Here is a 55,776-nt window from a genome sequence, read left to right on the forward strand (position 1 = left end):
CGAGACGTGGTCCCGGTCAATCACCAGCCATGGGATCCCGCCGTGCAGCAGGGACGGTGCAACGGCGATGGGTTCATCGTCATCCACATCCACCAGCACGAGCTTGCGCACACCGGCGGCATTGACCAGACGCGCGGCAACGACCTGCCCCGGGGCGAGCAAGGAGTCTACGTCGTCAAGTTCGTTGGAGGAGACATCGGCGCGGCTCACCAGGATGTTCTCCCCCGGCACCGGAACCAGCACCGCTAATTCCCTGCCGGCCTCAACGACCAAGCACGGTACGACCTGGTCCCATGAATAATGCTGCAACAGGCGCGGGTGAAGCAACGATTCCCCGATGGACAGCTTTGTGGCGCCGGGTTCGTGCACCCCGGCAACCCGTGCCCCGGTTTCCAGCATCCATCCCATCGGGACCCGGGAGTAGATGTCATCGCTGTGGATCTCGGCGTTTGCCCCGTTGTCCAGGGCAATCAATGCGGTGAACCCCTGGTCCTTGAAACCCGTCACCACACCGGTCACCAGCATGGGATGGTTTCCGGTACCCACCGAGAGTGTTCCCGGGGCGCCGACGGCACGTACGGGGTCCGCAGCCCGCGCCCCGGGCCCGGGCCTCGGGGACGTGGAAGTCACCAAGGTCCGTGGATCCGGCAGGAACAAGACCTCATCGATCAGCTCGGTGCTGAGCCGGGTGATGGAGTCCCCGGCACGGACCACATGCGGCTTGCCCGGCGGGACCCCGTGGGCGCCGGTTCCCGTCGGGTAGACCCGGGCCGCGGTGCCGAAGACCTCCCACCCGGAGGGAAGGCCATCGCGCAGCTCATAGGTGAGACGGCCGGAGGAAACGACAATGACCTCGGCCCAGTCCTTGATTTCCTCGTAGATCGCCTCGGCGTCAAACCCCGCTGTTTCCCGACGCGCACTGCGGGTCACCACGACCGAATGCAGGCGCCGCGGTTGCATGAGGTGGATGGCGAGTTCCTCTCCGGATCGCATCCAGCGGTGGACTCCCATCCGACACCTTTCCTTGCCTTGGCAAAACGGTGATTCAGTGTGATTCTCAACCTACCGGAGACCGGCAGCCATTTGAGGGGATCGAAGGATTTAGCCCATCATCAAGGTGAGCAGCCACCCGGAGAGTGCAACGGAGCTACCGACCACAAGGATAAAGCCCAGCAGCCAAAACCATGCCGGGAGCCAGCTGCGCTGTCCGAGCAGGTAGGCATCGGAGGAGGCGATGAGCTCTCGCCGGCGGGTGTGGACACCAATGACCTTGAAGAGGTCGCGCAAACCCCCGACCAGAAGCATCAGACCCAGGCCCAGCACCACCCAGCTGGTGGCTGCGGGCGGAGTAAAGACCACCAGCAGTTGGGCACACAGGGCCGATGCCAAGGCGATGGCGATGCCCGCCCAGTTGCGCAGGAAGAGCAGCGAAACCAGCAATACCAGCGCCCCGACAGACAGCGCAGCGGACGCATGGCCGAAATACGTCGAGGCCACCAGCGCAAGTCCCACCACCGCCGGTGCCGGGTATCCCCAGAATCCACTGAACACCGCGGAAAATCCCGGCTTTCCGCTGCTGACCATTTCACCCGAATGATCCAGCCGGATCTTCAGTCCGTGGACGAACCGCCCGGTCACCAGCGCCGCGAAGGCATGGCCGAGTTCGTGGACGAAGGTGACATAGAGCCCGAAGATGCGCCAGGAGGCCCGCGGAACCGTGAGCCCCACGCACAAGGCCAGAAGGCCAAGCACCGGCAGGGGCGTCAACACCAGCGGTTCGGCCTCGCCAAAGCCCGCCAGCACTGCCTGCCACCACCGTTGAACGATTTCCATCCACCAACCCTATGCCGCGAAGCACGGCGCTGCCCTACCGCTGTGCACCAATTGGCATCAGCGCAGCTGGGTCACAGCCAATCCACAACCTGCATTTATATTGTTGGCTCCTAAGGCCAGCGCATAGACCTCGGACCTGGAAGGGCGGGAGACATGAAACGAATGCTTGGACTGGCCGTCATGCTTCCGTTGTGCCAGGGGCTCGCACCGCTCTCAGTTTCACCCGCGACCAGCCACCTCGACGCCGGGGCGGCGAAAGTGCTGGCGACCGGGATCTCCCAGTGCCCCACCGGTTTCCCCAAGAGGCACCAATGCGATCCCGGCGCGGCCCCGGCAACACTCCTGGAAGGCTCCGTTGCCGCCTATCCCCGGCATGCACGAGCCCCTGACCTGCACGCGTTGGACATCTCGCACACGTAGGGCACGGTTTCCCACCTGCTTCACACTCCGCGCAGCCTATCGGTGCACACCACTTACCCTTCGTTCCAAGGACCCAATATGTCAGTACCCAGAACCTCTCGCGCGCTGGTCTTGGCCGTGGTGGCCCTCATGCTGGCCATGGCCACCGGCGGCTGGATCCTTGGCTCCGCCAGCCCACGCAGCGCTTTGCCTTCCGAGACGTCGGCCGAGGCGGGCTTTGCCCGCGACATGCAGACCCATCACCAACAGGCCGTGCAATTGTCCATGATCATCCGCGATCACTCCAGCAACCCGGCGGTGCGTTCGATGGCCTACGACATCGCGCTGACCCAACAGCAGCAAGCGGGGCAGATGCATGGCTGGCTTGAGACCTGGGGCCTGTCCCAGACCGGGGAATCCATGGCGTGGATGAACGAGCCGGTCACCGAGGACGCCACGCACACCGGAGGCACGAAGACCACTCCCGACCATGCGCACACCATGGCCTCCATGGGGATGTCCAGCTCAGAAGACATCGACAAGCTCACCGCATCACGCGGCGCCGAAGCCGACCGCCTGTTCCTGCGTCTGATGATCAACCACCACCAAGGCGGAATCCAGATGGCGGACGCCTACCTGCAGCGCGGGGGAAACCCCATGGTGAGCGCGTTCGCCAAGAAGACAGTCATGACCCAACAAGCCGAGATCTCGGCCCAGACCCAGCTTCTTGCCGAGCTGAGCTAACGGAAAGCCACACCCATGGACAAGCGCCAAGAAGCCCAAGAACTCCTCGCCAAGCAAAAAACCAAGGAAAAACGCACCAAACTCCTCACGATCTCGGTGATTGCCGCCGCGGCCTTGGCCATTCTCATCCCCACCGCCGTGGTGCTCACCGGTGCTGCCCAGGAAAAATCCGACATGGCAGCGGCTGCGCAAGCGCCCATCAAAGGGGTGCAGCACTACGAGGTTGCCTCGTCCGAGCATGTCGGCACCAAGGTCACCTACCCCCAAAAGCCCGGTATCGGAGGAGACCACAACGCCGTGTGGCTCAATTGCGGCATCTACGACCAACCGGTGCCGGAAAATAACGCCGTCCATTCCCTGGAACACGGTGCGGTCTGGGTCAGTTACGACGGGATCTCGGACGCCGAGAAGACCACATTGACGCGGGACATCGGGGAGAAGACCTACATGCTCATGTCCCCGTACCCGGAGCAAGGCGCCAAGATCAAGCTCACTGCGTGGGGTGAGCAACTCAGCGTGGACTCCGTGGATGACCCGCGCATTGACGTCTTCGTCAAAAAGTATCGCCAGGGCCCGCAGACCCCCGAACCCGGAGCCCCGTGCACCGGAGGTCTCAGCGGTTAGGCTGGAAGAAAAAGGAGAACTTTCACCCATGTCATTCTTGCCCTCTGCCCTGGCCGGAGCCGGACTCATTGGCGGTTTCGCCACCGCCAGCGCCACCAAGAACCGCCCGTTGGGCGGCGCCGTGCTCGCCGCCGCGGGAACCGGTGCGTTCCTGGGATGGAAAAACAACGTCGGAGCGCCCAAGGCGGCCGCGCTGACCGGGCTCTACCTTGCCGCTTTCGGTGCCTCACACCCGCTGGCCAAGAAGCTCGGTGCCTGGCCGGCAGTCAATACGGTCACCGCGGTCGTCATGCTCACCTCCTTGGTGGCAGGTCGGCGCAAGTAGCTTCACCAGAATCAGGCAAGGCTTCCCCTCGCTGGTAGTTTGGCTCACAGGAAGCAATCAGCGCATCGTCATCCAAGGTGGGTCCTAATGCAGTCGTTCAATATTTCAGTTCTTTCCACCTTGCCGCGCGATGTGCAGCCGGCCGTGCTGTTGTGCGACAGGCACCCGGGCCAAGACATCGCTTTCACCGTCATCGATGCGGACCTGTGCTCTGTCGACCTCACCTATGCCACGCTGAAGACCCGCTCCGAACAGGCTGCGGCGCTCTTTGCCTCCCGCGGCATCAAGCCCGGGGACCGAGTCGCCACGCTCATGGGCAAGAGCGCCGAACTGCTCTACACCCTGCTCGGGCTCTGGCGCCTGGGCGCCGTGCACGTCCCGCTGTTCACCGCCTTTGCCACTCCCGCCATCGAGGTCAGGATTGCCGGGGCCAACGCAAAACTGGTCGTCGCCGATGCATCCCAGTCCCACAAGCTCGATTCGCTGCCCTACCCGGTGCTGGGCACCGAGGAACTGGTGGCCCAACTCGATCTACAGCCCACCGGGTTCACCCCGGCAACACGATCGATCGATGACCCGTTGGTGGAAATCTTCACCTCAGGAACCACCGGGACGCCCAAGGGCGTCCCTGTCCCGGTGCGCGCATTGGAAGCCTTCGAAACCTACTTCCGCTACGGACTCTGTGTCGGTGCCGGGGACACGTTCTGGAACGTGGCCGATCCGGGATGGGCCTACGGGCTGTACTACGGGATCCTGGCCCCGCTTTATGCCGGACACCAAAACCTCTTGCTCAAGGCCGGTTTCAGTGCCGAGTTGTGTTGGGAAGTCCTTGCGAGGTTCAACGTCACCAACTTCGCCGCAGCCCCGACGATCGTGCGCTCCATGCGCGCGTCAAAGCCCGATGGCGCCCCCGGGCTGAAGGTCTCCAAGGCCTCCTCGGCCGGGGAACCGCTCGATGCCACCACCATCACCTGGTTCCAGGAGGTCTTCGGGATACCGGTGCGCGACCACTACGGACAAACAGAGATGGGCATGTGCATCATCAACGGCTGGGCCCCGGAAGTGATCGATGAGATCAAGGCCGGTTCCATGGGCCGACCCATGCCCGGATACTCTGCCTGCGGGCTGTTCCCGGAGCTGGACGAATGTGCTCCTGCCGGAACCCGCGGACGGGTCGCGCTGAACGTGCCCACATCCCCCATGCTCTGGTTCAACGGTTATTCCGGGGACCCTGCGCGCACCGCCGAGCGCTATTCCTCCGATGGCCGCTGGTACCTCACCGGGGACACCGGGACCATGGACGAAGACGGCTACATCTTCTTCTCCGCACGCGATGACGATGTCATCATCATGGCCGGCTACCGCATCGGCCCCTTCGAGGTCGAGTCGGTGCTGGCCGAACACCCCTGGGTCCTTGAATCCGCCGTCATCGGTGTCCCTGATCAATTGCGCGGCGAGGTGCTCGTGGCCTACGTGGTCCTCAAGGACGGGGCCGCCGGCGGGGAGGAGCTCACCGCCGAGCTGCAGCGCCTGGTCAAGGACCGCTACGCGGCCCATGCCTACCCGCGGCGGATCAGCTACGTCACCGAGCTTCCCAAGACGCCCTCGGGGAAATTGCAGCGCTTCATCCTGCGCGAAAAAGAATCGTTGCAGGATTGAGTCCGTTTAGGCCCTGAGCGCCCACTAGGCTTAATGCTGAAAGGGGCAAAAAATGGGATCTCGCAAAACCCTGCTCGTACTCGCATCCATGACTGTCTTCGCCGGCCTGCTGGGCCTCAGCGGGGGACCGCACGCCGATCAACCGGTACCGCAGGCCCTTGCCGTGCCCGCGGGCGACGCTGCGGTGACCTTCATGGTCGCCGGGGATTCGATCACCGCCGCCGGCAGCCGCGCTGTGGCTTCGGGAAAGCTCGGCAAGTCGTCGTGGGTTAATTTCGTCAACGCCCCCGGCGCCCCCCAGTCCCTGGCCTGGACCGGCGGATGGGCATTGGGCGGGGCACAGAGCGGAGACATGGCCGCGGCCCTGCGCCACGGCAAAGCCGACGCCTTGGTCATCCTGGCCGGCACCAACGACCTGGCCCACGGCACCGGCTACGAGACGATTTCCGCGAACCTGACCCGGCTTCCCGGAATCGTTCAGGCCCCGATGGTGCTGCTGAGCAGCGTCCCTCCGCGTGACGGTGCGGTTCAGTCGACTCTTGCGTACAACGACTTCCTGCGGAGCCTCGCCGAGCAGCGGGGCTGGGTTTTCGTGGATGCGGCCGCGGGTCTGCGCAGCGAGTCGAACACGTTTCTTGCCGGGCTGAGCGACGACGGGATCCACCCCAACATCGAGGGAGCCAAGATCCTGGGCGCGGCCATCGGACAGGCGCTGACCACCAAACCAATCATGGCGATCGCGGACACGAAGGGCACCGACCCCCTAGGCTAGGAGTCATGCGCTCCCCCATCGACATCTACCTCGCCGACCTGTATGACGATTTGGTCGGCCTTTCGGCCGGGACCACCTACCAAGGGATCCCGGCGATGGCCGACGCCGATAATTCGAAGTTCGCCATCGCCATGGCGACCGTCGACGGGCACGTCTACCAAATCGGGGACGCCGAGCTGGAATTTTCAATCCAGTCCATCTCCAAGCCGTTCTCCTATGCCTTGGCCCTTGACGACATCGGCCTGGACGCGGTTGACGAGAAGATCGATGTGGAGCCCAGCGGCGATGCATTCAACGAGATATCCTTGGCCAGGAACACCGGCCGCCCGGCAAACGCCATGATCAACGCCGGGGCGATCACCACGATTTCGCTGATACGGGACCGGGACACCCCGCGGTTCGAACGCATCCTCGACCACTTCTCCGCAGCCGCCGGGCGGAGGCTGAAACTCAACGAATCGCTCTACGCCTCCGAGGCGCTGACCGGTCACCGCAACCGTGCCCTTGCCTACCTGTTGCGTTCCTTCGACATCATCGAAACCGACCCGACCCCGGTGTTGGAGGACTACTTCCGCGCCTGCTCGGTCATGGTCAATACCCATGACCTTGCCCTGATGGCCGCGACCCTGGCCAACGGCGGCACCCAGCCGGCCACCGGGGTGCAGGTCATGAGCAAGGACGCCGTGCAGCGCACGCTCTCGGTGATGACCACCTGCGGAATGTACGACGATGCGGGGGCCTGGATCGCCGCGGTGGGGTTGCCCGCCAAGTCCGGTGTGGGCGGCGGGCTGATCGCGGTGCTTCCGGGCCAGCTTGGCCTGGCCATCTACTCCCCCGCGCTGGATGAGCACGGTTCCTCGGTGCGCGGGGTCGCCGCCAGCGAGAGGATCAGCTCCGACATGGGGCTGCACTTCGTGCGCGCCGCCCGGCTCGGCCGCTCGGCGATCCGGGAGAACTACGACATCACCCAGGTCCCCTCACACATCCGCCATACCGAGGCCGCGGAGAACCTGCTGGAGGAGTTCGGCGAGCGCGCACACATCATTGAGCTGGCCGGGGATCTGCTTTTTGCCGGCACCGAGTCGATGGTCCGCGAGGTCAGCGAGCTCGATGAGTGGGTGGAACTGGTGATCCTGGATTTGCGCCGGGTCGACGAGGTGGACACGATCGCCGTGGAAATGATTCTCCAGCTGCACCGCGAACTCACTGCCGAGGGCCGCACCCTGGCATTGGTGCAGGAGAGGCACTTCGAGGCCCTTGAGTCGTTGCGCTCCTTCTCGAGCCGCAACAATGCCGTCGAATGGGCCCAGTCAACGCTGCTGCAGCGCCACGGCACCCCCGAAATGATGCCCGAGAAGGTCGCGGTACGCGACTTCGCCGCGCTGGCGCCCCTGGACGAAGCAGACATCGCGTTGCTTGAATCGCTGATGGAAGAGACCCGGATCGAAGACGGGCGGATCGTTCGCCGCACCGGCCAGGAATTCGGCGGCGTGTACTTCATCCTCAGCGGCAAGGTCTTCACTTCCAGCGTCCAAGAGGGCAAGCCGGTGCGGCATTCGACCCTCTCGGCCGGCATGACCTTCGGGGAGATCGCGCTGGGTTCGGACGGCGAGCAGTCCACCCGGGTCACCTCGATGGGCCAGCTGCACCTCAAGGTGCTCTCCGCCGAGGCGATCACCGCGCTGGAAGCCGAAAACCCGGGTGCTGCACTGCGCTTCTGGAAGGCCATTGCGCGCGATGCGTACACCCGGGTCGAGTCAGCCATCAAGGATGCTAGCTATCCCCTACAGTGATCGCCGCCGCCTCCAGGACGGCCTCGCCGACCTCGGTGGGTTCATGCCGGTCCACGTGGGCCAGGTGTGACTTGAAGACGGCGATCAGGATCGCCGCCAGCGCCACGGAGGCCGCACCCATGATGTATGGGGTCGCCATCGTGCTGGCCACCGCCAGGGCCGCTGCCGCCGGCGGGGCAACGGCGCCGCCCAGGAAACGGATGCCGGAGTAGCTGCTTGAGGCCACCGAGCGCGGCAGATCGGTGGCTTCCATGACCACCTCGGTGAGCACGGTGTTCATGATGCCCAGTTCAAGGCCGGCCACCACCATCATCACCACCAGGGCCTTGGGCGAGTCGATCAGCACGGCGAAAAGCACGAGCGTAGCGCTGAGCAGCACCAGCGTCCCGATCAGCACGGTGGTCCGCTTGAATATCCGGGTCAGCGCCGGCGCGCCGAAGACCGAGGTAAGCGCCAGGCCGGTGCCCCACCCGGTGAACACCAGACCGATGCCCATGGCGGTGAAGTGCAGCGGGTAGGCGGTGAAGGACATGATCACGAAGAAACCGACGTTGTAGAAGAAAGCAACCAGCGCCATGACCAGCAGGGCGGGGTTGGCCAAGGCCTTGAACGGAGCGCCGAAGTTTGTGGGAATCGGTGCGATCGCCGGTCCGCGCATCAACACGGCCAGCAGGATGAATGCCATGGTCATCAGCACCGAGGTGCCGTAGAACGGGGCCTGCCACGCGATGGAGCCCAGCACCCCGCCAACCAGCGGCCCGATGGCCAGGCCCATTCCCAGTGCCGCCTCGTAGAGGATGATGGCCGAGGCCGGGTTTCCGTTGGATTCGGAAATGATGGTGGACAGGGCGGTGGAGATGAACATCGCGTTGCCCAGTCCCCAGACGGCGCGGAAGGCGATAATGCCTTCGATGGTTCCCGAGGCACCTGCCCCGAAGGAGGAGAGCACGATGATCGTCAGCCCGATCATCAGGGTCTTGCGTGCCCCGATGCGGGATGAAATGAACGAGGTGAAGAACATCGCCACACCGGTGATGACCAGATACGAGGTGAACAACAGCGAGGTCTGGGTGGTCGTTGCGCCGAGCTCTTCGGTGATTGCTGGCAGGATCGGGGAAACCAGTCCGATGCCCATGAAGGCAATCATCGAGGAAAAGGCGACCGCCCATACGGCTTTGGGCTGTTTCATTTGCTGTCTCCGGTTTCTGCAGCGGGTAGGGAATCGAGGATCTGCGCCGCCTGGGCCAGCACGGCGATCTCTTCCTCGGTGAGGTTGATGAAGTCATCCTTGAGCACCATGGCCAGGTCCTTGCCGCGGCGCATGAGTGATTCCCGCCCGGCGTTAGTGATTTCAATGAGCCAGGCCCGTGAATCCTCGGGGTCCTGGACGCGTGCGACCAGCTCCTGGGATTCAAGGGCGGCCACGACCTTGGTCATTCCGGGCTGCGAGATGCGGTTTTGCTCGGCCAGTTGGCCGATGCGCATGGCCTGGATGTCGCGCAGGATTCCCAGGGTCCGGTAGTGGGAAGCGGAGAGCCCGTGGTCCAGGCGCACAGCGGCGCTGCGTGAGAGACGGTGCGTGGCTGCCAGAAGCTTGAAAAGGACCGGGCCGAGTTCGGAAGACATGAACTAAGCATAACCCAGTTATATAACCTAGTTAAGTAATTTGGCTTGTTCCGTCGGCCACATGCGTTGCCAACCATCCAGATAGAGTTGGGGCCATGACCCAAAGCCTCTCCACGCCGAGAGGGCCGCGCAGCGCCGTCTTCACTCCACTGGATGGTGCGGCGCGTTCGACCCAGGTGGCCCGGCGCCTTACCGATGCCATCCTGCTCGGCGTGATTTCACCCGGCGAGCGCCTCCCCACCGAGGCGGAGCTGGCCAAGCGCTTTGGCGTGGCACTGGTCACGGCCCGCGAAGCGCTGAGTGAAATCAGGCAGGCGGGCCTGGTCGAGACCCGGCGCGGCAGGGACGGGGGATCCTTCGTTCTGGCCTCCAAGAATACGCCGGAGCAGGTGCTCACTGCCCGGTTGCGCGGCATCTCGCGCATCGAACTGGCCGACGTGGGCACCTACGGGTCCACATTGTGCTCCGGTGCAGCTGAACGGGCAGCCGAGCTGGCCTCGCCGGAGGAATCAGCGAGGCTGACCGCGTGGCTCTGCGGCGCCGACTTCTCCTCGGCACAAGCCGCCGCCCGAAACCAGGGCGGCTTCCTGCTGGAGATTGCGGTGATCTCACAGTCCCCGCGCTTGGTGCGGGAGCAAATCCGCTTCCAGGCGGAGTTCGGCCAACTCCTATGGCTGGGACTCGGGGACGGGGGAATCCGCGACGCAGTGAACGAGCGCAACCACCGGATCGCCAAGGCCATCGCCGAAGGGGATGGCGAACGGGCACGCCGCACGGTACGCGATGAATTGAAGGTGCTGACCACTTGGCTGCTCAAGACCAAGGAACGATTGGAGCGCGCGACATGAACCCCGCCCAGGAGACCGCTGAACTGCTCGGCATTCTTTTCAACAAGTACTTCTCGACTCTCGATCAACTTCGTACCCACGTGGAACACGGCATGGAGAGCGGCCTCGACATCGATGGCATAGTCCTCGGATTTGTCCAGGACCTACTCATGGCCGAGGAAGCCACGGTGGTGGGCGCGGGCTACATCGGCGGCCCGGAAGCACCCACTGCCCCCGGCGCCAGCAGTGCACAAGCCATGCACTTCGCCTGGTGGCTCGGGCCATTGGCCGAGAACCCGCTGCTGGGCACGACCACCGAAGTCACGCGGCTGGACCTCGCCTCGCGGGAGTACGCCGACTACCTCCGCGACTTCAGCTCCCTGGAGTGGTACTCGGTCCCCGAGTCCACCGGCTCACGGCATATCACCGGCCCCTACGTCGACCATCTGTGCACCTGCGACTACATGCTCACCCTGACCACCCCGGTGGTCACTGGCCGCCTCGGCATCGTGGGACTTGACGTTTTGGTGCGGCGGATCGAGCCAGAGGTCCTGCGCATCCTGCGCACCATCCCCGAACCTGCGGCACTGGTGACATCCACCGGGCGCATCGTGGTTTCAACGGCCGACGACTGGGACCTGGGTGCCCGGCTGAAGGGCCCTACGGGCCAGCCGGTTCCGGGAACACCGTTCTTGGTGACAACCGCGGAAAGTAATCATTCTACTTAGGATGATATGCGTGTAGTCTAGCTGTTGTGACGATGGTCACGAGGTGGACCCAAAGCGCTGCGCAGGCTGTGGATCCACGCCATGTCCCACTTGCAGCCACCGAAGGTCCGACACGCCATGAGCAACCAAAACATCGAAGACGGCAATCACCTCGCCGTCCTGGGCTACGAGCAATCCTTTGAGCGCTCCATGTCCCTATGGGCGAACTTTGCCCTCGGCTTCACCTACCTTTCCCCCTTGGTCGGGGTCTATTCGCTTTTCGCCATCGCACTGTCGACCGGTGGCCCACCCTCGATCTTCTGGATCCTGATCGTGGCCGGAGGACAGTTTCTCGTCTCCATGGTTTTTGGCGAGGTCGTCTCCCAGTACCCCATCCACGGCGGCATCTATCCATGGACAAGACGCCTGTGGGGTCGCCGCTACGCATGGATGGCCGCCTGGATCTACATCTGGGCCATGGTCGTCACCATCACCGCCGTGGCTCAATTCGGATCCGGCTTCGTTGCCAGCACCTTCGGGGTTGAACTTACCCGTGGCACCACGTTCATCTTCTCCGTCGCCCTGCTGCTTGTTGCGCTGGTGCTGAACTTCACCGGCACCAAGACCTTGGCCCGGGTGGCCCGCATCGGGCTTGCCGCCGAGCTCATTGGCGTGATCGCCGTCGGGCTCTACCTGTTGGTCTTTGCCCGCAAGCAACCCTTCAGCATCTTCCTTGACTCCATGGGCGTCGAGGGCGAGGGCAGCTACTCGGCGGCTTTCATGGGTGCGGCCTTGGCTGGGCTTTTCCTTTTCTACGGATTCGAGGCTTGCGGAGACGTGGCCGAGGAAGTCAGCAACCCTGCACGCCGCATTCCCACGGCCATGATGATGACTATCCTAATCGGAGGCATCTCCGCGCTACTGTCCTTCGGAGGATACGTCCTGGCGGCCCCGGACCTGCAGTCGATCGTCAACGGCGATGATGCAGACCCCATCCCCGCGATACTCGAGTCCACCCTGGGTCCGGTGGACGCGAAGATCTTCCTGGTTATCGCCTTGACCGCCTTCCTCTCCTGCGTGCTCTCGCTGCAGGCCGCAGCTTCCCGCCTGATGTACTCCTTCGCCCGCGACGGAATGGTCCCCGGGCACCAGTGGCTTTCCAAGGTTTCCCCAACCACGAAGGTCCCGACGAACGCCCTGGTCGTGGCATGCTCCATTCCACTGCTGATCTGCATCATGATCTACTTCGGTTCCGAAGCGCTGCTCACCCAGGTGACCAGCTTTGCGATCCTGGGCATCTACGTCTCCTTCCAAGCCGTCGTCCTGGCCGCACTGCGACAGCGACTCAAGGGCTGGAAGCCCGCCGGACCATTCAGCCTGGGTTCCGCCGGCTTCATCGTGAACATCCTTGCCTTGGCCTACGGACTATTCGCCATGGTCCTGCTGGCCAGGCCGGGCGACACCGGTGACTTCGTTGCCGATTGGATCGTGCTTATCGGACTGGCCGTGGTGGCAGGCTCCGGGGCGCTCTACCTCTTTGTTGCCCAGCCGGACAAGAAGTCGACGGCACCCACCGCCGACGCCATCGAAGTCGCCGAAAAGCTGCGTGCCGTCAAGGTCCGCAACTAGCCGCACACCGCGAAACAGGCCCCGGCATGCACCACGTGCCGGGGCCTGTTTGGGCACCAGCAGGGGCCCAGCCCTGCAGCAAAAACAATCAGTGGCTCCCGGGTGCTAGTTTCGAAGCTAAGCCAAACCCAAAGGAGCACCCGTCCCGTGTTTTTCCTCGATCAAGATTTGATCTACTCCGCCTCGGACCTTGTCCTGGCTGCCGGCTGCGAGTTTGCCTCGCTGCGCAAGCTGGACGAACGGCTCGGACGAAGCACCAGGCCAGACTTCGGGACCGACGAGATGCTTCAACGCACCGCGGTGTTGGGTGACGCCCACGAACACAAGGTGCTTGAGCAGCTGATCGAGAAGTTCGGCGACTACGATCCGGCCACGGGCCGCGGGGTCAAGATGCTTGCCGCAGGGGTCCGCGGCGACCGCCCCTCGCTGGTGGCCGCCCACCAGGAAACCCACCAAGCATTGCTCAAGGGAGCGGACGTGGTCTTCCAGGCAACCTTCTTTGACGGGGAATTCGTGGGCTTTGCCGACTTCCTGATCCGCAAGGAGGACGGCTCCTACGAGGTCTGGGACACCAAACTGGCCCGCCATGCACGCGTCACCGCCCTGCTCCAGCTTGCCGCATACGGCGACCAGCTCATGGCCGCGGGAATCCCGGTGGCCAAGAAGACCACGTTGGTTCTCGGTGACAACCAGCATTCGGTGCACCAAATGCATGAATTGCTGCCGGTCTTCAAGGACCGCCGCGCCCGGTTCAAGACCCTCACCGGCGCCCACCGCGCAGCAAGCACACCGGTCATCTGGGGCCAGGAGGGGCTCCTCGCCTGCGGCCGCTGCGACTACTGCGCCGAGCAGGTGGCCGCGCACCGGGATCTGCTGCTGGTGGCTTCGATGAGCACGGGCAAGCGCAAGAAGCTCATCGAAGCCGGGATCACCACCATCGACGAGCTTGCTGCCAGCAACACCAAGGCACACGATCCGCACCGCAAGCTTGCCGAACAGGCGCGCATGCAGGTCGGCCTCGCGGCCACCGACGGGACCATTGGCGGAGTCGCATACAAGGTCAACGCGGGCCAAACCATTTCCCGGCTCCCGGAACCCGACGCCGGAGACATCTTCTTTGATTTCGAGGGAGACCCGTTGTGGCAGGATCCCTTCGATGGTTCCTGGGGCCTGGAATATCTCTTCGGTGTCATTGAGATCGACACACTTGAACCGGTGTTCAAGCCGTTCTGGGCGCATTCCCGGGGGGAAGAACACAAGGCCTTCACCGACTTCGTCGCATACGTCGAGGCTCGAAGGGCCATCTTCCCGAAGATGAAGATCTATCATTACGCTCCCTACGAAAAGAGTGCCTTGCGGAACCTGTCGCTGCGCCATGTGGTCTGCGAGGAAACCATTGACCAGTGGTTGCGCGACGGATTGCTCATCGACCTCTATGACACCGTCCGCCACTCGCTGCTGATCTCCGAGCGCTCCTACTCCATCAAGAAGCTTGAACCGCTCTACATGGGCGAGCACCTGCGCGGCGGGGACGTGCTGGATGCCGGAGCCTCCGTGGTCGCCTACGCCAAGTATTGCGAGCAGCTCGGCGCCGATCAGGTATTGGCTGCACGGATCCTGGAGTCCATCCGCGACTACAACGAATACGACTGCCTCTCGACCCTGCGGCTGCGCGACTGGCTGCAAACCCTTGTCCCCCACGAACCGCGCGCCGAATGGGTGGACGAAGCGCCACTGCCCGGCCTCGACGACGTTGAGCCGAGTCCCGAGGAAATCGCCTTGCGCGAATACCTCCAATCCCTGCCACAAGACAGGATCCTGGAAAACGACGAGCGGGCCATCGCCATGGTCGCCGCAGCCACCGGCTACCACCGCCGCGAAGCCAAGCAATTTTGGTGGGAACACTTCGACAGGCTCGACGCTCCCTTCGATTCCTGGGCCGACACCCGTAACGTCTTCCTCGTCCACGACGCCCAGGTCATCGAGGACTGGCACAAGGCATCGGCCCGGGCCCAGGTCGAAACCCGCCTCACCGAACTTTCCGGCACCATGGCCGAGGGCTCGGATTTCCGCATCGGCAGCGCGTGGTTCGCCATGTATGGCGCACCGCTGCCACCGGAGCTGGAGCCCAGCAACGCGCAGCGTGCCGGCCTGTTCAACGCGGTGGTGAGGGAGAACGGGGACCGGTTCCTCATTGCCGAAAAATCCAGCAAGAAAGTCGCACCCTTCGGCACCTTGCCGGTGGCGCTGACCCCCGACCAACCCATCAACACCACGTCCCTGCGCGAGGCGCTGGCAGAGCTCGCCCGGACCGTTGGCGGCGCACTTCCCTCGCTGCCCAAGCATCCGGGAATCGACATCCTGCGCAAGGCGGCCCCGCGCTTCAAGACCCTCCCCGCCCCGCCGACGCCCACCTTGGTCAATGGCCAGCCCAACATGGTCGGCGCCATCGTCGAGGCCCTGGCCGACCTCGACCACTCGTACCTCGCCGTCCAAGGACCTCCGGGCACCGGAAAGACCTTTGTAGCCTCCCACGTGATTGCCGCGCTGGTGAAGCGAGGGTGGAAAATCGGGGTGGTGGCGCAGTCACATGCAGTCATCGACAATGTATTGACCAAGGCCATCACCAATGCCGGGGTGCACCCCGAACAGGTCGCCAAAAAACTCAAGGCCGGGGACAAGTCCCAGGTCCCATGGTCCGGCACCACCGACGACGCGGTCCAGGAACTGCTGGATTCTCCGGATGGGGCCCTGATCGGCGGCACCGCGTGGACGATGACCGGCAAGAGGGTTCCGGAGGGTTCGTTGGATTTACTGGTCATCGACGAGGCAGGCCAGTATTCGCTGGCCAACACGTTGGCGGTTTCCCGCGCCACCACCCGGCTGTTGCTGCTCGGTGACCCGCAGCAGCTTCCGCAGGTTACCCAGGGGTCCCACCCCCAACCGGTCGATGAGTCGGCACTTGGCTGGCTCAGCACCGGGCATCCCACCCTGCCCGGGGAACTGGGCTATTTCCTGGCAGATTCGTGGCGCATGCATCCTCGGCTGTGCGCAAAGGTCTCCGCGTTGAGCTATTCCTCCAAACTGCATTCAGCAGCGGCAGCTTCCAAACGGTCACTGTCCCAACTACCCGCCGGGGTCAGCACCGCCTTGGTTGACCACCGTGGCAACACGACCCAATCAGTGGAAGAGGCGCACGAAGTCATCAACCAGGTCCGCGCCCACGTAGGCCTGTCCTGGGTCGATGGTGAAGGCAAGGAACCGCGGTTGCTTTGCGCCGAGGATGTCCTGGTGGTCGCTGCCTACAACGCCCAGGTCAACCTGTTGCGCACCGAACTCGATGCCGTCGGGCTCGAAGAAGTGAGGATCGGGACCGTTGACAAGTTCCAGGGACAGGAAGCCCCGGTGGTGATCGTGTCCATGGCTTGTTCCTCCGCGGACGACGCCGCCCGCGGCATTGACTTCCTGTTAAACCGCAACAGGATCAACGTCGCGGTCTCGCGTGGACAATGGCGTGCAGTGATCGTGCGCTCCCCCGCCCTGACGCACTTTTTGCCAAGCACGCCGGAAGCATTCGCCCAGCTCGGGGCCTTCCTGGCACTGGGTGCTTGATATGGGTCGCTGTACTGTTCGGAACGACACAATGATTAACCGCAATGTCCGGGCGTCCGGCAGTGCATGCTAGACATTAAGCCATGACAACTCGCGTATTGGCCTCTAGGAACGTCAACCCTCTGGGCTTCGGCGCCATGAACATCACCCATGGCTACTCCGAATTCCCCACCGACCAGGAGGCCGGACGACTGCTGAACGAGGTCCTGGATTCAGGTGTCGACCACCTGGACACCGCTACCCTCTACGGCGCGAACCGCAGCGAAAACCTCATCGGGCAGCACCTGCATAAACGACGCAGCGAGTATCTCTTGGCATCCAAGGGCGGGCTGACCCTGGTGGACGGGCGCGGGAAGATCGATGGCCGGCCCCAGACCCTGCGGGCTGAGGTTGATGCTTCCTTGCAACGCCTGCAAACCGACCACATCGATTTGTACTACCTGCACCGGTTGGACCCCACCGTCCCCGTCCAGGAATCTGTGGGCGCGCTGGCCCAGTCCGTGGCCGAGGGAAAGATCGGCGGCATCGGTTTGTCGGAGATCTCGGCCTCCACGCTGCGCGCCGCACACCAGGTCCATCCGATTGCCGCAGTGCAAAACGAATATTCGCTGGCCACCCGCAACCCGGAGCTTGGAATACTCGATACCTGTGCCGCGCTGGGCACCGCATTCGTGGCGTTCTCTCCGCTGTACCGAGGGTATCTCTCAGGAAACATGCGCGATCCTGCTTCCTTGCCGTCCGAAGACCTCCGGCACTTCCTGCCGCGCTTCAAAACGGAAAACTACCCCCACAACCTCGAGCTGGTTGACCGGTTGGCCCTCATGGCCCACCGCCTGGGCACCACTGCCGCGGCACTGTCGCTGGCCTGGCTCTTGGCTCAGGGAGAGCACGTCCATGCGATCCCCGGCACCAAGCGCAGCGACCACTTGGCTGAAAACCTCAGGGCGCTTGATCTGCTGCTCTCCCCCGAACAAGTAGCCGAGGCCGGGGCAATCATCAACCAGTCAACGGTTGCCGGCACCCGCTACAACTCGCACCAGCAAAAGAGCATCGACAGCGAAGAATTTCCTGCCGCCAGGTAAATCCGTTCCGCTACTTTGACTTGGGCCGGTCGGCGTCGATGACATCCTTGACATCGAAGAAGTGCTTGAGCACCGGCCGGTCACCGCGTTTCTCCTTGGCGAACTGCAGTCCGTCGATGTTAATCCGTGCCTGGCGCAGGTACTTGTCACCCTTTTGCATCCATGCCGGAGTGGTGCCGTCCACACCGTAAAAGAAGTCAAAACCATGCTTCTTGAGCAGGTCGTACCTCGTGCCGGAGTATTTCTGGACGCTGGCAATGTCGGCTCCGAAGGGATAGATGAACTGGTCGGTGTCCCCGAGTATGGGGCGCACCTCTGTGTCCCACAGCTTCATGTCGTTCTTCACACGCGGAACCGAACTCTTACCCATGTCAATGTGCCCCCACGCATGGGAGGCAAAGACCCAACCGTCCTTCTTCAGGACGTCGGCAACCTCGGTCGCTGACTTGATGTCTTTTTCCAGAGTCTTGGAATCAGCGTATTCGCTCGTTGACGTCCGGTAACCCAGAACACCGTTGTAACCCGTCAATGCCAGGATGCCCTTGGCCCCGCGGTAGGAAAAGTCTGGATGCTTCTCCACGAACTCATCGATCACCGGTGGCATGTCGTAGGCTCCGATGTGTTTCTTGCCCGCGGCGTCCACGTACTCGTTCTTGACCTTGCCGTCGGAATCGATGAGCAGCTTCGTGGCGAATCCGTCGCCGTCCATGTATTCGTAGTAGCTCACGTCATCCTCGGAGAGCACCAGTGGAGTCTTGCCCTTGGGCAGATGGATGTCTCTGTACTTCATTTTTCCCTTGGCATCCAGTCCAGCGATGTCAGCGGGATTCACCAGGACGAACCCACGCTCGTATAGCTCTGCAATCATCTTTTTAAACTCGTCCAAGGTCACCATGTAATCCAGGTAGCCCTGCTGGCGGTCATCCCCGTCAAAGGCGCGCTTGGTGTCCACGACCAGCGAGTGGACAAAGAGGTGGGAGATGTTCGAGTTGTCTTCCCAGATAACGGTCTTGGCCTTGGCCTCTGCGAAGTCGGCGCGTGCGGCGCCTGCTTCCTGGCTTTCCAGTCCTGCCACTGCCTTTTTGGCCCCCGCGTAGTCGTAGCCCGCTGCCAGGGCCCTGGCGTCCTGGATCTGTTCGGATTCCGTGGGGCCTTGGTCTTGGGCCGCCGGCGTGGGCAAGGACTGCGGTGCCGAACCGATGGATGTGGGATCATACTGACTTGGAGGAATATAGGGAGGCGTCGTGCATCCTGAAAGGATGAGTCCCGAGACTGTCAACAAGGCCGCAGCGGCGGCCAGGCGGATGCGTGGTTTCATCACTTTCTCCCTCGCGTGTTCTTCCGGGTTGGCCGGAATCCGCGGCAAGCAATACCTCCGCGCAGGTAACTACAGGTGTGGTTCAACAGACCCTACCTTGTTCCCGCGCGACCTTAAATGGACGCGCCGATGGACTAGGATTGATTGGTCAATCCCCAGCAGAAGGACCGTGATGCGACCTACCCACCAGGCCAGCCCGCTGTGGAGCCAGACGCAACAATTCAGGTCGTCCGCAGCCTGGAAGTTGCTCTCCACCGCCCCCTGGGCCGTGGCGTTCCTCCGCGCGGAATTCACCAGTGCCAAGCCGAGGGTGGGCTTGGAAGTCTTCCATGCCTCCCTCGAATCCTTCCTCAAGGCCGTGCGATCAGAGGACCCCTCGTTCAATGATTCGATGACCGCTGCCCAGTATGCCGATGGTTGGGTGCGCAGCCAATTCCTTGCCCGCCCATTGGTTGACGGCCACTTTGTCTATGAGCCCACCGCGCAGACCGCGCGTGTCTTGAAGTTCCTGGCAGATTTCTCCGGAGACAGGACCAACCTGAACTCCTCACGGCTGAACACCTTGTTAGTGTCCCTGGAATCGCTGGCCCATGAGACCGATCCCGACCCGGCGGCACGCATCCGCGCACTAGAATCGGAAATCTCACAGCGGCAGGAAAAGATCGCATCGCTGCGCGATGGCAGTGCCCCGCCGGTATTGCCGCGCGACGGTGCCGTGGCGGCCACCCGCTCGGTGCTCGACATGGCCTCGGGGCTCCCTGCCGACTTCAAGGCGATGCGTGACGGGGTCCAGGAAATGCTCCACGCCCTGCGCGGGGAAATCATGGAATCTTCCTCCGTCAAGGGTGTGGCCATCGGCGCCGTGTTGGAGGGCGACAAACAGCTGCGCAGCACCCCGCAAGGCGACACCTTCCGCGGTTTCACCGAATTCCTGAACTCCCCGCAGGCCCAAGCGCGTTTCCGTGAGGCCGTCAACGAAGTCCTGGAACGCGACTTCGTGGACGGCCTTGACGCCCAGGAACGCCACACGCTGGCCAACCTCTTGCGCGAGCTGCGTCGGCAGGCCGCAGAGGTCCACCAGTCCTACGGACGGCTCTCCGAATCCCTTCACGCCTACGTGCAATCGGCCGAGTTCAAGGAAGCGGCGATACTTCGCGAGGCGGTGCGATCGGCGGAAATCGCCGTGGCTTCCTCCCGGGCCCTTCATTCACGCACACCGGTGTCCCCGATCAGGCTTTATTCCCCGCGCTTCACGTCCATTGCCGCCTTGGGCATCTACGACCCGGACGAGCACGTCGCCCCGCCACGCCTTGCCGCCCCGCCGTCGTTGTCAGTCGCCGATATCCGCCGCACACCCTCGACCCCGAGCCCCGACATCTCGGTGCTGAAAAACGCGATCGCCATGACCCGGGCCGCGGCCGGGGGAAGCGTGGGGTTGCGCGAAACCTACAACAGCCTCCCGGAGCCACACCGGCACTTGAACACCATCAGGTTTCTCATCGAAACCGCCCGCAACGGCGGGGACCACATCGATGGGTCCACGCACGAGGAAATCAGCTTCATCCAAGTCGACGGCACCACACGAACCGCATCGGTGCCGGCCATGAGCTTCACAAAGGATCCCGCATGAGCAGCCCACTTCCCTCCGGCGCCCTAGACGAGCGTCGCCTCTTTGAAGCTGACACCGGCTCCTTCGAGCTTCCGCTGCGCCAGCTGCTGGTGCGGCTGCTGCGCGGTCCCTACCTTGACGGAGTCGCTGAACCTCGATTATGGCAACTGGTGCTCGACCGCCGTACCGAGATTTCCGCTTACGTCTCCGAGATTTTTTTGCTGCTGGAGATCGATACCAACCGCAAGATCGCCGTGCTCAGCCCCGTGGAACTCGAAGCTGCGCACACCACAGCGATTGCACCGCGCCGCGCCCTGAAACGCGAGGAAACGTTGCTGGCCTTGCGGCTTCGCCTGCTGCTTGAACGCCATGCAGGATCGGGCACCGATGCGGTGGTCACCCGCGAGGCAGCCCGCGACATCCTGCGCGAGCACCGATTGCCCGGCGACACCGACGACAAGCGGCTGGAGGAAAGCACCGATGCTGCCCTGACCCGGCTGCTAAACCTCAAACTCGTCCTGCCCACCGAGCTGGTGGACGAATACAAGGTCTCCGGGGCCCTGGCACTGGCCTTGCCCTTCGCCACGATCGAGGAAATCCCCGACTACATCAAGGCCATTGAACGCGTCGGTGCCCCCGACACCGAAGAATTCGAATTGGAGACAGACGAGCTATGAGCATTGAAATGACCCTCCCGCTCTCCGATGCACTGAACCCCGGGCAACACCGATTGACCCAGATCCAGGTCATCAATTGGGGAACCTTCCACGGATTGCACACCTTGCACGTGGATCGTGCCGGGACGCTGCTGACCGGGCACCCAGGGGTGGGCAAGTCCACCCTGTTCGATGGCATCGGGCACATCTTCCACGCCGCACCGAGGCTCAACGAGTCGGCGCACGAGGCGTCCACCCGCAAGGACCGACGCACGACGTACTCCTACATGCGCGGACGCCGATTCAAAACCGAAGCTGGCATCCTTTACCAGCGCCCCGGCGCCACATGGAGCGCCATGGCATTGGTCTACGAAGACGGGCTAGGGTCCTCGGTTTGCATCGGCGCGATCTTCGACCTGCCGGCCAACGGCATGGAAGGCCAGGTCGGCAAGCACTATGTCATGGGCAACCGGGTATTGGACACCGAAGCGCTGGAAGACCACGGGGCACGGCGTTTCACCCCGTCTTCTTTGCAGAAATCCCTGCCAGGTTTCGAAGCCTTCGATGTGCATCGCACTTTTGCCGAGAAGTTCCGCCGGCGCCTGGGCATCGACAACGACAAGGCGTTCTCCTTGCTGCGAACGCTGCAAAACGGCAAGGGCCTGGACAAGGGCGTCAACCAGTTCTTCCGTTACGAGGTCCTGGAAATCCCTGCCACCATGAAGGCGGCGGCGGGGGCCATTGAAGACTTCTCCCACCTTCGCGGCATCCACCGCCAGTTGGAGGAGGCCCGCGCCCAGCGTGACGCATTGGCCGATGTGCCCGAGCAGAAACTGCGCCACGACGAGCTTAACGCCGAACTTGCCACGCTCGATTCACTGGTTTCGAAGCAGCTCCCGGCCTTTGGCGCCCAGTTGGCGACCCGCGCGTTGGAAGCCCAGGGCACCATGCTCGCCTCGGCGGTCGAGGCCAATACCGCATTGATCAGCCAAAGCGCTGCTCGCAAGACCGTCCTTGATGCCAAGGTCGCCTCACTGTCCGAGCAACACGAGGCCGGCGGAGGCACCGGCGTGGCGATGCTCGAACGCGAGGCCGAGACCGCTCGCAGGAACCTGGCAGAACGCGAGTCGGTGCTGCGCACCTTGCGAGACAACTTCGAGGCCGTGGGACTGAACTTCACCTTCACCGCATCCGGCCTGCAGGCCATACGGCGGCAGGCAGCGGTCAGCTCGGAAAATCTCGCCTCCATCGCCAAGGACGCCCGCACCATGGAGTACGAGGCCATGGCCGGCGTGATGAACCTCAAGGACCGGGCGAATAAGCTGCGGCTCCAAATCGATTCCTACGCCAAACGCGGTTCGAACATCGATGACCGTTCCATCGCCGCCCGTCGCGCCATTGCCGCGGCCACCAACATGGACATCGAGAATCTGCCCTTTGCCGGTGAGCTGGTCGATCTCTCCCCGTCCCACGGGCAATGGCGGCCTGCTGCCGAAAAAGCACTGCGTTCCCTGGCCACCACGTTGCTGGTGCGCGGAGAGGACAACAAGTCGGTCACCCGTGCCATCGACTCGCTCTCGGGCCTGGGCCGGATCCGGTGGATGGATATCTCCAGGATCCCGCGCGAGGTCATCCCCGGCCCCGGGGATCTGGTGGGCAAGCTTGATTTCAAGCATTCGGCACCCGGCACGTGGTTGCGTGCCAAGATCGCCGCCGACTATCCCCTGGCCTGCGTGGAAACCGATGCCGGACTCCACGTCCACGACAAGGCAATCTCCCTTGCCGGGACCATCAAGACCGGCGCGGGCACCTTTGAACGCGACACCCGTGCCGTTGCCGCGTCCGACTACTTGCTGGGTTTCACCAACGCGGAAAAAATCTCCGAGTTGCAGACCACCCTTGAAACCCTCGAGACCGAGACCAACCGCGCATCTTCGGTCGCCGACGACCGTTCTGCCGCCAAGGACCAGTTGTCCACCAAGCTCTCCTTGCTGGGCACCCTGGCCAGCGACGACCGCAGCTTTGCCTCCCTCGATGCATCCGGCGCGCTGCACCTGCTGCAGGACCTCGAAGCGCGCATGGCCGAGGCACTGGCCCAGTCCGGGGACCTGTCCCACGTGCGCCGGGCGCTGGACGGCGCCCGCGGGGAGCTTGAGGAATGCGTGGGCACCTTGGCCGTGGCACGTGCCGAGGCAGCCACGCTCTCAGCCTCGCTCGAGCGGTCGCGGGCCGCGCTGCGGGCCGCAGCGGTGCGCAATGCCGAAACGGAGGACTGGGCGGTTCAGAAGCTCTCGGCCAGCGGGCAGCTGGCGCCGCTCCTCAAGCGCTTGGAGGATGGTTCACACGTGGAGACCTCCGAGCTGGAGGCCGCGTTGAACGCGTTGGCACTTGCCCTCTCGGAATCCGGGGCGGCGCTCAAACGCGAGGCCTTCACGCTCGAATCGTCCTTGAAGGACACGTTCAAGTCCTTTGCCAAGGAGTTTGGGAACTCGGCGGCCGTCAGCTTCGGCACCGGGGTCGAATCCGCCGAGCACTATGTGTCCTTGCACCAGGGCATCATCGAGCAAGGCTTGCCACAGCACGAGGAGGAGTTCCGTGAGTACTTCTCCAATCGGTCCTACGAACGCTTTTCGGACCTTTTGCAGTTGCTGGAGGAGGAGCGCCGCTCGATCGTCGAACGCATTTCCCCCTTGAACCAGATCCTGTCCGACGTTCCCTTTGAACACGGTTCGAAGTTGGCCCTTGAAGTGTCCACCACGATTCCGGACGAGGCCCGGGCCTTCCGCCAGGCCCTGAAGGAAGCCCTTGCCGGGGCGTATTCCTCACGCGGGGCAGGAACGCTGAGCGAAAGCTACAAAGCCCTAGAGGCGCTGGTTGACGCGCTGGATGACTCCTCGAGGGCCGCGTGGCGTGACACCGTTCTCGATGTGCGCCAGCACGTGAGCATCAGCTGCAACGAGCACAAGCCCAACGGGGAGATCGAGACCGGGCTGGAACCGGGCACGCTTTCGGGCGGCGAGGGCCAGCGGTTCACCTCCTTCATCATGGGTGCCGCGCTGGCCTACCAGTTGGGCTTCGCCACCGCAGGGTTCACCGCTTACGGAACCGTCATGATTGACGAGGCCTTCATCCAGGCGAACTCCGAGTATGCCGCAGCGGGCATCAATGCGTTGCAGGAGTTCGGTTTCCAGCTGCTGCTCGCAGCCCCGGAGGACAAGATCGACCTCTCCAGGCACCTGGGGTCGGTCTGCGACATCATCAAGCACCCTGAGTCCAACGTCTCGGGCTTCGTGGCCTCGGGGCGTTCCCCCGCAGTGGCCACGAGCATCATTTTGGGTTAGTACCTCACATAATGCCCGTCCGGTCCGTTTACAGGGTGTGATGATGACAACGAACCCCGCCTTCGAGTTGGTGGTGCGCCGGCACGGCACCGCGGTGCTGCGCATGTGCACCGCCTTGCTGGGCCCGGGACACGACGCGCAGGACGCCTGGAGCGAAACGTTCCTGGCGGCCCTGCGCGCCTACCCGTCATTGGCAACAGGTGCCAACATCGAGGCGTGGTTGATCACCATTGCCCGGCACAAGGCCATCGACATCCTGCGCGCCAGCCATCCCGTGCCCATGGAGACGCTGCCGGAGATGGCTGTGCTCCCCGAGGGGCTCGGCTACACCGAGCTCATTGATTCGTTGCACTCGCTGAGCCCCCTGCAGCGCAAGGTCATCGGTTACCACTATCTGCTCGGGTTGCCGTACGCGGATATTGGGACTTACTTGGGCGGCAACGCGGCCTCGCTGCGCCGGGCCGCGGCCGACGGGATCAAGGCACTGCGCCAAAAACACCGGAACCCGGAGGAAACCCCATGAATGAGCTCGAAATCCTGAAACGCGACCTGGCAACCAGTGCCGCGGCCGAGGGCCTGCTGGATCTCTCCTATCGCCTCATTGATTCCCCGCTGGGCACGTTGCTGCTTGCCGCCACCGAACAAGGAATGGTGCGGGTGGCCTTTGCCCGTGAGGACTTCGACACCGTGCTGGACTCGCTCGCAGCCAAGGTGGGGGTGCGGATCCTTGAACGCCATGCCCCCCTGGATGCCGCAGCCCGCCAGCTGGAGGAGTACTTCGGGCACCGGAGGGAGGGTTTTGCCCTGGAGCTGGATCATAGGCTCAGCAGCGGATACCGCCTCGAGGTTCAGCTTGCGCTTCCCTCGATCGCCTACGGACAGACCATGAGCTACAAGGAACTTGCCGCTGCCACCGGCCGGCCGGCCGCGGTGCGTGCCGTGGGAACCGCGTGCGCCACCAACCCGCTGCCGTTGCTTGTCCCCTGCCATCGGGTGCTGCGCAGCGATGGAAGCCTCGGAGGATACTTGGGCGGGCCGGACGCCAAAAAGGCCCTGCTCGATCTCGAGCAAGGCCTTTTGGGCTAGGTGCAAACGGTCTTCCCTACTCGCTGGCCAGCCCCTGCACGGGAGCCAGCTTCGCGGCACGGCGTGCCGGAACGACGGAGGCGGCGAGCGCGGCAGCCACGCTGACCCCGATCACCGCGGCCAGCTGCAACCACGGGATGGAAACGCTCATGGCCCCGAAGGCACCCATCACCGATTGTGCCCCGAGCAACCCGTAGGCCGATCCGAGCAGTACGCCCAACAACGCAGCAACCCCGCCGATCAGCACAGCCTCGGTGGCCAGCATCCCCTTGAGTTGTGAACGAGTCAGGCCCAGTGCGCGAAGCAACGAGTTCTCCCGCGTCCTTTCGAGCACCGAGAGGCTCAACGTGTTGGCCACCCCAATCAGCGCGATGAGCACGGCTACCGCCAACAGTCCCGAAACAATGAGCAGCAGCATGTCGATGACGGTGTTGAACATCTGCTTTTGCATCACCGCCCCGCCCACGGCGTACTCATCGACGCCCAGCGTAGTGGACATGTCGCTGGACAGGGAACGCAGGGCCGCGGCATCGAGCTTGTCATCAACCTTCACCCACAGCACTGAACGGGCGTTCCCCGCCTTGGCAGCGGCTTCGCGCGTCACACCCAACTGCGCATTGGCGGTGTCCCACCCAATCACCGGCTGGAGCATGTTGCTCTCGGTGACAATCATTCGGAGCTTCGCCTCGGTGCCGCCAATGCCGGTGGCAGCGAGTGTCTTGCCTTTGTTGTCCTGACCCACCAGCACCTCGCTGGCACCTGGGACCTGCTTGGTGCTGTTGAGAACCGACTTCAGTGTCTGCGTATCGGTGGCAAAGATGTCTTGGCCCGACTCCGCGGTGCCCACCAGGGTGAGCTCGGCCAGCGCGTCGACACCGGTCATGGCCTTGACCTTGCCCAGCGCCTCGGGGGTGAAGGTGGTGTCCTGGTAGGTGTCGACCTCGACGTCCACCAGATACTCGCTGCCCAGCGCCTCGCCCAGGGAGTGCTTCGCGGTCTGCGCGCCGACCATCATCATGGAGACCAGGGTGACCCCGATCAGCAGGGCGGTGGCGGTCGCGGTGGTGCGTGAGGGGTTGCGCACGGCGTTCAAGCTGGCCAGCTTGCCCGGGACGGTGCCCCCGGAGGTCAGCGCGCCGATTGCCGATACGGTCCTGGGCAGGAAGAGCGAGCCCAGCATCAGTACCCCGGGGAAAGAGAGCAGCCCGCCGCCAAAGGCGATGAGGATGTTGCCCTCGATGGCCCCGTAGGCAAGTGCGGCGCCGCCGCCGAGGATCAACAGCACGCCGAACACGATGCGGACTTTGCCGGCCTTATTGCCCACAGCAGCGTCCTCGGCGGGGCGCAAGGCCGCAAGCGGGGAGACCGACATGGCCTTGCGTGCCGGAACCCAGGCGGCCAGCAACGTGATGGCCGTGCCCGCAAGGATCGGCAGGAAAACGGCCTGCGGGGTGACGTCGAGGGTCGCGAAGGACATTTCGGACACGTTGCTGGCCAGGATCTTGATCAGCCCGGCCATGATGCCCACGGCCAACAGCACGCCGGCGGCCGAGGCCAGGAGCCCCACCACGAGCGCTTCGATGAGCACCGAGGAACGGATCTGCTTGCGCACCGCCCCCAGGGTGCGCATCAGCGCCAGTTCGCGGGTGCGCTGGGCAATGAGCACCGCAAAGGTGTTCATGACCACCAGCCCGGTGACCACCAGGGCAATGAGCGCGAAGACCAGGAGCACGATGGTCAGCTGGTCGCTGCCGCCGGAGAAGGCGGCGACGTCATCCACGATCTGTTCGTCGGGGGTGTTGACCGCGAAGTACTTCAGTCCCGTGGCCTCTAGCGAGGCGGACAACGGGGCCTTGAGCGATTGCAGGTCCGTGGCATCCGTGGCCCGCAGGATGATGCGGCTATAAGAGACATCCTCCGGGCCGGTGAGGGAATCGAGCAGCGACTGGCTGATGGTGAGGTTCATGGTCGAGCCGGTGAACGGATCGTTTGATGCGGCGGTGATGCCGGTGACCTTGACGTGCTGGCTCGTTTCCTTGCCCTCGGAGGTGCTGTTTCCCACCTCGAGTACATCGCCGATCGAAATGTTGTACTCGTTGGCGTAGGTCGCATCGACGGCCGCCTGATCACTGCCGGTCGGCAGGGCGCCGGATTCGAGCGCGGAGCTGTTCAGCTGTTTGTCCTTTGCCGCGGTGTTCGCCACGGCGTAGTACTCGCGGTTTCCGGCATGCACGCTCAGGGCCGCACTGGTGACCCCGTGCGCGGCGGCGACCCCTCTGGTACCCTCGATGGCCTTAAGTGCCTTGGCGCCAATGACGTAGGTCTCTGGCTTTGGCTCGTCCTCCGGCGCCAACTCCATGGTGCCGCCGCTTCCGAGGACAAGGTCCGCACTGGCGTAGGAGGATCCGATGCTGTTTTTCAGGGATTCGGTGGCAGAGGCGTTAACCATGAGCGTCGCGGCCAGGAAGGCCGTGCCGATCATGACAGCAAGGCTCACGGCAATAAAACGACGCGAATAGGTCTTGAGGTTGGAGATGGCTAACTGCAGCACGGTTACACGCCCAGCCCGGAGAGTGCCTGGGTCACCGAATCCACCGTCGGCTCCTCAAGCCGGCCGACAAGTTGGCCGTCCTTCATCAGCAGCACGGTGTCGGCATAGGATGCAGCAACGGCGTCGTGGGTGACCATGATGATGGTCTGGCCCATTTCGCGGGTCGAGGAACGCAGCAAGGAGAGGACCTCCGCCCCGGTGCGTGAATCCAGGTTGCCGGTTGGCTCATCGGCAAAAACAACCTCTGGACGGGTGAGCAGTGCACGTGCCACGGCAACCCGCTGTTGCTGTCCGCCGGAGAGCTCGTGGGGCTTGTGGTTCAGCCGGTCGCTAAGTCCCAGCGTGGCAACGATCGAGGCGAGCCATTCCTTGTCATGTTTCTTGCCTGCCAGGGAAAGTGGCAGCAGGATGTTGGCTTCGGCAGTAAGGGTGGGAACGAGGTTGAAGGCCTGGAAGACGAACCCGACCTTTTCGCGACGCATCTTGGTCAGCGCATCGTCATTGAGCTTCGAGATGTCCATCCCGCCGATGAAGATCTGTCCACCGCTGGCGTCGTCCAAGCCTGCCAGGCAGTGCATGAGCGTGGACTTCCCGGAACCCGAGGGACCCATGATGGCGGTGAACTTGCCCCGGGCGAAGGCGACGTCGACTCCGCCCAGTGCCTCGACGCGGGTGGTTCCTTCGCCGTAGACCTTCCTCAGGTCGGTGGCGTGGACAGCAATATCTGTGCTGGTATGAGGTGCAGTAATGGTCATGGTTCCACGATATGTTCCCGGTGCATGGATTCGGATCATCCTCAGGGACGCTTTATTCCATCGCTTGGCTCATACCCGGGTATGAGCCAGCCACCTCACAGGCTCACCGGATATGATTCGTCACCTATGCTCTATTTCCCGGTTCCCGTCGTCGCGCTTCTTGTCGCTTTGGGGTTAGCTGCAACCACTGCGCTCGTGGCGCTGTTGATGCATTTGGCTTCGCGAGGGAGGCAGCAAGCGGTGCGCAGGGTGCTGGGCGTGGCTATCTTGTTGTGGGCTGCGGGCTTGGCAGTGGCTGTTCTTCCCGGCGCTCCGGTGCCTGATCCCTCGATCCCGGCCGGCACCTTCAACTGGGTGCCGTTTCTGGCGCACCAGGATCGCAACCTGGGTGTGGAGATGGTGGCGAACCTCGGGCTTTGTGCGCCGCTGGGGTTGATGCTGGCGTTCGGCTGGCGCGGTTTTTCGGTTGTCAAAACCACGATGCTGGTACTGGCCGTCTCAATCTGCGTTGAAACGACGCAGTTGTTGTTGCGCAACAACAGGGCCGCGGACATCACGGACATCATCACCAACACCGCCGGCGGGCTTGCTGCGGCGACTCTCGGTTGGGCGTTGGCGGCTTGGGCCAGGGGCAAGCATTCCCCGGAGCCGGCTTTTGCCCCGGCGTCGCTGCTCGAGCACTAACACCGTGCAGGCCGCATCCAGCAGACCGGAGTCAGGTGCCAGCCCGGTCGGTGGGCAAGGACATCCTTGGCGCGCATGGATCCGAGCACGGTCGGCCGCCCGGTGATGGTCCCTTCGCGTTCCTGCTCCGGCAGTGTTTCCGCCTGCGTGTGCCTTCGATAGGCCTTGCAAGGGGGTACCGGAGGGGAAATCACCAGCAGAACCGAAATCCCGATGATGGGTCTTGTTACAAGAGCAGGCAGCCCTGCCATCACCGCCCACAGCGCCGCTCGTTTGCCCAGGATCCGGCCACCCCACGAGCCAACGGCGGGCGAATCACTCGTGCCCTTGGTGTTCCGGGGTTTGGTGGCTTAATGCCTCGATCTGGAAGGTGGAGTGTTCGATGCTGACCTCGAAGTGGTCCGCGACGCAGGACTGCAGCTCCCCCAGCAAGGTCGCCGCCGCACCGGTGCGGAAGGCCTCGTCCTCGACCACCACGTGGGCGGAGAGGATCGGCAGGTTCGTGGCGATCTGGCTTGCGTGCAGGTCATGGATGGCCAGGACCTGAGGGTGCGCTGCCAAGTGGGCGCGGACCTCCTCGAGGTCCAATCCCTTGGGCGTGGATTCGAGCAGGATATGAGTGGTCTCCCCCAGGAGCTTTAGCGCGCGCGGGATGATCAGCACGGCTATCAGCATGGCAGCAAGGGAGTCGGCGCGCATCCAGCCGGTCGTGGAGATGACTATGGCGGAGGCGATTACGGCAACGGAGCCCAGGGCGTCGTTGGCCACCTCGAGGAAGGCCGCGCGCATGTTCAGGTTGTCGTCCTTGCCCGAGGCAAGGATCATCATCGAGGCGACGTTGCCCAGCAGCCCGATGATGCCGAATACCAGCAATCCGCTTCCGGCGATTTGCGTCGGCTCAAAGAGCCGCCGGATGCCGTCGATCAGGGCGTAGACCCCCACCCCAAGCAGCAACGTTGATTGGAGGGTTGCGGAGAGCACCTCGGCGCGGCGAAAGCCCCAGGTGCGTTTAGAGGTGGGCTTGCGCATGACCAGGGTCGCGGCGGTGAGCGCCAGGAGCAATCCCGTGGAGTCGGTGAGCATGTGGGCGGCATCGACGAGCAATGCCAGCGAATTGGTGAGGAACGCACCGATCACCTCGGCCACGAGGATCGTCACGGTGATCCCAAAGGCCCAGGCAAGCTTCTTCCTGTTGGTCGTTGACGAACCGTGATCGTGGTCGTGGCTCATCGCTTAGCTCCTTCGCAAGACGTGTCGGAGCCGTGGACCTCGGTGAAGTCGTGGGTGTCCAGTTCGTGGTCATCGCTGATGCCGATGTAGTGGTTGGCGTCGCACAGCAGATCCATCAGCAGCCGCGGATTCGCCAGCGAGAACATGCTCGCGCGGCCCTGTGCCCGCGATGTCACCAGGCCGCAGTCGCGAAGGCATGAGAGGTGGGCACTGACGGTGCTCTGGGCCAAGCCAAGGTGCTCGGTAAGTTCCTTGACCTTGTGTTCCCCGGTGCGCAGGTGCGCCAGGATCATCAGCCGGGTGGGGTCCGCCAGTCCGTGGAAAAGTGCGGCCGCCTCGGCGTGTGACTCCACGGCATTGTGGCGCTCATCGGCCACCTGTCTTATCATCGTCATATTACGATGATAGCGAACGCGGGCGATAAATAAAGAATCGGGTGCCGTGGCAGGATTGGAACATGGGCACTTCACTGATTGTTGGCGAGGACAAACTGGCCCGGCCCGCTTGGGCGGCGACGGACCCGATGCTGCGCAGGTACTACGACACCGAGTGGGGCATGCCGGTTCTCGACGAGCACGGGGTCTTCGAGCGGCTGAGCCTGGAAGCCTTCCAATCCGGCCTGTCCTGGGCCACGATACTGCGCAAGCGGGAGAACTTCAGGGAAGCATTCGCCGGTTTCGACCCCGAAGTCGTTGAAGGATTCGGGGACGCGGAGGTCGATCAGCTGTTGGGCAATGCGGGGATCATCCGAAACCGTGCCAAGATCCTGGCGACCATCAAGAACGCCAAGGCAACGGTTGCGCTGCGCGAAGACGGCGGACTGGTCGATTTCATTTGGTCGTTCCAACCCGAATCCTCCCCGTCGCCGGCAACCCCGGAAGAGGTTCCCATCACCAGCGCAGAGTCGGTTGCCATGTCCAAGGAACTGAAGAAACGCGGTTTTGCCTTCGTGGGACCCACCACCATGTTTGCGCTCATGGAAGCACTGGGCATCGTTGACACCCATCTGGTGGGCTCCCACCGCCGCGGCACTTCGGGGATCTGGCCGGCATGAGCACACGCTTCCTGAACGCCAACGGACACCTGGATCCCGGGCACATGATGCGCACGTTGGGCATCCACTCGATCCCCACGCTAGACATCCACGAACCAGAGGCGAGCCGGCACACCCGGGTCCTTTCAACCGGCTCCGGCACGAAGGCCGTAGAACTGGAATTCACCCCCGACGGCGTGCAGGTTGCCTGCGCCGCTGCTTGCGCCCAGGAGCTGGACCAAATCGAGGTTGCTGTCCGGGCATGGTTGGATCTGGACACCGACTTGACCGATATGCAACGGCATTTCGCCCAAGACCCCCTCCTTGGGCCCTTGGTCCGTGAACGCCCGTGGTTGCGCTTGGTCGGCTATCTCAACGGTTTCGAGGCGGCGGCCACAACCATCCTGGGCCAACAAGTCACCTTGGCGGCCGGCCGCACTTTTGGCGGACGCTTCCTGGAGGCGTACGGAAGCAACGGACCTGCGGGCCTGCGCATCTTCCCGACACCCGAGGCCGTTGTTGCCAAGGGAGCCGCGGACCTGCGCGAAGCCATCGGTTTGACCAAGACACGGGCAGCCACGCTGTTCCTCATGGCCCAGCATTTCGCCTCGAGGAACTTCAGCGGTGCACCCGGAATTCCCATGGACCGCGCCGAACTGCTGGCCCTGCGCGGCGTGGGCCCGTGGACCGCGGACTACCTGCAGATGCGCGGCCGCAGCGACCCCGATGCCTTCGTTCCCGGAGATCTGGTGGCACGGCGCGCCTTGAACCGGATCAGCGAGCGCGAGGCCGTGGCCTTGGCAGTGCCGTGGGCACCGTACCGGTCCTACGCCATGGTCCACCTCTGGGCCTCGGACTCGGTGGGGTAAAAGTGAAAGCGGATTCGCGGCGTGTTACCAGACCCCGCGAATCCGCTTCCGCGCCGACGGAACGGGAATCTTCCGGCGCTTGTTATGCCGACATCAACGTCGGATGCTGTGCTCCGGTGAGCGAATCCATGCACAGCTCTTTTGTTATGCGTTAAGCGGTTCGGGGTAGATCTGCCCCACGGGGCTCTTCTTCTCCGCCTGGAATTCGTCCTCGGCGCGACCGTAGGCCCAGTACGCGGACAGCGACATGTCCCGTCGGTCGACCCCGCGCTCGCCATTGAGGTAGCCGCGCAACGACTTCATGGTTTCACGTTCGCCATGGGCAAAGACCTGCACAGTGCCCTCGTGCCAGGGGGCATCGCGCACCACGGCCTCAAGCCGGGTGCTTTCGGGGGTGAAGTAACCACCGCGGTGCAGCCAGTGCACCGTGATCCCGGCGGGAACGTCGAGCTCGACTTCACTCTCCGGTCCGGGGACCTCCAAGTAGATCTCGCCCACCATCTCCGGTGTCATGTCTTCAACCGCTGCGCTGATCGCGGGCAGCGCCGTCTCGTCGCCGACCAACAGGTGCCTGTCGAACTCGGGGCTTGGCGTGTACAGCCCGCCTGGGCTGGTGAAGCATATCTGGTCACCGATTTCGGCATTCTGCGCCCACGGCCCGGCCAGGCCCTGGTCTCCGTGGATGACGAAGTCGATCTGCAAGGTTTGGGCCTCAAGATCGACGTGGCGCAGGGTGTACGTGCGTCGCACCGGGAAGTCTTCCGGGGGCAGCTGTTCCCTTAAGGCATCAAGGTCATAGGGCGGAACCAGCCCAAGCTCGGGCTTCGTGAAAAGGATCTTGACGTAGCGGTCTGAAACGGACTTGTCCTGGAAGCTCACGAAACCAGGACCACCGAAGGTCAGCCGCATCATGTGCGGGTTCAGGCGCTCACTGGCCAAAACCTCGAGGACCACCTGGGGCCGAACCGTACGTACTGGACGCTGCGTGCTCACTAACTACCGCCTTCTTGGATTAGGGAAGATAAGCCTATCCTAATCGACATAGCAGCGGCTTACCAATGCAAACCTCAGGCCCCCCTCCCGTGGAGCCGTCCCAAACCTTCCACCATGATACGAAGCCCAAGCTCAAAGGCTTCGTCGGCACGCGAACTATCGGACGCGGACTGCGCCTCCAACACCATCGACAGCCCCGGAGTCTGTACGGCAGCTTCCCCTGGGTCAAACATGTCGACGGGAGCAATTAGATCGAGTGCGGAACCCAAGATAAACGACTCGAGTGCCACCATGCTCCCCATAACCTCGGAGACTTCCCATCCAGCCGCCAGAAGCCCCTGTACCACGGATTCGTACATGCCCAAGGTGCGCGTCGCACCCGTAATAGGCTCCGTTGCCAGTAGTGCAATCGCGTTCGGATGGGCAGAAAATGCCACTCGATACGACCGAGCCCATCGCTCTAAGGCTTCACGCCAAGGCAGAACCCCAAACCCGCTGACGTCGATACTGTCACTAACCACTTCGCGCATGCCAACTAAGAGCGCCTGCTTGTTCTTGACGTGATGATAGAGCGCGGGAGGCTTGACCCCCAACTCAACAGCGAGCGCCGCCATGGAAAACTTCTCGGGACCCACGGAGTTGAGGAGCTTGAGTGCCGCACCAAGGATCTTTTCCCGGTCAAGGACCGATTTACGCGGTCGACCAGCGCGACGAACTTCTGATGAATCCACAGAGACCCCCTTGCGTGTGACGCCGCCCACAGATAATGTTAGCGACAGTTTATTTAATCTTATTAAATTTAGTTGAGAGCTATCACCCTTGACATTGACAGTCTTTCATTCTGGTTCGATCGCCGGAACTCCTGCCGGGCAAAACACCGCAGTGGCAGTCACAAATGGAACGATCACCGCCGTTGGCTCGACTGCCGAGGCACTAATCTCGGTGGCCGACAACCTCCAGAATTTACATGGAGGGTACCTGGGTCCAGCATTTGGCGACGGCCATGCCCACCCACTCTTCGCGGGACTCGAAGACGCTGGCCCTCAGATCCGTCAATGTGAAGATCTTGACGAAATCTTGGCCACCGTCAAGCAGTGGGCTCGCGATCACCCCGGGGATGGTTGGATCGTCGGCGCCAGTTATGACGCGACGCTGGCTGAAAACGGACATTTCGATGCGAAGTGGCTAGACAGTGTGGTCCCAGACCGTCCTGTCCTCCTACGGGCTTGGGACTACCACACGGTCTGGGTCAACAGCCGAGCTTTGGATATAGCCGGGATTACTGCACAAAGCCCGGAACCCGAGCTGGGCCGTATCGTCCGCCGTGTAGATGGTTCCCCGTTGGGGACACTGTGCGAGCCCGGCGCCATCGATCTTGTGACAGCATATATCCCCGCATACAGCACAGAAATACTTGTGGCGGCCCTCGCTCTGGCCACTGACGCATTCGCCAAGGTCGGGATCACTTGGGTACAGGATGCCTGGGTCGAGACGGAATCCTTAGAGGCATACTTGGCCGCAGCGCAACAAGGTGCTTTGCATACTCGCGTAAACCTTGCCTTCCGTGCGGATCCTTTTCGTTGGGCACAGCAGCTACCCGGATTTGTCTTGGATCGCGACCGTGTCCTATTTCTTGGTGAAGAACGGCTCACAGCCCACACCATCAAGTTTTTTCTAGACGGGATCATCGAATCTCATACAGCCCACATGATCGATGCCTACTCAGATTGTCCCGACAGCCACGGTCTGCCCAATTGGAACGATCAAGCACTCGTCGACGCTGCCATTGCCGTAGATGCCCTGGGTTTCCAACTGCACATGCACGCAATCGGCGACGCCGCAGTGCGCCAGGGCCTGGACACCATTGAAGCAGTGGTTGCGGCCAACGGCCCACGCGACCGCCGCCCCGTGATGGCGCATTTGCAGACCATCAACCCGATCGATTTGCCACGATTCAAGGATCTGGACGTCATTGCAAACTTCGAGCCACTTTGGGCGCAGCAGGATCCAGTGATGACTGAACTGACGTTCCCTCGCTTAGGTACCGAACGCTCAACACGGCAATTCCAGATCGGTGAGATTGCAGCTTCCGGCGTCAGGGTGTCATTCGGCAGTGATTGGCCGGTTACCCACCACCACCCCATGCAAGGCATTGGCACAGCAGTGACACGCACTGGTTCAGCCGATCCTGCTAGCACTCCGTTGGCAGGGGCATCCTACGACGTAGCAGCTGCTCTGGACTCCTACAGTACTCAAGTGGCCTACCAGGCCTTTGCAGAGAACAGTCGTGGCATCCTCGCCACAGGGCAGATCGCAGACTTGGTTTGGTTGGAAAGTGACCCGCGCATCAGTGAGCAACACGAAGTTGCAGAGCTCAATGTCCTCGGTACTTGGCTCGCTGGCATCCCTACCCACCATGTAGCACCCAAACCAGTATTGGACGGAACACGATGAACACCAGTAAAGTCGCGCAAACATCCACAGCAAGCGGTTTAAAAGGCAATCGTCCCACCCAACTCAAGCGAGTGCTGGGCGTCCCGTTCTTGGTACTCTTTGGGCTAACTTACATGGCGCCGGTGACCGTGTTCACCACATACGGAGTGGTGACAGGGGTGACCAACGGACACCTGCCGGCTGCCTACATCGTGGCACTTGTAACCATGCTGTTCACAGCGTTCAGCTATGCACACATGTCTCGAGCGGTGCCCCAAGCTGGTTCCGCGTATGCCTACACCCAGAAGGCTTTTGGCAGCAGCGTGGGATTCGCCACCGGTTGGACATTGATGCTCGACTATCTATTTATCCCTATGATCAATTTCATGCTGATCGGGATCTACCTCAACACGCAGTTCCCTGGAGTCCCCGCGTGGATATTCTCCATTGTGTCGCTGGCTCTAGTGTTGGGTTTAAACGTCATTGGCATTAAGTTCATCGGCAGGTTAAGCGCTACGGTGGTCGCCTCTTCAGTGCTCATGATCGGCATCTTCGTAGCTCTGGTGCTCAATCAAGTATTTAGCACCGATGCACCAAGCCTGCTGGCACCTTTCTCATTTGGTGTCGACGGTCTCGGTCCAATCTTCTCGGGTGCTGCCATCCTGTCTCTCTCGTTTCTAGGCTTCGACGCAATTTCAACATTGTCGGAGGATGCCAAAAATCCGAGTAAGTCGATCCCAGCATCAATCGTGCTTACCACGCTGGCCGGTGGAACGATCTTCATCATCGTAGGTTGGGCCGGAGCCCTCGTTCATCCTGATCACACCACGTTCACAGACTCAGATGCCGCAGGCGTCGAACTCATGGCGGGGGTCGGCGGGGTAGCGCTCACAGCGATCTTTGTGGCGGTCTACGTCGTGGGAGCCTTCGGCTCGGCTATGGCTTCTCAGGCCAGTGTGACCCGAATCCTCTACTCCATGGGCCGAGATGGACTATTACCATGACGTCTGGGTATGCTCAACCACCGTTTCGCAACCCCGGTATACGCAACGTTGGCGGTCTCTTTGGTATCACTGACATGCCTCTTCGCCAGCCTGGAGCTTGCTGCCTCTGTGGTCAGCTTCGGAGCGCTCGTGGCATTCTCGATGGTGAACCTCTCCGTCATCAAGAACTTCTTCATCGATGCCGAGGCACGCGGGCCTCGCTCAATAATCATTTATCTTCTGATGCCGCTGGTTGGCTTTGCGTTGACCATTTGGCTGTGGACTTCGCTTTCTGGAACCAGCTTGGGCGTAGGTCTGACCTGGTTCGCCCTGGGCACCATTTTTTTGGCTGTTCGAACCAGAGGATTCCGGGTCACTCCCCCGAAGCTGAGCTTCGAGGACTGACTTCACCCGGGATTTAGCAATGCCGCCCTCGTCGCGTTCCACAGCAGCGAGGGCGGTGATTCCGTTTATGGGAATCATTCCTAGTCCAGGTGCCTGTCCTGCCAGCGGCGAAGCCTCCAATTGGAACCCGCCGCCGTCTCCAGTGTGACCACGCCGGTGTTGGCCAGTGGCAGCGGTGAGAGCAATGTCGAATCGAAGTTGATGCTCCGGGTCGCAAGCCAGGTCACCAGCATCGCGGCGTGGCTGACCACCACCAGCTTTCCCGCACCCTCCGCCCTGGCACCTTCGATGACCGCGTCAAAGCGTTCCAGTGCGCTGCGACCGTCCTCCCCGCCCGGGATCTTGGCCTCCAGGTCTCCCGATAACCACCGCACGAATACATCGCGGTAGGCAAGCTGGGCGTCGGGGTCGTTGCGCATTTCCAGTTCCCCGGCGGAGATCTCGGTCAGCCCGGCGTGCTCGGCCACGTCCAGGCCCCGGGAGCGGGCCAGCGGAGCGGCCGTCATCTTGGCGCGCAGCAAAGTCGAGGAATACACCGCATCGACGTCATCGCCCTCGGTGCCCAACCGTTCCACCAAGGCTTCGGCCTGGGCCAGCCCTGTTTCATCCAGCGGGGCCCCCGGGGCTGCGGTATCAAGTGCCTGGGCCAGGTTCGAGGCGGTCTGGCCGTGGCGGATCAAGATCAGTCTCATGCCTTCAGCCTAAATCGTCGTACGGGTTTTGCTAGGATGAAAACAGCTTCACGAGATGCGTACCAGCCCAGGGCTCCGACCCGGGACGCACACCAACCCCATGCTTCACGGGTGGTTCGGATGACGAAGCGGTCCTTGGCAGCAGCCGCTGCCTGGGGACAAGAGCACACGAAAGGCGCCCCCCATTGCGCAACCAGCCACTGACAGCTGAACCCTGCACGTCCTACCACCGCGGCCACCACACCCACCCCGGTGCCCTCAGGAGACTGATGACCCGTCCCACGTTGTGGGCCCCGGCCGACATCGAGGTCATGCGGACCTTCAATTTGGAGCTCACGCTTCATGTCTTTGCGGCCGGTGCGCACCAACGTATCCATACCCACGACATCGGCGCCGTCCATCGGCTTTTGCGCATTGCGCCAAGACCCGGGTCCGGAGGTTCGGTGGGCCGGGTGAATTTCCTCAACGGCGCGATCGCACTGCCGGCGGATCCTTCGCTGGGCGCCGGCCTGCGGTATTTCTCGTTCACCACCGAGCCGCTGTCCCCCTGCCGCTTCGAACGCAACGAGTCGCTGGCCCGGGACTTCGAGGCGTTAACCGCCGACCTGCAGCTGTCCTAGCGGAAGATCGGATCGGCGGAGTAGCGCCCCAAGGCTTGCCTGCTCGCGGCATCCAGGCGCAGCAACCGCTGGGTGCCAACGGAGAAGAACGCCAGGGTGGTGGCGGCTCGCACGCGCACCCCGCCGTCCACCGGATCGTGGAACTCGTAGCAGATATCAAAGCTTGCGGCCTTGATGGTGCTGATCCACAAATCCACGCAGGCCGGTATATTGCGGTAATCCAACGGCTTCAAGTACCGGACCCGGTGCTCGACCACCAGTATCTGCGTGTTTTCAGGAACCGTGGAAAACAGGTCGACCAGCGGTTCGGTGCCTGGCTTGCCGGTGCCTCCGGGCACCCCAAAACCGGCAATGCGCGCTTCTTCCATCATCCGGACCAGGTTCACGTTGTTGATGTGGCCGTATGCGTCCATGTCGCCCCAGCGCATGGGGACGTTGACGCGGATCTTCGCATCGCTCACCTACATCGTTCCTTGCGCGCCGTCGGAACTAATGATGGCCAGGGACTCCAGCTTTTCAGCGATGCGTGCCCCATCCGGCTCGTAGACCCATGGCACGCCGGGGGTGGAGTTCAGCAGCCCCTGGCTGCGCCCGCCGGCGAGCACCGCCTCGGAAGGTGTTAGCTGGCGGATCACGATGGCCTCGACGTGTTCCGGGAAACGCCTGGCGAATTCGGCGTAGAGGTAGGGGTCGTGCTGGCCGTCGTCACCGATCAGCAGCCACTTCATGTCCGGGAACTCCACAGCCAGCCGACGCAGCTGGTCTGCCTTGTGCTGCATTCCCGAACGGAACCAGCCGCGATCGGTGGGGCCCCAGTCGGTCAACAGCAGCGGCCCCTGGGGATACAGGTTGCGCGAGAGGAAGCGAGTCAGCGTCTGGGCGACGTTCCAGGCACCGGTGGACAGGTAGAAGGTAGGAGCACCTGGCTTGTCGCGCATCAGCCGCTCCATCATCACCGGCATCCCGGGGGTTGCCAACCGGGCATGTTCGGAAAGCACGAAGGAGTTCCATGCCGCCAGCAGCGGGCGGGGCAGGGCGGTGACCACGATGGTGTCATCCACGTCCGAGACCACTCCGAATCCGGCAGCCCCGTCGACGATCAACACCGGCGAGGTGGCAGCGGGGCTTCCCTCGGTGTGCAGGGTGATGTGGTGCCAGCCAGGTTCCAGCGTGGCAGCAACTTTGACGTCGAGCACTCCCCCGCGGTCGGCCTCCACGAAAAACCGTTCACCGTTGATGTGCACCTCGAGTTTCCCGTGCGGGACGATCGGGGAGACGAAATTCCGCCAGCCGCGCACCCCGTCGGCAAGGACCTTGGCACGGTGGCGCGAGTCCTCGAATGCGCCGGGCTTGGCCAGGACCACGCGGGCGAAGATGCGCACCCACCCGTTTTCGGCGTTCGAGAGGCCGTAGCCGGTGTAGGGCAACACCGTAGGGACCAAACCGCGCTCGCGGGCCCGTGTTGCCCGAAGCTCCAGGGCTCGGTCCTCGAAGCGTGCGGCGATGTGCCGGGCACGTTCGGCTCCTGTTTCCTTGACCATGAAACCCAGTCTTCCACGTACCGCGGGCACCGGGTGGATCGAAAGGATGAACCGGCGACCCTTCGGGGGTCATTTATTCGGTGAACCGCGACACACTGGTATTTTTCTACGCTTAGTAGAATGATGAAGGCATGATGTTTGACCATGACGCAGATCAGCCCGTACTTACGCTCACCGAGGAACAGTCCTGGAGCATGCTTGAGAGGACCTCCCACGGACGGCTGGCCACTGCGGTGGGCGGTGCCGTGGATATATTCCCCTTGAACTTCGGCCTGGTGGACGGGACCATTTACATCCGCACGGCACCGGGCGAAAAACTTGCGGCACTCACGGTGCACGATACCGTTGCGTTCGAGGCCGATGGCATCCTCTCCGACGAGGCATGGTCGGTGGTCGTCCACGGCACCGCACTGCAGCTACAGACCATGGCGGAGATCGAGGTGGCCCGCAGTTCCGGAGTCACCCCCTGGATCCCCACACCGAAGGAATCCTGGGTGAAGATCGAGGTCAAGCACATCAGCGGGCGCCACTTCCGCCTCGGGGAACAGCCCGAATCGGATTAGGCCTGCCGGCGGCTACGAATAGTCGTAGAAGCCGGAACCGGATTTACGCCCCAGCTTGCCCTCGGCTACCAGCGCCGAGATGCGCTCATCCGGTGCGTCTTCGGGCGCACCGCTTTCGGCGTAGGTTGCCTGCGCAATGAAGTCGATGACATCCAGGCCCACCATGTCCATGAGCGCAAACGGGCCCATCGGGTGGCCCAGTGCCGTGCGCGCCGTGGTGTCGATGTCCTCGATGCTGGCGATGCCCGCCTCGGCAAGACCCAGCGCCTCGCGCTGGATCGCGCCCATCAGCCGGTTGGCAATGAACCCCGGGATCTCCTTGTTGATCAGCACCGGCTCCTTGCCCAGTTTCCGCGCCAGCTCCATCGTGGTGTCCACCGTGGCGTCGCTGGTCCCCTCATGGCGCACGACCTCCACGCACTTCATGACCAATGCCGGGTTGAAGAAGTGCATGTTGCACACCTGGGCCGCACGCCCGGTGACCTGAGCGACCTTGGAGGATCCCAGGGTCGAGGAGTTGGTGGCAAGAATGGTGTGGGCCGGGGCGAGCTCCCCGAGCTTCTGGAAGATCTGCGTCTTGATATCCAACCGCTCCGTCGCGGCCTCGATCACAAAGTCCGCATTCGATGCCGAAGAATCCAGGTCGGTGCTGTACTCAAGCGCGCCCAAGGCTGCGTCGGCCGCTTCGCGCGCCAGCTTGCCCTTGGCCACCCGGCCGGCGGCCCAAACCTCGAGCTCGGTCCGCGCGGCTGCAAGCCCTTCGGTGGAAATGTCTTGGATGATCGTGGAGTATCCGGCCAGCGCCGCGCTCATAGCGATCTGCCGTCCCATCGTTCCGGCACCTATGACCAGGATGGTGGAAATGTTCTCGATGCCAGTTGCTGCGCTCATAGTCGTTTCCGCACTTTCATGGTTTATCCGTCGGCTCTTGGCCAGGTCCTCTTTATCCTAGACATGTATGGGGCACGCTCTATTTCCGAGCAAGCCGGATGAGAGAAAGTGCCCCACACATTTGGCCTAGGCGCCGCGCAAATACACGGTGGTGGTGTGCGTGAAGAATTCCTTGGCAGCACCGCCTTGTTCCTTGGGTCCGTAGCCACTCTTCTTCGCTCCCCCGAACGGCACGTGCGGGTCTGCACCGGCCGATTCCGAATTCACGTGCAGGATGCCCACGTCAATGACCTCCATGGCGGCCAAGACCTTGGAAACGTCTTGGGTGAACAGTGCGCAGCTCAGCCCGTACTCCGAATCGTTGGCCAACTCGAAGGCTTCTGCGGTGCTTGCCACACGGCGCACCGCCAAGACGGGTCCGAAAAACTCGTCGCGCCAGGCATTGTTAGTCGCGTCCGGAACCTCCAGGATGGTCGGTGCCACAAAGGCATCCCCGAGGTCCGTGACATCTCCCTCGAAGCCAAGGGTTGCACCCTGGGCGATCGAGGCTTTGATTCCGGCACGGATGTCGGCGGCAGCAGTCCCGGAGACGACCGGTCCCATATGGACCGCAGTGTCAGTAGGGTCCCCGGTCTTCCACGCGGCCAGTCGCTCGCACAACCGGGCCAGGAAATCCTCGGCAATGGAATCCTGAAGGATCAGCCGCGAGGTCGCCGTGCACTTCTGGCCGGTGGAGCGGAAGGCCCCGAAGAGCACCTGCTCCGCCGCCAGGTCCAGGTCCGCGTCCTCGAGGACCACCGAGGCGTTCTTCCCGCCCATTTCCGCCTGGATCGGCACCCCGGCGGTTGCGGCCGCGGCCGCAAGCTTGCGCCCCACACCAGTGGATCCGGTGAAAGTGAGCCCGTCGAGATCCGGGTGGTTGACGATCCCGCTGCCCAGCGAACCGGAACCGATCACCAGGTTCAACACTCCGTCCGGCAGTCCCGCCTCGACAAGTGCTTGGGCCAGACGCATCGCCAGCAGCGGCACCGCGGATGCCGGCTTCCACAGAACGGTGTTGCCGAAGACCAACGCCGGGGCGATCTTCCAGGCCGGGATGGCGATCGGGAAGTTGAACGGGGTGATGACCCCGATCACGCCCAACGGCTTGCGGGTGACGAGGATCTGTTCACCGCGGCGCGGGGAGGAGAAGACCTCCCCGGCTAGGCGGTCGGACTCGGCCGAGTAGTAGGTGAGGATCTGCGCGGCGCGCAGCACTTCCCCGCGGCCCTCGGCAAAGGTCTTGCCTTCCTCGCGGGCCAGCTCGGTGCCCCACGCATCGGCGTTGGCGGTGATGATTGCCGCGGCCCTGAGCAGGTATGTGCCGCGTTCGGCCATCGGTGTTGCAGCCCAGCCGTCGGCTGCCGCGCGTGCGGCAGCCATGGCTGTGTGTACGTCGGCTTCGGTGGCGGTGCCTCCGGCTGCCACCACGTGCTCCGGGTCGGTCGGCGAGCTGGAAACAAGCTCCGTGCCGGTGCCTTGGATCCAGTTACCGTCAATGAGCAGGTTCAGCTGAACGGTCTGGGTGTGCGTCATGGTTTGTGTCATGTCTTCCCTTTCATGAATTGCCGGGGCGGCGATTTTAGCGGAAGGCCGGAACGCCGGTGAGCTTGTTACCCAGGATCAGAGTGTGGACCTCGTCGGTTCCCTCATAGGTGCGCACTGATTCCAGGTTGTTCGCGTGGCGCAGCGGCGAGTATTCCAGGGTGATGCCGTTCCCGCCCAGGATGGTGCGTGCCTCGCGGGCGATCTTGATGGCCTCTCGGCAGTTGTTCAGCTTTCCCACCGAGATCTGGTGCAGGTCAAGGGTGCCTGCATCCTTCATCCGCCCGATGTGCAGTGCTAGCAGGTAACCCTTGTTGATTTCCACGGCCATATCCACCAGCTTTTGCTGTGTCATCTGGTATCCGGCCAACGGCTTGTCGAACTGCATGCGCTGCTGCGAGTATGCCAAGGCGTCCTCGAAGGAGTCGCGGGCAGCGCCCATGGCGCCCCAGATGATGCCGTATCGCGCCTCGTTCAGGCAGGAGAAAGGTCCCTTGAGACCGGTGACATTGGGCAGCACGGCATCGGCGGGCAAGCGTACATCGGTCAGTTCGATCTCGCACTGGATCGAGGCGCGCATCGAGAGCTTCGGCTCGATCACCGTCGCCTTGTACCCGGCGGTTTGCGTGGGCACCACGAAACCGCGGATGCCTTCCTCGGTCTGGGCCCAGATGACGGCGACCTGGGCGACGTTGGCCAGTCCGATCCAGCGCTTGGTGCCGTTGATGACCCAGTCATCCCCGTCGCGGCGGGCGAAGGTCTTCATGGCGGAGGGGTCCGAGCCAGCGGTGGGTTCGGTGAGCCCGAAGCAGCCGATTGCCTCGCCGGCTGCCATTTTAGGAAGCCATTCCTGTTTCTGCTCCTCGGAGCCGTGCTTGTAGATGGCGCTCATGGCCAAGGACCCCTGCACCGAGACGAAGGTGCGCAGGCCCGAGTCGCCGGCTTCCAGCTCGGAACCGGCAAGTCCGTATTCCACTGCGGTGCCCCCGGCGCAGCCGTAGCCCTTCAGGTGCATGCCCAGAAGGCCGAGCTTGGCCATTTCGGGGACGATTTCCAGCGGGAAGACCCCGTCGGCGTACCAGGAGGCGATGTTCGGCTTGATGGCTTCGTTGACGAAACCGCGCACCTTGGTACGCAGCGCAAGTTCTTCGGCGGTGAGCAGCGCATCGAAGTTGATCAGGTCCGAAGGGTCCAGCAGGTGTGCTTCGTGTGTCGTGAGGGTCATGGTGGTGCTCCTTGTAGAGTCCGTGGATCGAAAAGCCTTGGGGGGGGGCTTATTTGGCGGCTGTGGTGATGGCCTGGGACAAAACTGCCAGTCCGTCACGCAACAGGTCCTCGCCGATGACCAGCGGGGGAAGCAGGCGTACGACATTGCCGTGGGTTCCACAGGTCAGGGTGATGACACCGGCGCCGTGGCAGGCCGCCGAGACTTCCTTGGCAAGGTCCGCACGCGGTTCCAGGGTCCCGGCATCGGCGAACTCGATGGCGAGCATGGCGCCGCGGCCACGGACATCGGCGACGATGTCGGTCGAGAAACGCAGCGGTTCGAGGATTTCGCGGGCGACTTCCTCGATGCGGGATGCGTTTGCCAGCAGGGAACCGTCCTCGAACTGCTCGAAGACAGCCAGGGCGGCCTCGCAGGCGAGCGGGTTTCCGGCATAGGTGCCACCCAGTCCGCCGGCATGCGGTGCGTTCATCAACTCCGCGCGGCCGGTGACAGCCGAAAGCGGGACGCCATTGGCAAGCGCCTTGGCGGTGAGGATCAGGTCCCCTGCGACGGCCTCGTGCTCGGAGGCAAAGAGCGTGCCGGTTCGGCCCATGCCTGCCTGGATCTCGTCGATGACCAGAACGATTCCGTACTTGTCCGCAAGCTTGCGCAATCCGGGAATGAAGCCGACGGCCGGGACGATGAATCCGCCTTCCCCCTGGATTGGTTCGATGACCATCGCGGCGAAGGTCTCAGCCCCGTGTTCGAGGATCGTTGCCTCCACGGATTCAAGGGCGGCTGCCGCCCCGGCGGGAAGCCCCTGGGCCGGACGCAGCGGGTTGGCCGAAGCTGCACGGATGATTTCCGCCGGCAGCGGGCCGAAGTTCAGTTTGTACGGGTTGACCTTTGCGGTCATGGCCATGGTGAGCAGTGAACGGCCATGGTAGGCCTCGTCAAAGACCAGCACGTTTGGCCGGCCTGTGGCGGCGCGGGCGATCTTGATGGCATTCTCCACGGCTTCGGCGCCGGTGGTGAACAGGCCCGTGCGCTTTTCGAAGTCCCCGGGGGTGTTGGCGTTGAGCCACGCGCAGACCTGGGTGAAGGCCTCGTATTCGGTAACCATGAAACATGTGTGGATGAATGCCTCGAGCTGGGCCGCGACGCGCTGGGCGACACGCTTGTTGCTGGCGCCCAGCGAGGTCACGGCAATGCCCGAGGCAAAGTCGATGAGGCGGTTTCCGTCAACGTCTTCAATGATCCCACCGTCGGCGCGAGCCACAAAGACCGGCAGCGCCACCCCGAATCCGCTGGTCACCTGCGCACTGCGTTCTGCATGCAAGGCGTTGGAGCGCGGCCCCGGTACGGAGGTTGCCAGGTGGCGGGTCTGCGGGATGCTGGGCGCGTCGACGGCCAGGGTTGTTTTGGTCATGGGTTCAACGTTAGGCGACCATGTGACACGCGTCATTGGATAAAGCGCACAAGAAGGATCGTTTTATTGGATAATTCAACCCATGATCTCCATGTTGCAGTTGGGCGCCGAACTCGGACCCGAACTTTTGCCCGGCCTTGACACGGAATTCAGTGCCAAGCCAGTAACCGGCGTGCACGTCTCCGAGCTTGAGGATCCCACCCCGTATCTGGAGGGAGGGGAGCTGTTGTTGACCACCGGAATGCCCTTTACGAAGTCCGCTTCGCTCTCGGCCGCATACATGGCGCGCCTTGGCGCCAGGGATGTACGCGCCGTGGGACTGGGTTTGGGTCCGTGGCTGAAACAGGTACCAGAGCACGTGCTGCAAGCAAGCAAAACCGTTGGCATTGAACTGGCCATAGTTCCGGACGGGGTGCCTTTCCAGAACATCACGCGCGCCTACTGGCGCCTGTCCAGCAGGACCGACACCACCATCCTCATGGATTCACTCGGCACGCAGACGGCCTTGGCCCGGGCCGCCATGCGCCCCGATGCCGCCAGCGCTGTGGTGCGCGGCCTAGCCCAGGCACTGGGAGGTTGGGCCGCGTACCTTCCAGCGGATGCCGGCAGCGAAACAGTGTGGCCGGCTTCGGCCGGTTCGCTCATCTCACAGCTTCGGGCCGAATCGATCCGCTTCAACAAGGCCGGGGTGCCCTCGGCCGCGACCTTTGAGATCCAGGGCCAGCCGGTGGTGCTCTACCCGATCCTTGTCGATACCCGCATCCATGGGTTCCTGTGTATCGGTTCCGGGCGCACCCTGACCAAGGCGGATCGGCAAATCATCATGACGGTCTCCACTCTGCTTGCGCTGCGGGCCCGCCAACGCGAGGTCGTGGTGGGAACCACCAATGCGCTGGGCACCGCCACCACCAAGCTCCTGCTCCATGGACAGACGACCGCGGCCCATATGGTCGCCGCCGAGGTGGGGTTGGCCGAGCTTCCCTACCGTGTCCGGCTGCTGGGTGTCAGGCTCTCGCCGGGGGACGACCCGGGGTTGACCGCGCGCGCCGCAACCCGGCTCATTGCCGACCCGGGACTGCCGGAGCTCTCCTCCGCCGTGGATCAATGCACGTTGCGCCATGTCCAAGACGAGATCCTCTACCTGGTGCTCCCGGCCGCCGGGATCGGCAGCAAGACAGCGGGCGGGGATGACGGTTCCCTGGAACAAAATGCGTTGCTGGGCATCACCGGGGCTGCCGATCCCGAGGTGTCCGGTTCCCTGGCCGCTGCCTTGGGCGACCCGGTGGGCCTGGAAGGGATCCCCGGGAACGTCGCGGCCTTGCGCAGAGCCACCCTGCAGGCAGCCGCCGGGCACCTGGTGGCCGTGAACGTCAGTGAGGATTCCCGGGCCGCCGTGTGGGTCAGGCTGCTGGCCGGCTACCCGCGCACGGATTTGCTGGGCACCGTGCGGGCGTACCTCAGGGCCCGGGGCACCTGGGAGGATGCGGCGCGGGCCCTGGGGATCCACCGGAATTCGTTGCGGCACAGGATCTCGGTGGCCAGCAATCTCATGGACGTCGACCTTGATGATCCGGATGTCGCGGCCCACCTGTGGTTGGCGCTGCGGCGCGAAGAGTCAGGGGCAGACCCGCGTTAGGTGATCGCTCCAGGGTGGCGGTTCCGTCCCGCTGACCAACCAAGCGCGGATCTGTTCGGTGTGTTCCCCCAGGCCCGGCGGGGCCACTGTTGGCGCATCGAGCTCAGGAGTCCAGGTGATCGGGTGGCGGATCTGTTTTCCGACGCTTTCGCCCTCGGCGTTGTGCACTTCGATGACTGGGTCCAGGCCGAGCGAATCGGCGTAGGCCAATCCCGCGTCTATGCCGGCGACCTTGCCCGCAGGTACGCCAACGCCGGTGAAACGGGTTTGCCAATTCGCCCCGGTGTCCGCGCGCAGGGCCTCTTCGAGAAGCGGGACCAGCACTTCACGGTTGGCCACACGTGCCGAGTTGGTGGAAAATCGTTCGTCACCGGAGAGCTGCGGCGCGCCGATTTCGGCACAGAGCTTGGTGAACTGGCCGTCGTTGCCGCAGGCCACCGCCACCGAGCCATCGGAGCAGCCCAGCAACTGGTAGGGAACGATCGAGGGATGCTCGTTGCCCATGCGGGTGGCAACCTTCCCTGCGCCCAAGTAGGCCTGGCCCTGGTTGGCCAGCGCCCCCTGGAGGCTGGAGAGCAGGTTGACCTCCACGTGGGCGCCGGAGCCGGAGACATTGCGCGCAGTCAGGGCGGCAAGCACCCCGATGCTCGCGTCCTTGGCGGTGAGTACGTCCACCAGCGCCACCCCTGCCTTCATCGGTTCTGAACCGGCCTCGCCGGTGATCGACATCAGCCCTCCCAGGGCCTGGACGATGAAGTCATAGCCCGGCAGGTGCGCTCCCCCGGTGGAACCAAAACCGGAGATCGAGGCGTAGACCAATCCGGGGTTCTGCGCAGAAAGCTCCGCGTATCCCAGTCCCAGCTTCTCCATGCCACCGGGCTTGAAGTTCTCCACCAGCACGTCGGCGCGCAGCGCCAGTTCCAGGGCGGTTTCCCTGTCCGCCACCTCGGTGAGGTCCAGGGCAATGGAGCGCTTGTTGCGGTTCACGGACTCGAAATAGGTCGATCCGGTGGCGGAGAATGGAGGTCCCCAGCTACGGGTGTCGTCCCCCGCCCCGGGTCGCTCGACCTTGATGACCGTTGCCCCTAGGTCTGCCAGCGTCATGGTGCACAGGGGGCCGGCAAGCACCCTGGAGAAATCTGCAACGATGATCCCCTCGAGGGGACGGATCTTGTTCATGCGTGGTCGCCTTCCTTCACGTTCCGGTCTGTCGACGCCAGTTGGGGGACGTCCTTGAAGAGCGCTTCGGCCTTGGCCGCCTTTCGCATGGCCAACCGGGCCAGCAGCTCGTCTTCGGCGTTGATGCCCGGGACTATCCCGCGCGGAACCTTGAGCAGGAACACCACGCCCAGGGCCCACCATGCACCGAATAACAGCCACGGCTGGATGCCGATCGCCGCGGGCATTCCCGGCAGGTAGAGGCTGATCAGCCCGGCGCACAGGATCACCGAGGCCACGCCGATCGCCTGGCCGAAGTTGCCCTTGCCGCCAATGCGCAGCGGACGATCCACGAGGGGCTCTCGGCGGCGCAGGATCACGAAGGCGACACCCACCAGCAGGTAGGCCATCACGATGGAGGGCGAACCGGAATCGACCAGCCAGCCAAGCATTCCCGATCCGAAGAACGGTGCAAGCACCGAGAGCCCGCCGATGAACAGCAACGCGTTGACCGGGGTGTGGAACTTCGGGTGGAGCTTGGCAAACCAGGCCGGCAGCATCCCCGAGGCGGCCATGGCGTAGAGGAGCCGCGAGGCGCCCATCAGCAGGGAATTCCATGAGGTCAGGATGCCGGCAATGCCACCGGCGATCAGGATCTTGGCCATGGCCGCCGAGCCGAAGAGTCCGCCCATGGCATCTGCGGTGGCCAGGTCCGAGGTCAACAGCGCGGTTGGGCCCATGCCCGATGAGGTGGCAAGGATGACCATGACGTACCAAGCGGTGGCGATGAGCACCGCGATAATGACGTACTTGCCGATGCGTCGCGGCGGGATGTCGCACTCCTCGGCGGATTGCGGAATCACGTCAAAGCCCACGAACATGAACGGGACGATGATCATCACGCCGAAGAACCCTGCGACGCCGTTGTTGAAGAACGGTTCCATGTTGGCGGTTGACCCACCGGCGAAGGACCCGAAGAGCAGGATCGCGCCGATGGCGAAGAGGAAGAGCACCACGAAGGTTTGTACGACTCCGGCGGTCTTGATGCCACGGATGTTGATTCCGGTGATGACCACGGCGCCGAGTACCCCGACCAGCGCCCAGGTGAGGTCGACCTCGGACCCTGCGATGTCCCAGAGCTTGACCTTGTTCAACTCGGGGAATAGATAGAGCGCGGTCTTGGGCAGCGCCACCGCCTCGAAGGCCACGATGGTGATGTATCCGCCCACGATCGCCCAGGACCCGGCGAAGGACCAACGGGCACCCATGGCGCGCAGCAGATAGTTGTGCTCGCCACCGGCCCGGGGCATTGCCGCCACCAGTTCGGCGTACGTCAAGCCGACGACCACCATGATGCCGCCGCCGACGATCATGGCCAGGGATGCACCCAGGGGCCCGGCACTGGTGATCCAGTCGCCGGTGAGGACGACCCAGCCGAAGCCGATCATGGCTCCGACCCCGATGGCGAGGGTGTCCCAACGCCCCAGGACCTTCTTGAGCTTGGGTGCTGCCGTGCTGCCTTGCGTGGGAGTGCTGGTCATCGCGGTTCCTTCCGTAAGTACGACGCAGCTCACACTACGCAAGGAGTGTGAGCACAGTCTCGGACAGATCATCCAAGCTCATGGTCAATTTGTCCCAAACGCCTGGTCTGTCCCCACGTCAGATATCGGACCCCGGGGCTCAGACAGTGGTGCTCAGCGAGACTTCCCTGATCAGCGCAATGCACAACAGAACCACGACCACCACGAAGGCAGAGGTCGTGAAGACCACCCCCGTTGCATCCCCGAACGCCGTCTCGTACATGGCACGCAGGGCGGCAACCCCGGCAGCACCGCCGACCGAACGGAACAATGCGGCCGAGGCGCTGGCTGTCCCGATGTCGGTGACCTTGACGGTGTTCTGCATGGCCAGCACCAGGTTCTGGACCATGAAACCCATGCCCAGCCCTTTGAAGAACATGCCGATGGCAAGGAGCCAGCAGGCCGAGGGCCGCGACGTTGAGCGCGGCACTAACGACCAGGAGGGTCTTGCAGCGACCTAAACGCGAAATCCGATGGCCGGGAAAACCGAACCAAACGGGTTTCCCGCGCTCATCGGCAGGATCATGAGTCCGGCAACCTTAGGAGTCGCCTCGAGAGCCACCCGGAAGAACTTGCCCAGGAAGGCGCCGGAGCCAAACACCGCAACACCGATGGAAATCGAGTTAGGGATCGCCAGGGCGGTGGTACGGGTGAAGATGACGCGCAGCGGGATCACCCCCGCTGCCATGACGCCGCCGAAGTAGCCCGAGTGGCGGCCGCGCTCGCGGGGCGGAATGACCGTGCCAATCACTGCCATGCCCATGCCGATTCCCCGGACGACGCGAGCACTCATCAGCATGGGGATGTTGATGGGGAACCCTGTCAACATCGAACCGGAAACGATGATCACGATTCCCAGTTGCAGCAGCTTCTTCGTGTCGAAGAGGTCGGCAAGCTTGCCCCCAGATCGGGGCCGTGGCGGCATTTGCCAGCAGCGCCGCGGTAAAAACCCAGTTGAAGTCGGACTGTGTTCCATCCAGGGAATCCATGATGGTCGGCAGCGCGATGGCAACGATGGTGGTTGCCAGCATGGCGGCAAAGAATGACGGCAGGAACCCCGGTGATGGAGTGCAGAACCTCCCTGCTGCTCATCTGCGGCTGGTCACCATGACGCTCAAGCGTCCGCATGACCGACTGCTGTTCACTCATTTGATGTCCTCTTCAGAGGCCGGCGGGCTGCTGGTGTCTTTCTCGCGGCTGGCCCGCATGCCGACTCGAAGCACAGCCTGGATCGTGTCCACCGTCGTAGCGGCGACGGAGATTTCCGCTCCGTCCCAGCCCTGGAGCAGCTCGGCAAGGCCCACGGCTCGCCTGCCGTAGGCCTGCGAGATCTCCTCAGCGCCCTCGCCCGTGAACGAAATCAGCTGGGCCCGGGCGTCAGTGGGACAAGGGCTCCGCATGAACAATCCGGAGCCTTCCAGTTCGACCACCTGTCGACGCAACGCCGCCGGGCCGACACCGATCCAATGGCCGACGTCGGTGGCGCGGGTGGGTAGGTGACACTGGACGTAGGCAAGCACACTCGGGGCGGCAAAGCTCGGCGCACCCGGATGCTCCCCGAGATGCTCAACGCTACCCAACGTGCGCTTGAGCGCGGTGAGGCTCTCGACGAGCTCAAGGACTGGTTCCTTCGCAAACTTGGCCGACCAAGGTAAATGTTGCCCTTGGCGACCATATTGGGAACCGCATCACAGCGCCAAGCTCTTTTGGCGCAACTCACATCTACTAGGCTGGTGGCTCGTGAGCACAGAGAACTTAAACACCTCGGACATCGCACTGGCTGCACGGCTGCGTTCCATCGCGCTCGATGCCGCGCACCTCGCTGCCCCGGTCTTGCGCGATGCTTTTCGCTCCGGGGTTGCCAGCGAGAACAAAACCAATTCCCATGACCTGGTCACCGACTTCGACAGGCAAAGCGAAGCTGTCATCCGCGATCATCTTCGGGCAGCCGAGCCGGACTCCCGGGTGTTGGGTGAAGAGGGCGGAACCGTGGGGGAAGGCAACATCCAATGGATCGTTGACCCCATAGATGGCACCAGCAACTTCACCCACGGGGTTGCCTTTTTCTGTATTTCCATTGCCGCCGCGCGAGACGGGATATTGCTCGCGGGCGTCGTACTGGATCCGATCGCCGAGCTGGAATTCACCGCCGATGCGCAGCATGCCTACCTCAACGGGACGATCATGGCACCCCCGCAGCGACCCGATCAGCAGCACGCAAACATCATGACTGATTACCCCTCGGCCGAGGCGCTTGCCACTGACGGGGATGCGGCCCTGGAGGAATTCGGTTCATGGGTGTCCTCATTTGCCACGGTGCGCCGCAAGGTCTCTGCCGCGCTGGCATTGGCCCATGTTGCCGCCGGCTGGTGCGATGCGACCATAGGATTCGACACCAAGGCCTGGGACGTCTCGGCCGGCGCCTTGCTGGTGCGCCGTTCCGGCGGACGCTACCTGGGATATCGCTATGACGATCTAGAGTTGCCTGCCCATGAAGCCCCGTGCTTCCTGGCCTTGGGCCCCGGTGCCGACTATCCGGTGCTGGACCAGTCGATCCACAAGATCATTGGGGCACGCACGGACCGGGGAATCGGCTCGTAGTCAGAGGGCTTCTTTGGCGCTGATTTCTCCGGGAAGTTTGACGTCCTCGACTGTGCGCAGCAACACGTCGTTGAGCCGGCAGACGGCGGTTGCGTGGTGGCCCGAAGCACTGTTTTCCAACAACAGGTTTCCAGCCGAGTCATAGATCTCGCAGCTGACGGTCTCGTCTCCGCTGCCGGGGTTGGTGGCGGTGATACCGCCAAAGAGCATGGATGCGTCCACGTTCTGGGTGAAAGGCCCGCGTTGGTTGCTGGTTTTCGATTTGGTCGAGCTCGTGCTCACCGTCACTTTGTATTCCGCCGTTCCGTCAGCCATGAACGCAAAGCTCTGTGTATTGGCGGAAAACGAGATGAGGGCGCTAAACAGCACCGTGTAGAGAATCGACACCAATAGTGCGAAGGTCCCGGTCACCAAGGCCGTGACACTGAATCCACGCCGACTCAAACGGCCCACGATTCCCACGATTCCCAGCACCATGGCCACGGGCCCAAGTGCAAAGGAGACGAATCCAATGAACGGCACCAGCGAGATCACCGCTGAAACAATGCCGACGACCATGGCGAAAATCGTCATGGCGTGCGTGCGTGGCTGCCCGAAGGAGCCGTTTGGTTCGCCATACCCGTCTTGATACGGACCGGTGTAGTGTCCGGGAGAGTTTCCTGCGTAGTACCCGGGATATTGCTGCTGGTTCGGTGCATGTGCCCCGGGGTACCCACTACCGGTAGGCCACGAACCAGGGATTGGTTCATTGCCATGCCGGGCGCTGGTGTCAGACATGGGGCTCCTGGATCGTGGGTGGATGGAAGCGGCAAAACCGCAACAGGTTCACAAAGAAATTACCTTCTGGGACGCCGAAGGCGCAATTGGCGCGGCTAGTCCGATCTTTCAACCAGGTGGTACACCGATCCGTCGCTCTGGCGTCCAAGCACCCCGTAGTCCACGAGGTACCGGCGCAAAAGTGCGGTGTCTTGGGTGAACTCCTCCAGACGGACGGTTAATTCAGCTTCGGTGAGCTGTTGCCCCGGGTCGATTGTTTTTCCTGCCACCAGCTGCAGCATTTCGAGGCGCTCCTCATGTTTCCTGGGATACCGTTCGATCCGGCCCTCGGCGTCGAAGAATCGCTGGGGCCCTTCCCGGGGAACCTTTCGCGCCTTGGCTGCCAGGATCTTGCCAAACAGCTGCCCATCCACGGTCTCTTTTTCGTCGATCAGGCCCGCCCTTTCCAGATTCTGCCGGGCTTTGGCCGCGCGCTCGGTCCCAAGGTCGCTGTCCTGGCCCAGCACCTGCTGGGCATAGTAGCGGAGGGTCTGCTCGTTGGCCAGGGCACCGAAAACCGCACGCCAGTCACCGATTGGTTTCTGCACTGGATCCTTCATGATTCCTACCCTCGTATTTCCCCATTTATGGGCCTATTCTGAAAATATGGCTACTCTATTTCATCGAAATGCACAGACCGCCGTGCAGCACCACGGTGGTGGATCACTGGTCCTTGGCGGGATCTTGGCCGGGCTGCTTTTTACGGCCTACATCGTTTTTCAGATCTCCGTTCAAGGGGATTGGGCGCCTATGATTATCGGTATCGCATTCAGCCTTTCGGCAGTGCTCTTTGGGATTTCTTACCACTTCACACACTGACCGTTCCACCCAACCTGAGCCACTGATTTCCCGCAATGCCGAACGGCACGGGGAAGTTGGTGGCCGGACCTATGTCTGTTTCCAGGCAAGGGAAGCGTGCCGTCCCGCGGCCCTGCCGCTGAAGAGGCAGCCGCCTAGGAATGTGCCCTCTAGCGCCCGGTAGCCGTGGTATCCCCCGCCTCCGAATCCGGCGGCTTCTCCTGCCGCGTAGAGACCATTGATCGGGTCGCCCACCGCATCCAGAACCCGCGAATCTAGGTCGGTCTGGATTCCGCCCAACGACTTGCGGGTCAGGATCTTCAGCCGAACGGCAATCAACTGCCCGGCCTTTGCGTCCGTGATTCGATGGGGCTTGACGCTGCGGACCAATTTGTCGCCCAGATAGTGCCGTGCCGACTCGATTGCGGCAATTTGTCCATCCGTGCCGGGGCCGTTCTCTGCTATCGAGTCCCTTGCCTCCAGGATGCCGGCGATCTGGGCAGGGTTCAAGAGGTCCTGGCCGGTGAGTTGGTTCATCTTGGCTACCAATTCCTGGATCGTGCGTGCTTGGAGGAAATCTTCTCCGTGATCGAGGAAGGCTTGGACCGGACCTGGCACGTCCACCCGCGCACGCGCCAGTACCGCGAGCACGTCCTTGCCGGTGAGGTCGGGATTCTGTTCGGAACCCGAGAGCGCAAATTCCTTGCCGATGATGCGCCGGTTCAAGATGAACCAGCTGTAGTCGTATCCGGTTCCCCGCAGGTGTTCCAATGTCCCCAAGGTGTCGAAACCCGGCCACAGCGGGTCAGGCAGTCTGTTTCCCGTGGCATCGATCCACAGCGAGCTGGGGCCCGGCAGGATGCGGATTCCGTGGCGTTCCCAGACGGGGTTCCAGTTGGCGATGCCTTCGGTGTAGTGCCACATCCGGTCCTCGTTGACCAGCCGCGCCCCGGCACGAGCGGCGATATCCAATCCGCGTCCATCCACATGCGCAGGAACCCCGGAGACCATGTTTTCCGGTGGGGTGCCCAGTCGTGCGGGCCACGCGGCACGTACCTTGTCCAGGTTTCCGCCCAGGCCAC

54 protein-coding genes and 1 riboswitch (2 of these 55 running past the window's edge) are annotated in these 55,776 nt (G+C 63.1%); of the genes, 28 read left to right on the plus strand and 26 right to left on the minus strand.

The genetic code is table 11. The features are described 5' to 3' along the window. Positions 1-1,011, minus strand: the 5' portion of a protein-coding gene (locus tag ABEA12_RS01200; protein ID WP_210101837.1) for a hypothetical protein. 735 nt of this gene lie to the left of the window's left edge; only the first 1,011 of its 1,746 coding nucleotides appear in the window; its start codon is at positions 1,009-1,011; its stop codon lies beyond the left edge, outside the window. Positions 1,012-1,101: 90 nt separating this feature from the next. Continuing rightward, positions 1,102-1,833 (minus strand): M50 family metallopeptidase, encoded by a 732-nt coding sequence (locus ABEA12_RS01205; RefSeq protein WP_210101838.1) that lies wholly within the window; start codon positions 1,831-1,833, stop codon positions 1,102-1,104. A gap of 153 nt (positions 1,834-1,986) precedes the next feature. Between ABEA12_RS01205 and ABEA12_RS01210 the strand changes: the two genes are divergently transcribed. The 7 genes from ABEA12_RS01210 (at position 1,987) to glsA (ending at position 8,149) form a co-directional block, all read left to right on the plus strand. Continuing rightward, positions 1,987-2,253, plus strand: a complete 267-nt coding sequence (locus ABEA12_RS01210; RefSeq protein WP_210101839.1) for a hypothetical protein — start codon at positions 1,987-1,989, stop codon at positions 2,251-2,253. A gap of 78 nt (positions 2,254-2,331) precedes the next feature. Beyond that, positions 2,332-2,976 carry a DUF305 domain-containing protein gene (locus ABEA12_RS01215; protein ID WP_210101840.1) on the plus strand — a complete coding sequence of 215 codons (645 nt, stop codon included), beginning with the start codon at positions 2,332-2,334 and terminating at the stop codon, positions 2,974-2,976. A gap of 15 nt (positions 2,977-2,991) precedes the next feature. Next, complete coding sequence (locus tag ABEA12_RS01220; protein ID WP_210101841.1) at positions 2,992-3,600, plus strand: thioredoxin-like domain-containing protein; 609 nt, start codon at positions 2,992-2,994, stop codon at positions 3,598-3,600. A gap of 28 nt (positions 3,601-3,628) precedes the next feature. Next, positions 3,629-3,925 (plus strand): hypothetical protein, encoded by a 297-nt coding sequence (locus ABEA12_RS01225; RefSeq protein ID WP_210101842.1) that lies wholly within the window; start codon positions 3,629-3,631, stop codon positions 3,923-3,925. 87 nt (positions 3,926-4,012) lie between these two features. Beyond that, complete coding sequence (locus ABEA12_RS01230) at positions 4,013-5,584, plus strand: AMP-binding protein (protein ID WP_210101843.1); 1,572 nt, start codon at positions 4,013-4,015, stop codon at positions 5,582-5,584. 52 nt (positions 5,585-5,636) lie between these two features. Next, a complete protein-coding gene (locus tag ABEA12_RS01235; protein WP_210101844.1) occupies positions 5,637-6,356 on the plus strand; it encodes an SGNH/GDSL hydrolase family protein in 720 nt (239 codons plus the stop codon). A gap of 5 nt (positions 6,357-6,361) precedes the next feature. After that, positions 6,362-8,149, plus strand: a complete 1,788-nt coding sequence (gene glsA, locus ABEA12_RS01240; protein ID WP_210101845.1) for a glutaminase A — start codon at positions 6,362-6,364, stop codon at positions 8,147-8,149. Here the strand turns inward: glsA and ABEA12_RS01245 are convergent. Beyond that, complete coding sequence (locus ABEA12_RS01245; protein ID WP_210101846.1) at positions 8,130-9,338, minus strand: MFS transporter; 1,209 nt, start codon at positions 9,336-9,338, stop codon at positions 8,130-8,132. The two genes, glsA and ABEA12_RS01245, sit on opposite strands and share 20 nt — an antisense overlap. Then, on the minus strand, positions 9,335-9,775 hold the full coding sequence (locus ABEA12_RS01250) for a MarR family winged helix-turn-helix transcriptional regulator (protein ID WP_210101847.1): 441 nt from the start codon (positions 9,773-9,775) through the stop codon (positions 9,335-9,337). Before ABEA12_RS01250 ends, ABEA12_RS01245 begins: the two co-directional genes overlap by 4 nt. A gap of 95 nt (positions 9,776-9,870) precedes the next feature. Here ABEA12_RS01250 and ABEA12_RS01255 point away from each other — a divergent pair, with 95 nt between their 5' ends. The 5 genes from ABEA12_RS01255 to ABEA12_RS01275 all read left to right on the plus strand — a co-directional run bounded on the left by ABEA12_RS01255 (position 9,871) and on the right by ABEA12_RS01275 (position 17,632). Further along, on the plus strand, positions 9,871-10,623 hold the full coding sequence (locus ABEA12_RS01255; RefSeq protein WP_210101848.1) for a FadR/GntR family transcriptional regulator: 753 nt from the start codon (positions 9,871-9,873) through the stop codon (positions 10,621-10,623). After that, on the plus strand, positions 10,620-11,330 hold the full coding sequence (locus ABEA12_RS01260; RefSeq protein ID WP_210101849.1) for a PDC sensor domain-containing protein: 711 nt from the start codon (positions 10,620-10,622) through the stop codon (positions 11,328-11,330). Before ABEA12_RS01255 ends, ABEA12_RS01260 begins: the two co-directional genes overlap by 4 nt. A 117-nt stretch (positions 11,331-11,447) precedes the next feature. Then, positions 11,448-12,938 carry an APC family permease gene (locus tag ABEA12_RS01265; protein ID WP_345465927.1) on the plus strand — a complete coding sequence of 497 codons (1,491 nt, stop codon included), beginning with the start codon at positions 11,448-11,450 and terminating at the stop codon, positions 12,936-12,938. Between the two features lie 147 nt (positions 12,939-13,085). After that, positions 13,086-16,550, plus strand: a complete 3,465-nt coding sequence (locus tag ABEA12_RS01270) for a TM0106 family RecB-like putative nuclease (protein ID WP_210101851.1) — start codon at positions 13,086-13,088, stop codon at positions 16,548-16,550. Positions 16,551-16,633: 83 nt separating this feature from the next. Next, positions 16,634-17,632, plus strand: a complete 999-nt coding sequence (locus ABEA12_RS01275) for an aldo/keto reductase (RefSeq protein WP_210101852.1) — start codon at positions 16,634-16,636, stop codon at positions 17,630-17,632. 10 nt (positions 17,633-17,642) lie between these two features. Here ABEA12_RS01275 and ABEA12_RS01280 read toward each other — a convergent pair whose 3' ends face one another. Then, on the minus strand, positions 17,643-18,950 hold the full coding sequence (locus tag ABEA12_RS01280) for a polysaccharide deacetylase family protein (RefSeq protein ID WP_210101853.1): 1,308 nt from the start codon (positions 18,948-18,950) through the stop codon (positions 17,643-17,645). Positions 18,951-19,122: 172 nt separating this feature from the next. Here ABEA12_RS01280 and ABEA12_RS01285 point away from each other — a divergent pair, with 172 nt between their 5' ends. From ABEA12_RS01285 to ABEA12_RS01305, 5 genes are read left to right on the plus strand one after another with little or no spacing between them, the layout of a single operon-like run. Further along, complete coding sequence (locus tag ABEA12_RS01285; protein WP_210101854.1) at positions 19,123-20,580, plus strand: DUF3375 domain-containing protein; 1,458 nt, start codon at positions 19,123-19,125, stop codon at positions 20,578-20,580. Further along, positions 20,577-21,236 carry a DUF4194 domain-containing protein gene (locus ABEA12_RS01290; RefSeq protein WP_210101855.1) on the plus strand — a complete coding sequence of 220 codons (660 nt, stop codon included), beginning with the start codon at positions 20,577-20,579 and terminating at the stop codon, positions 21,234-21,236. The genes ABEA12_RS01285 and ABEA12_RS01290 overlap by 4 nt, the downstream gene beginning before the upstream one ends. Continuing rightward, complete coding sequence (locus ABEA12_RS01295) at positions 21,233-24,556, plus strand: ATP-binding protein (RefSeq protein ID WP_210101856.1); 3,324 nt, start codon at positions 21,233-21,235, stop codon at positions 24,554-24,556. The genes ABEA12_RS01290 and ABEA12_RS01295 overlap by 4 nt, the downstream gene beginning before the upstream one ends. Positions 24,557-24,599: 43 nt before the next feature. Continuing rightward, a complete protein-coding gene (locus ABEA12_RS01300) occupies positions 24,600-25,079 on the plus strand; it encodes an RNA polymerase sigma factor (RefSeq protein WP_210101857.1) in 480 nt (159 codons plus the stop codon). Then, a complete protein-coding gene (locus ABEA12_RS01305) occupies positions 25,076-25,642 on the plus strand; it encodes a methylated-DNA--[protein]-cysteine S-methyltransferase (RefSeq protein WP_210101858.1) in 567 nt (188 codons plus the stop codon). Before ABEA12_RS01300 ends, ABEA12_RS01305 begins: the two co-directional genes overlap by 4 nt. A gap of 16 nt (positions 25,643-25,658) precedes the next feature. Here ABEA12_RS01305 and ABEA12_RS01310 read toward each other — a convergent pair whose 3' ends face one another. Next, positions 25,659-28,193, minus strand: a complete 2,535-nt coding sequence (locus ABEA12_RS01310; RefSeq protein WP_210101859.1) for an ABC transporter permease — start codon at positions 28,191-28,193, stop codon at positions 25,659-25,661. Positions 28,194-28,195: 2 nt separating this feature from the next. Further along, complete coding sequence (locus ABEA12_RS01315; RefSeq protein WP_210101860.1) at positions 28,196-28,948, minus strand: ABC transporter ATP-binding protein; 753 nt, start codon at positions 28,946-28,948, stop codon at positions 28,196-28,198. Between the two features lie 81 nt (positions 28,949-29,029). On the opposite strand from ABEA12_RS01315, the gene ABEA12_RS01320 reads away from it, so the two are divergent. After that, the gene (locus ABEA12_RS01320) at positions 29,030-29,632 is read left to right on the plus strand and encodes a VanZ family protein (protein ID WP_210101861.1); all 603 of its coding nucleotides are present in this window, start codon (positions 29,030-29,032) and stop codon (positions 29,630-29,632) included. A gap of 315 nt (positions 29,633-29,947) precedes the next feature. Here the strand turns inward: ABEA12_RS01320 and ABEA12_RS01325 are convergent, their stop codons facing one another. Together ABEA12_RS01325 and ABEA12_RS01330 are read right to left on the minus strand one after the other, a co-directional pair. Then, complete coding sequence (locus ABEA12_RS01325) at positions 29,948-30,862, minus strand: cation diffusion facilitator family transporter (RefSeq protein WP_210101862.1); 915 nt, start codon at positions 30,860-30,862, stop codon at positions 29,948-29,950. Next, on the minus strand, positions 30,859-31,257 hold the full coding sequence (locus ABEA12_RS01330) for an ArsR/SmtB family transcription factor (protein ID WP_210101863.1): 399 nt from the start codon (positions 31,255-31,257) through the stop codon (positions 30,859-30,861). Before ABEA12_RS01330 ends, ABEA12_RS01325 begins: the two co-directional genes overlap by 4 nt. Positions 31,258-31,319: 62 nt before the next feature. On the opposite strand from ABEA12_RS01330, the gene ABEA12_RS01335 reads away from it, so the two are divergent. Both ABEA12_RS01335 and ABEA12_RS01340 read left to right on the plus strand, forming a co-directional pair. Then, complete coding sequence (locus ABEA12_RS01335; RefSeq protein WP_345465943.1) at positions 31,320-31,916, plus strand: DNA-3-methyladenine glycosylase I; 597 nt, start codon at positions 31,320-31,322, stop codon at positions 31,914-31,916. Next, a complete protein-coding gene (locus ABEA12_RS01340) occupies positions 31,913-32,764 on the plus strand; it encodes a DNA-3-methyladenine glycosylase 2 (RefSeq protein WP_345465946.1) in 852 nt (283 codons plus the stop codon). The genes ABEA12_RS01335 and ABEA12_RS01340 overlap by 4 nt, the downstream gene beginning before the upstream one ends. A gap of 144 nt (positions 32,765-32,908) precedes the next feature. Here the strand turns inward: ABEA12_RS01340 and ABEA12_RS01345 are convergent, their stop codons facing one another. Both ABEA12_RS01345 and ABEA12_RS01350 read right to left on the minus strand, forming a co-directional pair. Continuing rightward, positions 32,909-33,757: a siderophore-interacting protein gene (locus ABEA12_RS01345; RefSeq protein WP_345465949.1), complete on the minus strand. Its 849-nt coding sequence runs from the start codon at positions 33,755-33,757 to the stop codon at positions 32,909-32,911. A 74-nt stretch (positions 33,758-33,831) separates the two neighbouring features. Continuing rightward, on the minus strand, positions 33,832-34,488 hold the full coding sequence (locus ABEA12_RS01350) for a TetR/AcrR family transcriptional regulator C-terminal domain-containing protein (protein WP_345465952.1): 657 nt from the start codon (positions 34,486-34,488) through the stop codon (positions 33,832-33,834). An 88-nt stretch (positions 34,489-34,576) separates the two neighbouring features. Between ABEA12_RS01350 and ABEA12_RS01355 the strand changes: the two genes are divergently transcribed. The 3 genes from ABEA12_RS01355 to ABEA12_RS01365 are packed head-to-tail and all read left to right on the plus strand — an operon-like array spanning position 34,577 to position 37,578. After that, positions 34,577-36,211, plus strand: a complete 1,635-nt coding sequence (locus tag ABEA12_RS01355) for an amidohydrolase (RefSeq protein WP_210101865.1) — start codon at positions 34,577-34,579, stop codon at positions 36,209-36,211. Beyond that, positions 36,208-37,194, plus strand: coding sequence for an APC family permease (locus tag ABEA12_RS01360; RefSeq protein WP_345465957.1), 987 nt, complete (start codon positions 36,208-36,210; stop codon positions 37,192-37,194). The genes ABEA12_RS01355 and ABEA12_RS01360 overlap by 4 nt, the downstream gene beginning before the upstream one ends. Before the next feature lie 9 nt (positions 37,195-37,203). Next, positions 37,204-37,578, plus strand: a complete 375-nt coding sequence (locus ABEA12_RS01365; RefSeq protein WP_345465960.1) for an APC family permease — start codon at positions 37,204-37,206, stop codon at positions 37,576-37,578. 80 nt (positions 37,579-37,658) lie between these two features. Here ABEA12_RS01365 and ABEA12_RS01370 read toward each other — a convergent pair whose 3' ends face one another. Next, positions 37,659-38,270, minus strand: a complete 612-nt coding sequence (locus ABEA12_RS01370; protein WP_210101866.1) for a histidine phosphatase family protein — start codon at positions 38,268-38,270, stop codon at positions 37,659-37,661. A 46-nt stretch (positions 38,271-38,316) separates the two neighbouring features. Continuing rightward, positions 38,317-38,441: riboswitch (SAM riboswitch) on the plus strand. A 98-nt stretch (positions 38,442-38,539) separates the two neighbouring features. Between ABEA12_RS01370 and ABEA12_RS01375 the strand changes: the two genes are divergently transcribed. Next, positions 38,540-38,890 carry a hypothetical protein gene (locus ABEA12_RS01375; protein WP_210101867.1) on the plus strand — a complete coding sequence of 117 codons (351 nt, stop codon included), beginning with the start codon at positions 38,540-38,542 and terminating at the stop codon, positions 38,888-38,890. Here ABEA12_RS01375 and ABEA12_RS01380 read toward each other — a convergent pair. Together ABEA12_RS01380 and ABEA12_RS01385 are read right to left on the minus strand one after the other, a co-directional pair. Then, positions 38,887-39,351, minus strand: a complete 465-nt coding sequence (locus ABEA12_RS01380; RefSeq protein ID WP_210101868.1) for an acyl-CoA thioesterase — start codon at positions 39,349-39,351, stop codon at positions 38,887-38,889. The genes ABEA12_RS01375 and ABEA12_RS01380 overlap by 4 nt on opposite strands. Further along, complete coding sequence (locus ABEA12_RS01385; RefSeq protein WP_210101869.1) at positions 39,352-40,431, minus strand: App1 family protein phosphatidate phosphatase; 1,080 nt, start codon at positions 40,429-40,431, stop codon at positions 39,352-39,354. 131 nt (positions 40,432-40,562) lie between these two features. Here ABEA12_RS01385 and ABEA12_RS01390 point away from each other — a divergent pair, with 131 nt between their 5' ends. Further along, positions 40,563-40,994: a pyridoxamine 5'-phosphate oxidase family protein gene (locus tag ABEA12_RS01390; RefSeq protein ID WP_345465968.1), complete on the plus strand. Its 432-nt coding sequence runs from the start codon at positions 40,563-40,565 to the stop codon at positions 40,992-40,994. 12 nt (positions 40,995-41,006) lie between these two features. Here the strand turns inward: ABEA12_RS01390 and ABEA12_RS01395 are convergent, their stop codons facing one another. From ABEA12_RS01395 to ABEA12_RS01410, 4 genes are all read right to left on the minus strand, one after another. Continuing rightward, positions 41,007-41,885 carry a 3-hydroxyacyl-CoA dehydrogenase family protein gene (locus tag ABEA12_RS01395; protein WP_210101870.1) on the minus strand — a complete coding sequence of 293 codons (879 nt, stop codon included), beginning with the start codon at positions 41,883-41,885 and terminating at the stop codon, positions 41,007-41,009. Positions 41,886-42,011: 126 nt separating this feature from the next. Continuing rightward, complete coding sequence (locus ABEA12_RS01400; RefSeq protein WP_210101871.1) at positions 42,012-43,472, minus strand: aldehyde dehydrogenase family protein; 1,461 nt, start codon at positions 43,470-43,472, stop codon at positions 42,012-42,014. 34 nt (positions 43,473-43,506) lie between these two features. Then, positions 43,507-44,694, minus strand: a complete 1,188-nt coding sequence (locus tag ABEA12_RS01405; protein WP_210101872.1) for an acyl-CoA dehydrogenase family protein — start codon at positions 44,692-44,694, stop codon at positions 43,507-43,509. A 49-nt stretch (positions 44,695-44,743) separates the two neighbouring features. Beyond that, positions 44,744-46,105, minus strand: a complete 1,362-nt coding sequence (locus ABEA12_RS01410; RefSeq protein WP_210101873.1) for an aminotransferase class III-fold pyridoxal phosphate-dependent enzyme — start codon at positions 46,103-46,105, stop codon at positions 44,744-44,746. A gap of 82 nt (positions 46,106-46,187) precedes the next feature. On the opposite strand from ABEA12_RS01410, the gene ABEA12_RS01415 reads away from it, so the two are divergent. Then, entirely contained in the window at positions 46,188-47,741 is a 1,554-nt protein-coding gene (locus ABEA12_RS01415) for a PucR family transcriptional regulator ligand-binding domain-containing protein (protein WP_210101874.1), read from the plus strand. Here the strand turns inward: ABEA12_RS01415 and ABEA12_RS01420 are convergent. The 5 genes from ABEA12_RS01420 to ABEA12_RS01440 form a co-directional block, all read right to left on the minus strand. Further along, complete coding sequence (locus tag ABEA12_RS01420) at positions 47,721-48,920, minus strand: CaiB/BaiF CoA transferase family protein (protein ID WP_210101875.1); 1,200 nt, start codon at positions 48,918-48,920, stop codon at positions 47,721-47,723. The two genes, ABEA12_RS01415 and ABEA12_RS01420, sit on opposite strands and share 21 nt — an antisense overlap. Beyond that, complete coding sequence (locus tag ABEA12_RS01425) at positions 48,917-50,440, minus strand: APC family permease (RefSeq protein WP_210101876.1); 1,524 nt, start codon at positions 50,438-50,440, stop codon at positions 48,917-48,919. Before ABEA12_RS01425 ends, ABEA12_RS01420 begins: the two co-directional genes overlap by 4 nt. A gap of 139 nt (positions 50,441-50,579) precedes the next feature. Continuing rightward, positions 50,580-50,909, minus strand: coding sequence for an MFS transporter (locus ABEA12_RS01430; protein ID WP_345465976.1), 330 nt, complete (start codon positions 50,907-50,909; stop codon positions 50,580-50,582). A 27-nt stretch (positions 50,910-50,936) separates the two neighbouring features. Further along, positions 50,937-51,404 (minus strand): MFS transporter, encoded by a 468-nt coding sequence (locus ABEA12_RS01435; RefSeq protein WP_345465979.1) that lies wholly within the window; start codon positions 51,402-51,404, stop codon positions 50,937-50,939. 220 nt (positions 51,405-51,624) lie between these two features. Beyond that, complete coding sequence (locus ABEA12_RS01440) at positions 51,625-52,059, minus strand: MarR family winged helix-turn-helix transcriptional regulator (RefSeq protein WP_345465981.1); 435 nt, start codon at positions 52,057-52,059, stop codon at positions 51,625-51,627. A 160-nt stretch (positions 52,060-52,219) separates the two neighbouring features. Between ABEA12_RS01440 and ABEA12_RS01445 the strand changes: the two genes are divergently transcribed. Next, complete coding sequence (locus ABEA12_RS01445; RefSeq protein WP_210101878.1) at positions 52,220-53,080, plus strand: inositol monophosphatase family protein; 861 nt, start codon at positions 52,220-52,222, stop codon at positions 53,078-53,080. Here the strand turns inward: ABEA12_RS01445 and ABEA12_RS01450 are convergent, their stop codons facing one another. Together ABEA12_RS01450 and ABEA12_RS01455 are read right to left on the minus strand one after the other, a co-directional pair. Continuing rightward, positions 53,081-53,857, minus strand: a complete 777-nt coding sequence (locus ABEA12_RS01450; RefSeq protein WP_210101879.1) for a DUF4190 domain-containing protein — start codon at positions 53,855-53,857, stop codon at positions 53,081-53,083. 95 nt (positions 53,858-53,952) lie between these two features. Then, positions 53,953-54,456, minus strand: a complete 504-nt coding sequence (locus ABEA12_RS01455; RefSeq protein WP_210101880.1) for a DUF2087 domain-containing protein — start codon at positions 54,454-54,456, stop codon at positions 53,953-53,955. Between ABEA12_RS01455 and ABEA12_RS01460 the strand changes: the two genes are divergently transcribed. Further along, positions 54,455-54,715 (plus strand): hypothetical protein, encoded by a 261-nt coding sequence (locus tag ABEA12_RS01460; RefSeq protein ID WP_210101881.1) that lies wholly within the window; start codon positions 54,455-54,457, stop codon positions 54,713-54,715. The genes ABEA12_RS01455 and ABEA12_RS01460 overlap by 2 nt on opposite strands. Before the next feature lie 69 nt (positions 54,716-54,784). Here the strand turns inward: ABEA12_RS01460 and ABEA12_RS01465 are convergent, their stop codons facing one another. Continuing rightward, positions 54,785-55,776 carry the 3' portion of an FAD-binding dehydrogenase gene (locus tag ABEA12_RS01465; protein WP_210101882.1) on the minus strand. Its footprint extends 685 nt past the window's final position, so 992 of the gene's 1,677 nt are visible here — the last part of the coding sequence; its start codon lies off the right edge, out of view; the stop codon is at positions 54,785-54,787.

It is taken from the genome of Paeniglutamicibacter antarcticus (genome assembly GCF_039544305.1).
GTDB lineage: Bacteria > Actinomycetota > Actinomycetes > Actinomycetales > Micrococcaceae > Paeniglutamicibacter > Paeniglutamicibacter antarcticus_C.

What these genes read in the sequence shown, in the direction of transcription:
- ABEA12_RS01205 (WP_210101838.1), bottom strand. Translation starts at nt 1,833, where the DNA reads ATGGAAATCGTTCAACGGTGGTGGCAGGCAGTGCTGGCGGGCTTTGGC.
- ABEA12_RS01210 (WP_210101839.1), top strand. Translation starts at nt 1,987, where the DNA reads ATGAAACGAATGCTTGGACTGGCCGTCATGCTTCCGTTGTGCCAGGGG.
- ABEA12_RS01215 (WP_210101840.1), top strand. Translation starts at nt 2,332, where the DNA reads ATGTCAGTACCCAGAACCTCTCGCGCGCTGGTCTTGGCCGTGGTGGCC.
- ABEA12_RS01220 (WP_210101841.1), top strand. Translation starts at nt 2,992, where the DNA reads ATGGACAAGCGCCAAGAAGCCCAAGAACTCCTCGCCAAGCAAAAAACC.
- ABEA12_RS01225 (WP_210101842.1), top strand. Translation starts at nt 3,629, where the DNA reads ATGTCATTCTTGCCCTCTGCCCTGGCCGGAGCCGGACTCATTGGCGGT.
- ABEA12_RS01230 (WP_210101843.1), top strand. Translation starts at nt 4,013, where the DNA reads ATGCAGTCGTTCAATATTTCAGTTCTTTCCACCTTGCCGCGCGATGTG.
- ABEA12_RS01235 (WP_210101844.1), top strand. Translation starts at nt 5,637, where the DNA reads ATGGGATCTCGCAAAACCCTGCTCGTACTCGCATCCATGACTGTCTTC.
- glsA (WP_210101845.1), top strand. Translation starts at nt 6,362, where the DNA reads ATGCGCTCCCCCATCGACATCTACCTCGCCGACCTGTATGACGATTTG.
- ABEA12_RS01245 (WP_210101846.1), bottom strand. Translation starts at nt 9,338, where the DNA reads ATGAAACAGCCCAAAGCCGTATGGGCGGTCGCCTTTTCCTCGATGATT.
- ABEA12_RS01250 (WP_210101847.1), bottom strand. Translation starts at nt 9,775, where the DNA reads ATGTCTTCCGAACTCGGCCCGGTCCTTTTCAAGCTTCTGGCAGCCACG.
- ABEA12_RS01255 (WP_210101848.1), top strand. Translation starts at nt 9,871, where the DNA reads ATGACCCAAAGCCTCTCCACGCCGAGAGGGCCGCGCAGCGCCGTCTTC.
- ABEA12_RS01260 (WP_210101849.1), top strand. Translation starts at nt 10,620, where the DNA reads ATGAACCCCGCCCAGGAGACCGCTGAACTGCTCGGCATTCTTTTCAAC.
- ABEA12_RS01265 (WP_345465927.1), top strand. Translation starts at nt 11,448, where the DNA reads ATGAGCAACCAAAACATCGAAGACGGCAATCACCTCGCCGTCCTGGGC.
- ABEA12_RS01275 (WP_210101852.1), top strand. Translation starts at nt 16,634, where the DNA reads ATGACAACTCGCGTATTGGCCTCTAGGAACGTCAACCCTCTGGGCTTC.
- ABEA12_RS01280 (WP_210101853.1), bottom strand. Translation starts at nt 18,950, where the DNA reads ATGAAACCACGCATCCGCCTGGCCGCCGCTGCGGCCTTGTTGACAGTC.
- ABEA12_RS01285 (WP_210101854.1), top strand. Translation starts at nt 19,123, where the DNA reads ATGCGACCTACCCACCAGGCCAGCCCGCTGTGGAGCCAGACGCAACAA.
- ABEA12_RS01290 (WP_210101855.1), top strand. Translation starts at nt 20,577, where the DNA reads ATGAGCAGCCCACTTCCCTCCGGCGCCCTAGACGAGCGTCGCCTCTTT.
- ABEA12_RS01295 (WP_210101856.1), top strand. Translation starts at nt 21,233, where the DNA reads ATGAGCATTGAAATGACCCTCCCGCTCTCCGATGCACTGAACCCCGGG.
- ABEA12_RS01300 (WP_210101857.1), top strand. Translation starts at nt 24,600, where the DNA reads ATGACAACGAACCCCGCCTTCGAGTTGGTGGTGCGCCGGCACGGCACC.
- ABEA12_RS01305 (WP_210101858.1), top strand. Translation starts at nt 25,076, where the DNA reads ATGAATGAGCTCGAAATCCTGAAACGCGACCTGGCAACCAGTGCCGCG.
- ABEA12_RS01315 (WP_210101860.1), bottom strand. Translation starts at nt 28,948, where the DNA reads ATGACCATTACTGCACCTCATACCAGCACAGATATTGCTGTCCACGCC.
- ABEA12_RS01320 (WP_210101861.1), top strand. Translation starts at nt 29,030, where the DNA reads ATGAGCCAGCCACCTCACAGGCTCACCGGATATGATTCGTCACCTATG.
- ABEA12_RS01325 (WP_210101862.1), bottom strand. Translation starts at nt 30,862, where the DNA reads ATGAGCCACGACCACGATCACGGTTCGTCAACGACCAACAGGAAGAAG.
- ABEA12_RS01330 (WP_210101863.1), bottom strand. Translation starts at nt 31,257, where the DNA reads ATGACGATGATAAGACAGGTGGCCGATGAGCGCCACAATGCCGTGGAG.
- ABEA12_RS01335 (WP_345465943.1), top strand. Translation starts at nt 31,320, where the DNA reads ATGGGCACTTCACTGATTGTTGGCGAGGACAAACTGGCCCGGCCCGCT.
- ABEA12_RS01340 (WP_345465946.1), top strand. Translation starts at nt 31,913, where the DNA reads ATGAGCACACGCTTCCTGAACGCCAACGGACACCTGGATCCCGGGCAC.
- ABEA12_RS01360 (WP_345465957.1), top strand. Translation starts at nt 36,208, where the DNA reads ATGAACACCAGTAAAGTCGCGCAAACATCCACAGCAAGCGGTTTAAAA.
- ABEA12_RS01365 (WP_345465960.1), top strand. Translation starts at nt 37,204, where the DNA reads ATGCTCAACCACCGTTTCGCAACCCCGGTATACGCAACGTTGGCGGTC.
- ABEA12_RS01370 (WP_210101866.1), bottom strand. Translation starts at nt 38,270, where the DNA reads ATGAGACTGATCTTGATCCGCCACGGCCAGACCGCCTCGAACCTGGCC.
- ABEA12_RS01375 (WP_210101867.1), top strand. Translation starts at nt 38,540, where the DNA reads ATGACCCGTCCCACGTTGTGGGCCCCGGCCGACATCGAGGTCATGCGG.
- ABEA12_RS01385 (WP_210101869.1), bottom strand. Translation starts at nt 40,431, where the DNA reads ATGGTCAAGGAAACAGGAGCCGAACGTGCCCGGCACATCGCCGCACGC.
- ABEA12_RS01390 (WP_345465968.1), top strand. Translation starts at nt 40,563, where the DNA reads ATGATGTTTGACCATGACGCAGATCAGCCCGTACTTACGCTCACCGAG.
- ABEA12_RS01395 (WP_210101870.1), bottom strand. Translation starts at nt 41,885, where the DNA reads ATGAGCGCAGCAACTGGCATCGAGAACATTTCCACCATCCTGGTCATA.
- ABEA12_RS01400 (WP_210101871.1), bottom strand. Translation starts at nt 43,472, where the DNA reads ATGACACAAACCATGACGCACACCCAGACCGTTCAGCTGAACCTGCTC.
- ABEA12_RS01405 (WP_210101872.1), bottom strand. Translation starts at nt 44,694, where the DNA reads ATGACCCTCACGACACACGAAGCACACCTGCTGGACCCTTCGGACCTG.
- ABEA12_RS01410 (WP_210101873.1), bottom strand. Translation starts at nt 46,105, where the DNA reads ATGACCAAAACAACCCTGGCCGTCGACGCGCCCAGCATCCCGCAGACC.
- ABEA12_RS01415 (WP_210101874.1), top strand. Translation starts at nt 46,188, where the DNA reads ATGATCTCCATGTTGCAGTTGGGCGCCGAACTCGGACCCGAACTTTTG.
- ABEA12_RS01420 (WP_210101875.1), bottom strand. Translation starts at nt 48,920, where the DNA reads ATGAACAAGATCCGTCCCCTCGAGGGGATCATCGTTGCAGATTTCTCC.
- ABEA12_RS01425 (WP_210101876.1), bottom strand. Translation starts at nt 50,440, where the DNA reads ATGACCAGCACTCCCACGCAAGGCAGCACGGCAGCACCCAAGCTCAAG.
- ABEA12_RS01435 (WP_345465979.1), bottom strand. Translation starts at nt 51,404, where the DNA reads ATGCCGCCACGGCCCCGATCTGGGGGCAAGCTTGCCGACCTCTTCGAC.
- ABEA12_RS01450 (WP_210101879.1), bottom strand. Translation starts at nt 53,857, where the DNA reads ATGTCTGACACCAGCGCCCGGCATGGCAATGAACCAATCCCTGGTTCG.
- ABEA12_RS01460 (WP_210101881.1), top strand. Translation starts at nt 54,455, where the DNA reads ATGATTCCTACCCTCGTATTTCCCCATTTATGGGCCTATTCTGAAAAT.
- ABEA12_RS01455 (WP_210101880.1), bottom strand. Translation starts at nt 54,456, where the DNA reads ATGAAGGATCCAGTGCAGAAACCAATCGGTGACTGGCGTGCGGTTTTC.